Annotated in this window: 54 protein-coding genes and 1 pseudogene (1 of these 55 cut by a window edge); 23 read left to right on the top strand and 32 right to left on the bottom strand. The window is 72.5% G+C overall.

Features of this window, described 5'->3' with window-relative positions:
* Positions 1-59: 59 nt before the first annotated feature.
* The 3 genes from JOE38_RS08905 to JOE38_RS08895 all read left to right on the top strand — a co-directional run bounded on the left by JOE38_RS08905 (position 60) and on the right by JOE38_RS08895 (position 2136).
* The gene (locus JOE38_RS08905) at positions 60-503 is read left to right on the top strand and encodes a helix-turn-helix domain-containing protein (protein WP_239544790.1); all 444 of its coding nucleotides are present in this window, start codon (positions 60-62) and stop codon (positions 501-503) included.
* 148 nt (positions 504-651) lie between these two features.
* The gene (locus tag JOE38_RS08900) at positions 652-1110 is read left to right on the top strand and encodes a hypothetical protein (protein WP_204575816.1); all 459 of its coding nucleotides are present in this window, start codon (positions 652-654) and stop codon (positions 1108-1110) included.
* Positions 1111-1113: 3 nt separating this feature from the next.
* Entirely contained in the window at positions 1114-2136 is a 1023-nt protein-coding gene (locus JOE38_RS08895) for a zeta toxin family protein (RefSeq protein ID WP_204575814.1), read from the top strand.
* On the opposite strand, the gene JOE38_RS08890 is transcribed toward JOE38_RS08895, so the two are convergent.
* Positions 2133-2678: a DUF2087 domain-containing protein gene (locus JOE38_RS08890; RefSeq protein ID WP_204575812.1), complete on the bottom strand. Its 546-nt coding sequence runs from the start codon at positions 2676-2678 to the stop codon at positions 2133-2135. The genes JOE38_RS08895 and JOE38_RS08890 overlap by 4 nt on opposite strands.
* A gap of 57 nt (positions 2679-2735) precedes the next feature.
* Here JOE38_RS08890 and JOE38_RS08885 point away from each other — a divergent pair, with 57 nt between their 5' ends.
* On the top strand, positions 2736-2876 hold the full coding sequence (locus JOE38_RS08885) for a hypothetical protein (RefSeq protein WP_204575810.1): 141 nt from the start codon (positions 2736-2738) through the stop codon (positions 2874-2876).
* 141 nt (positions 2877-3017) lie between these two features.
* Positions 3018-3263: a hypothetical protein gene (locus JOE38_RS08880; RefSeq protein WP_204575808.1), complete on the top strand. Its 246-nt coding sequence runs from the start codon at positions 3018-3020 to the stop codon at positions 3261-3263.
* 72 nt (positions 3264-3335) lie between these two features.
* Here the strand turns inward: JOE38_RS08880 and JOE38_RS08875 are convergent, their stop codons facing one another.
* The 7 genes from JOE38_RS08875 to JOE38_RS08845 all read right to left on the bottom strand — a co-directional run bounded on the left by JOE38_RS08875 (position 3336) and on the right by JOE38_RS08845 (position 12018).
* Entirely contained in the window at positions 3336-3527 is a 192-nt protein-coding gene (locus tag JOE38_RS08875) for a DUF2795 domain-containing protein (protein ID WP_204575806.1), read from the bottom strand.
* An 89-nt stretch (positions 3528-3616) separates the two neighbouring features.
* On the bottom strand, positions 3617-5164 hold the full coding sequence (gene rfaE2, locus JOE38_RS08870) for a D-glycero-beta-D-manno-heptose 1-phosphate adenylyltransferase (RefSeq protein ID WP_204575804.1): 1548 nt from the start codon (positions 5162-5164) through the stop codon (positions 3617-3619).
* A complete protein-coding gene (locus tag JOE38_RS08865) occupies positions 5161-6717 on the bottom strand; it encodes an aldehyde dehydrogenase family protein (RefSeq protein WP_204575803.1) in 1557 nt (518 codons plus the stop codon). Before JOE38_RS08865 ends, rfaE2 begins: the two co-directional genes overlap by 4 nt.
* Positions 6718-6824: 107 nt before the next feature.
* Entirely contained in the window at positions 6825-8618 is a 1794-nt protein-coding gene (locus JOE38_RS08860; protein ID WP_204575802.1) for a glycoside hydrolase family 35 protein, read from the bottom strand.
* Between the two features lie 92 nt (positions 8619-8710).
* Positions 8711-10063 carry an ABC transporter substrate-binding protein gene (locus JOE38_RS08855; protein WP_204575801.1) on the bottom strand — a complete coding sequence of 451 codons (1353 nt, stop codon included), beginning with the start codon at positions 10061-10063 and terminating at the stop codon, positions 8711-8713.
* Positions 10064-10123: 60 nt separating this feature from the next.
* Complete coding sequence (locus tag JOE38_RS08850; RefSeq protein ID WP_194634763.1) at positions 10124-11074, bottom strand: carbohydrate ABC transporter permease; 951 nt, start codon at positions 11072-11074, stop codon at positions 10124-10126.
* A gap of 2 nt (positions 11075-11076) precedes the next feature.
* Complete coding sequence (locus JOE38_RS08845) at positions 11077-12018, bottom strand: carbohydrate ABC transporter permease (RefSeq protein WP_204575800.1); 942 nt, start codon at positions 12016-12018, stop codon at positions 11077-11079.
* 110 nt (positions 12019-12128) lie between these two features.
* Between JOE38_RS08845 and JOE38_RS08840 the strand changes: the two genes are divergently transcribed.
* The gene (locus tag JOE38_RS08840; protein WP_239544789.1) at positions 12129-13187 is read left to right on the top strand and encodes a LacI family DNA-binding transcriptional regulator; all 1059 of its coding nucleotides are present in this window, start codon (positions 12129-12131) and stop codon (positions 13185-13187) included.
* A 91-nt stretch (positions 13188-13278) separates the two neighbouring features.
* The gene (locus tag JOE38_RS08835; protein ID WP_204575798.1) at positions 13279-14415 is read left to right on the top strand and encodes a glycosyltransferase family 9 protein; all 1137 of its coding nucleotides are present in this window, start codon (positions 13279-13281) and stop codon (positions 14413-14415) included.
* Positions 14416-14435: 20 nt separating this feature from the next.
* Here JOE38_RS08835 and JOE38_RS08830 read toward each other — a convergent pair whose 3' ends face one another.
* The 3 genes from JOE38_RS08830 to JOE38_RS08820 form a co-directional block, all read right to left on the bottom strand.
* Entirely contained in the window at positions 14436-15746 is a 1311-nt protein-coding gene (locus JOE38_RS08830) for an alpha/beta hydrolase (RefSeq protein WP_204575797.1), read from the bottom strand.
* A gap of 127 nt (positions 15747-15873) precedes the next feature.
* Positions 15874-17283 (bottom strand): glycoside hydrolase family 26 protein, encoded by a 1410-nt coding sequence (locus JOE38_RS08825; RefSeq protein ID WP_204575795.1) that lies wholly within the window; start codon positions 17281-17283, stop codon positions 15874-15876.
* Between the two features lie 112 nt (positions 17284-17395).
* Positions 17396-18400, bottom strand: coding sequence for a glycoside hydrolase family 26 protein (locus tag JOE38_RS08820; protein ID WP_204575793.1), 1005 nt, complete (start codon positions 18398-18400; stop codon positions 17396-17398).
* Between the two features lie 105 nt (positions 18401-18505).
* On the opposite strand from JOE38_RS08820, the gene JOE38_RS08815 reads away from it, so the two are divergent.
* Complete coding sequence (locus JOE38_RS08815) at positions 18506-18982, top strand: hypothetical protein (RefSeq protein ID WP_307838851.1); 477 nt, start codon at positions 18506-18508, stop codon at positions 18980-18982.
* A 77-nt stretch (positions 18983-19059) separates the two neighbouring features.
* Here JOE38_RS08815 and JOE38_RS08810 read toward each other — a convergent pair whose 3' ends face one another.
* The 9 genes and pseudogenes from JOE38_RS08810 to JOE38_RS08775 form a co-directional block, all read right to left on the bottom strand.
* On the bottom strand, positions 19060-20235 hold the full coding sequence (locus JOE38_RS08810) for a DUF2971 domain-containing protein (RefSeq protein ID WP_204575791.1): 1176 nt from the start codon (positions 20233-20235) through the stop codon (positions 19060-19062).
* Positions 20236-20483: 248 nt separating this feature from the next.
* A complete protein-coding gene (locus JOE38_RS08805) occupies positions 20484-21188 on the bottom strand; it encodes an SDR family oxidoreductase (protein WP_043584090.1) in 705 nt (234 codons plus the stop codon).
* Between the two features lie 50 nt (positions 21189-21238).
* Positions 21239-22621 carry a PfkB family carbohydrate kinase gene (locus tag JOE38_RS08800; RefSeq protein WP_204575789.1) on the bottom strand — a complete coding sequence of 461 codons (1383 nt, stop codon included), beginning with the start codon at positions 22619-22621 and terminating at the stop codon, positions 21239-21241.
* On the bottom strand, positions 22618-24543 hold the full coding sequence (locus JOE38_RS16005) for a glycosyltransferase (RefSeq protein ID WP_204575787.1): 1926 nt from the start codon (positions 24541-24543) through the stop codon (positions 22618-22620). Before JOE38_RS16005 ends, JOE38_RS08800 begins: the two co-directional genes overlap by 4 nt.
* Complete coding sequence (locus JOE38_RS08790; RefSeq protein ID WP_204575785.1) at positions 24540-25592, bottom strand: glycosyltransferase; 1053 nt, start codon at positions 25590-25592, stop codon at positions 24540-24542. Before JOE38_RS08790 ends, JOE38_RS16005 begins: the two co-directional genes overlap by 4 nt.
* Entirely contained in the window at positions 25589-26653 is a 1065-nt protein-coding gene (locus JOE38_RS08785) for a glycosyltransferase family 9 protein (protein ID WP_307838905.1), read from the bottom strand. The genes JOE38_RS08790 and JOE38_RS08785 overlap by 4 nt, the downstream gene beginning before the upstream one ends.
* Before the next feature lie 27 nt (positions 26654-26680).
* Positions 26681-27172: pseudogene (locus JOE38_RS15750) on the bottom strand (D-glycero-alpha-D-manno-heptose-1,7-bisphosphate 7-phosphatase); the annotation flags it as partial.
* Positions 27173-27262: 90 nt separating this feature from the next.
* A complete protein-coding gene (locus tag JOE38_RS08780; protein ID WP_204575781.1) occupies positions 27263-27922 on the bottom strand; it encodes a hypothetical protein in 660 nt (219 codons plus the stop codon).
* Positions 27916-28761 (bottom strand): endonuclease/exonuclease/phosphatase family protein, encoded by an 846-nt coding sequence (locus JOE38_RS08775; protein ID WP_204575780.1) that lies wholly within the window; start codon positions 28759-28761, stop codon positions 27916-27918. Before JOE38_RS08775 ends, JOE38_RS08780 begins: the two co-directional genes overlap by 7 nt.
* Positions 28762-28961: 200 nt before the next feature.
* Between JOE38_RS08775 and JOE38_RS08770 the strand changes: the two genes are divergently transcribed.
* On the top strand, positions 28962-29123 hold the full coding sequence (locus JOE38_RS08770) for a hypothetical protein (protein ID WP_156032179.1): 162 nt from the start codon (positions 28962-28964) through the stop codon (positions 29121-29123).
* Between the two features lie 15 nt (positions 29124-29138).
* Here JOE38_RS08770 and JOE38_RS08765 read toward each other — a convergent pair whose 3' ends face one another.
* Positions 29139-29609, bottom strand: coding sequence for a MarR family winged helix-turn-helix transcriptional regulator (locus JOE38_RS08765; RefSeq protein ID WP_204575778.1), 471 nt, complete (start codon positions 29607-29609; stop codon positions 29139-29141).
* Positions 29610-29654: 45 nt separating this feature from the next.
* Here JOE38_RS08765 and JOE38_RS08760 point away from each other — a divergent pair, with 45 nt between their 5' ends.
* Positions 29655-29891, top strand: a complete 237-nt coding sequence (locus JOE38_RS08760) for a hypothetical protein (protein ID WP_204575776.1) — start codon at positions 29655-29657, stop codon at positions 29889-29891.
* Positions 29892-29915: 24 nt separating this feature from the next.
* Here JOE38_RS08760 and JOE38_RS08755 read toward each other — a convergent pair whose 3' ends face one another.
* Positions 29916-30554, bottom strand: coding sequence for a GNAT family N-acetyltransferase (locus JOE38_RS08755; RefSeq protein WP_204575774.1), 639 nt, complete (start codon positions 30552-30554; stop codon positions 29916-29918).
* A gap of 65 nt (positions 30555-30619) precedes the next feature.
* On the opposite strand from JOE38_RS08755, the gene JOE38_RS08750 reads away from it, so the two are divergent.
* Entirely contained in the window at positions 30620-31243 is a 624-nt protein-coding gene (locus JOE38_RS08750) for a TetR/AcrR family transcriptional regulator (RefSeq protein ID WP_204575772.1), read from the top strand.
* A gap of 42 nt (positions 31244-31285) precedes the next feature.
* Here the strand turns inward: JOE38_RS08750 and bla are convergent, their stop codons facing one another.
* The 3 genes from bla to JOE38_RS08735 form a co-directional block, all read right to left on the bottom strand.
* Positions 31286-32269: a class A beta-lactamase gene (gene bla / locus JOE38_RS08745; RefSeq protein WP_204575770.1), complete on the bottom strand. Its 984-nt coding sequence runs from the start codon at positions 32267-32269 to the stop codon at positions 31286-31288.
* A 133-nt stretch (positions 32270-32402) separates the two neighbouring features.
* Positions 32403-33713, bottom strand: a complete 1311-nt coding sequence (locus tag JOE38_RS08740; protein ID WP_204575769.1) for an ABC transporter permease — start codon at positions 33711-33713, stop codon at positions 32403-32405.
* Positions 33710-34462 (bottom strand): ABC transporter ATP-binding protein, encoded by a 753-nt coding sequence (locus JOE38_RS08735; RefSeq protein WP_204575768.1) that lies wholly within the window; start codon positions 34460-34462, stop codon positions 33710-33712. The genes JOE38_RS08740 and JOE38_RS08735 overlap by 4 nt, the downstream gene beginning before the upstream one ends.
* A 167-nt stretch (positions 34463-34629) precedes the next feature.
* On the opposite strand from JOE38_RS08735, the gene JOE38_RS08730 reads away from it, so the two are divergent.
* The 5 genes from JOE38_RS08730 (at position 34630) to JOE38_RS08710 (ending at position 40920) form a co-directional block, all read left to right on the top strand.
* Positions 34630-35811, top strand: coding sequence for a sensor histidine kinase (locus JOE38_RS08730; RefSeq protein WP_204575767.1), 1182 nt, complete (start codon positions 34630-34632; stop codon positions 35809-35811).
* Positions 35808-36491, top strand: a complete 684-nt coding sequence (locus JOE38_RS08725) for a response regulator (protein ID WP_204575766.1) — start codon at positions 35808-35810, stop codon at positions 36489-36491. Before JOE38_RS08730 ends, JOE38_RS08725 begins: the two co-directional genes overlap by 4 nt.
* A 126-nt stretch (positions 36492-36617) precedes the next feature.
* Complete coding sequence (locus JOE38_RS08720; RefSeq protein ID WP_204575764.1) at positions 36618-37283, top strand: DedA family protein; 666 nt, start codon at positions 36618-36620, stop codon at positions 37281-37283.
* Positions 37284-37629: 346 nt separating this feature from the next.
* The gene (locus tag JOE38_RS08715; RefSeq protein ID WP_204575762.1) at positions 37630-39804 is read left to right on the top strand and encodes a KAP family P-loop NTPase fold protein; all 2175 of its coding nucleotides are present in this window, start codon (positions 37630-37632) and stop codon (positions 39802-39804) included.
* Between the two features lie 78 nt (positions 39805-39882).
* Positions 39883-40920, top strand: coding sequence for a glycosyltransferase family 9 protein (locus JOE38_RS08710; protein ID WP_239544787.1), 1038 nt, complete (start codon positions 39883-39885; stop codon positions 40918-40920).
* Positions 40921-40929: 9 nt separating this feature from the next.
* Here JOE38_RS08710 and JOE38_RS08705 read toward each other — a convergent pair whose 3' ends face one another.
* Genes JOE38_RS08705 through JOE38_RS08695 form a run of 3 tightly spaced genes read right to left on the bottom strand, consistent with a single transcriptional unit; the run spans position 40930 to position 43798 of the window.
* Entirely contained in the window at positions 40930-41976 is a 1047-nt protein-coding gene (locus JOE38_RS08705; protein WP_204575760.1) for a DUF1266 domain-containing protein, read from the bottom strand.
* Between the two features lie 53 nt (positions 41977-42029).
* Positions 42030-43094 carry a S66 family peptidase gene (locus JOE38_RS08700; RefSeq protein ID WP_204575759.1) on the bottom strand — a complete coding sequence of 355 codons (1065 nt, stop codon included), beginning with the start codon at positions 43092-43094 and terminating at the stop codon, positions 42030-42032.
* 35 nt (positions 43095-43129) lie between these two features.
* Positions 43130-43798 carry a response regulator transcription factor gene (locus JOE38_RS08695; protein WP_204575757.1) on the bottom strand — a complete coding sequence of 223 codons (669 nt, stop codon included), beginning with the start codon at positions 43796-43798 and terminating at the stop codon, positions 43130-43132.
* Between the two features lie 124 nt (positions 43799-43922).
* On the opposite strand from JOE38_RS08695, the gene JOE38_RS08690 reads away from it, so the two are divergent.
* Entirely contained in the window at positions 43923-44201 is a 279-nt protein-coding gene (locus JOE38_RS08690; protein WP_204575755.1) for a GlsB/YeaQ/YmgE family stress response membrane protein, read from the top strand.
* Positions 44202-44315: 114 nt separating this feature from the next.
* Here JOE38_RS08690 and JOE38_RS08685 read toward each other — a convergent pair whose 3' ends face one another.
* Complete coding sequence (locus JOE38_RS08685; protein ID WP_239544786.1) at positions 44316-45143, bottom strand: ferritin-like domain-containing protein; 828 nt, start codon at positions 45141-45143, stop codon at positions 44316-44318.
* A gap of 399 nt (positions 45144-45542) precedes the next feature.
* Between JOE38_RS08685 and JOE38_RS08680 the strand changes: the two genes are divergently transcribed.
* Positions 45543-47456, top strand: a complete 1914-nt coding sequence (locus tag JOE38_RS08680) for an ABC transporter ATP-binding protein (protein WP_204575753.1) — start codon at positions 45543-45545, stop codon at positions 47454-47456.
* A 26-nt stretch (positions 47457-47482) separates the two neighbouring features.
* On the opposite strand, the gene JOE38_RS08675 is transcribed toward JOE38_RS08680, so the two are convergent.
* A complete protein-coding gene (locus JOE38_RS08675; protein ID WP_204575751.1) occupies positions 47483-48346 on the bottom strand; it encodes a sugar phosphate isomerase/epimerase family protein in 864 nt (287 codons plus the stop codon).
* Positions 48347-48519: 173 nt separating this feature from the next.
* Here JOE38_RS08675 and JOE38_RS08670 point away from each other — a divergent pair, with 173 nt between their 5' ends.
* The 3 genes from JOE38_RS08670 to JOE38_RS08660 all read left to right on the top strand — a co-directional run bounded on the left by JOE38_RS08670 (position 48520) and on the right by JOE38_RS08660 (position 51104).
* A complete protein-coding gene (locus JOE38_RS08670) occupies positions 48520-49248 on the top strand; it encodes a ThuA domain-containing protein (protein ID WP_204575749.1) in 729 nt (242 codons plus the stop codon).
* A gap of 38 nt (positions 49249-49286) precedes the next feature.
* Positions 49287-50378, top strand: coding sequence for a Gfo/Idh/MocA family protein (locus JOE38_RS08665; protein WP_239544785.1), 1092 nt, complete (start codon positions 49287-49289; stop codon positions 50376-50378).
* A 117-nt stretch (positions 50379-50495) separates the two neighbouring features.
* Positions 50496-51104, top strand: a complete 609-nt coding sequence (locus tag JOE38_RS08660; protein WP_204575747.1) for a nitroreductase family protein — start codon at positions 50496-50498, stop codon at positions 51102-51104.
* Between the two features lie 85 nt (positions 51105-51189).
* Here JOE38_RS08660 and JOE38_RS08655 read toward each other — a convergent pair whose 3' ends face one another.
* Complete coding sequence (locus JOE38_RS08655; protein WP_204575746.1) at positions 51190-51597, bottom strand: hypothetical protein; 408 nt, start codon at positions 51595-51597, stop codon at positions 51190-51192.
* A gap of 301 nt (positions 51598-51898) precedes the next feature.
* On the opposite strand from JOE38_RS08655, the gene JOE38_RS08650 reads away from it, so the two are divergent.
* Entirely contained in the window at positions 51899-53326 is a 1428-nt protein-coding gene (locus tag JOE38_RS08650) for a serine hydrolase domain-containing protein (RefSeq protein ID WP_307838850.1), read from the top strand.
* A gap of 304 nt (positions 53327-53630) precedes the next feature.
* Entirely contained in the window at positions 53631-54677 is a 1047-nt protein-coding gene (locus JOE38_RS08645) for an acid phosphatase (protein ID WP_307838849.1), read from the top strand.
* Between the two features lie 83 nt (positions 54678-54760).
* Here JOE38_RS08645 and JOE38_RS08640 read toward each other — a convergent pair whose 3' ends face one another.
* Positions 54761-55302 carry the end of an amidase family protein gene (locus tag JOE38_RS08640; protein WP_204575744.1) on the bottom strand. It continues 1351 nt past the right edge of the window, so the window shows 542 of its 1893 coding nt (coding positions 1352-1893); its start codon lies off the right edge, out of view; it ends in the stop codon at positions 54761-54763.

Here is a 55302-nt window from a genome sequence, read left to right as displayed (position 1 = left end):
TGCTCAGGCGGGTAAATTCGAGCATCCCGCGCCCGATACGACCGGAGCAGCATCCGCCCATGGCAGACGACGACACCTGGGACGCGCTGCCGGCGACCCTGCGGTCGGCGGACCTGCAGCGGATCCTGCAGATCGGGCAGACGACCGTGAGCCTCTGGTTCGCGAAGGGCACCATCCCCGGCTACCGCATCTCGCACTCGTGGATCGCGTTCCGCTCCGAGGTGCGCGAGTGGCTGGAGTCGACGTCGACCGTGCCGGTGCCGCCGCACGAGCCGTACCCGCATCCGCTCGACGCCTACCCCGACCACCTCACGCACCGCGACCTCATGGAGCTGTTCCAGAAGAGCCGGCCGGCGATCCTCGGCTGGCTGCGCGACGGCGTGATCCCGGCCATGCGCCCGGGCGGCCGCTGGCTGATCGAGAAGGCGGCGGTCCGGCGGCTGCTCGACGAGACGAGCAACCAGCGGGCCGACTTCGTGCCGAAGGGCGCCCGCGCGAGCTGACGCGCGCGGTGCGACGGGGCGGCCGAGGGGTCGTCGCCTGCCCTAGCCTGGCTGCTTCCCGCATCCGGATCCGCTCGACGGCCGCTCGGCCGTGCCCGCGTCCCCGGCCCGACCACGCACCCGACCACCCGCACGAGGAGGCTGCCGCATGACCGCAAACGATGTCCCGGAGGAGGTGGCACCGGCGGCGTCGGCGCTGCTGCGTCTCCGTCTGGCCGAGCTGGACTACCTGCGGGAGGTGCGGCGCCTGCTGGACGCGGGGCGTCCCGAGGAGGAGCTGGCCCGGCAGCTGCGGGTGTTCCGCCCGGAGGATCTGGCCCGGCTCCGCGCGGCGCGCGAGGTGAGCCTGCCGCTGGAGGGGTTCTCCGGTGCGTTGCCGATGGAGATCTGCGAGCGGTACGCGGTGGGGATGATCGACCGCGACAGGCTGGTGGACGAGCTGGCGCGGTTCCCGTATGTGCCGCGAGCCCTGCCTGACGGATACGACGACCTGGTGGTGAATCCGCCGGGGACGTGGGCGGAGGTCTCGCGAGCTGCGGCGGCGGGCCTCATCGACGACGAGGTCTACCGGGACGCCTTCGAGCGTCACGACGGATCCAGCCGCTGACACGTGGGCACTGACGACGAGCTCCAACATCTTCGGACTCTCCGCAGCCTTTCCGAGGAGGGCGGCCCGCTGGCGTGGAACGCGCCGACAGCGACGACGAGCAATCCCGCCTGGTGGGATCAAGGGGGCGCCAAGCCCTCACGTGTGCGACTGCACGAACGCTTGTTCAGCGAAGCGTTCGACGCGGTGCCCGCGACGGGCGCTGGCCGACGAGCGATCCTCCTTGCAGGACCGCCGGGCGCGGGGAAGACCTCGGTTCGGCTGACCGCCCTCGGCGACCGCGGCAAGGAGTTCCTCGTCATCGACGCCGACGAGTTCAAGGGTCGGCTGCTGCATGAGGCGGTCGCGGATGGCAGCTACGACTCCTGGATCAAACCCACGGCAGTCCGGGAACGTGAGGCCTCGGGAGAGACGTTTCATCCCATGGAGCTCTCGTCCCTCGTGCATGCGGAATCTGCCGACTTAGCCGATGAGCTTCGAGTGCGGGCGATAGCAGAAGGACGTGATGTCGTCATCGACACGGTCTTGAGCTCGGACACGAAGGCGCGGCAGATCATGGGCGAGCTGGAGCGGGCCGGCTACGACGTCCAGGTGATGGACGTCGAGGTGCCGCGGGAGGTGTCGGAGGAGCGGATCCGGAAGCGGTGGCGCGAGGGCAACGAGCGGGCCGACAAGGGTGAGGGACTCGGGGGTCGGTGGGTGCCGAGCGAGTTCGGGTCCTGGGTCTACGGGGCTCCCGCCGGCGGTTCGCGGCCGGAGACGAACGCGCGGATGGTCGCTGAGGAGTCGCCGGCGGTGTCGCGGTACCGGGTGTATCGGAAGACGGCGGAGCAGGAGCGGGAGGATCCGCGTGCGCCGGCGGTCCTGGAGACGGACATGACGCGGGCGACGCGGGGCGGCCCGCTGGTGCCGACGCGGTCGGGGGAGAGGATCGTGCCGCAGGCGAGACCGCTGCCGGGGATCACACGAGCGGGACGGACCGCTCCAGGTCGGGCAGGACCGGCGCGCGTCGACCGCGGGCGCTAGGCCGGCTGGTCTGTCGTGCTGGCGGCGTCCGTGGGATCGGCGTCCGCCGCCCGCGCGTACTCGGATCCCGAGCGCGTCCGCAGCAGCAGCCCCGCGTCCACGAGGTGGCGGCGGAGCAGAGCGTGGTCGTCCGTGATGCGGAGGAGGCGCGCGGTGAGGGTCTTCTCGTCGAGGACCTCGTGCGCGTCCAGCGCCTCCGCGACCACGTGCCGCAGCAGGTCGTCGAGGTCGCCGGGTCCCGCGGGCCACTGGGTGATGCGGCCGTCGCGCAGGAAGCGCTCGACGCCCTGGGCGGGCGGCGTGGCGGGCTGCTGGGCGAGGATCGCGCGGAAGACGGCGTCGGGCGCGGACGCGGTGCCGTCGGCGTCCACCGCGATGAGGCCCGAGCCGACGAGGGAGGTGCGCGCCTTGGTCCGGCGGGCCGGCGAGAGGTGCGCGAGGGCGTCGTCGAGGTCGGATCCGAGCACGACGCGGGCGTACGCGGCCCGCAGCTCGGCGTCGGCGAGCACGCCGGCGAGTCGGCGCGGGTCGATGCGGTCCATGCCCCCATCCTGCCCGGCGCCTTCCGCCTCGCCGACCGGCGCCGGTACGGTCGGGAGATGACGGTCCTCCGCTTCCTCGGCCGCGTCCTCACGCGGATCCTCTACGTGCTCGGGAAGGTCCGTCTCGGCAGCAGCGGGCAGAACCCCGCCAACGGCGATCCGATGGGGTTCGAGAAGCCGCAGCAGTACCGGCCCTGATCCCGCGGCGGGCCGCGCCCCTCCTCCCGAGGTGCGCTGCCGTCGGACTCTGCACGGTCCCCGCCTCGGCGCGCGGCCCTGTCGGGGGTCGCCCCTAGCGTCGTGCAGGCGGGGGAGGTCTCCCCGCGGGGATGGGGATCCATGGCAGGCATCGACGCACGGCTCGAGGTGGTCGCGCTCAGCCCGACCGAGTGGCGGGTGTGCGACGCGCGCATCGCCGCGTCCGACGCCACCCGGATCATCGCGTACGCGCAACGGCGCGGCGGCCGGGTCGAGCTCATGCGGATGCGGCCGGTGCCGGGCCTGTGCGACTGGTTCGGCAGCCTCGACGACGCGCTCGCGGCCGTCGCCGCCGAGCTGCCACGGGAGCGCGTGCTCATCGCGTGAGCGCTTCGGGACGACGAACCGCCCGGCCCTCGCGAGGAGGACCGGGCGGTGCGGGTGATGCAGGGAGCCGGATCAGCTCGCGTCGGAGACCGCCGCGTTGATCGCGGTGGGGGCGTCGTACTCCGTGTCGGCGATGCCGCGGAGCGCGTCGAGGGTGTCGGAGTCGGCGCCGGACTCCTCCGCCTTCCTCACGATCGCGTCCTTGGATGCCGGGTAGTCGAGGCCGCTGAGGTGCTTCTGGAGCTCGATGGGGTTGATGGCCATGGGGTGTCCTCTCGTCGGGGTGCGGGCGGCGTCGCCCTCCCGTCGAGTCGACTCCCGCGGGCGAGCAGTGGGCAGGGGCGGGTCGGGATCTACGGGGAGCCGTCAGGATCCGCGGGCGCCGCGGGCTGCGCGGGCGCCGACGTCGCCGTCCCCGCCGGCCGCGTGAAGCCGGGGTCGGGGGCCGAGGCGCGGATCCGGTCCACCATCGAGCTCGTCGACTGCGAGGGCACGTACCCGAGGATCGACACCTCGCCGCCGTACGCGCGCACCACGTCGGTCTCGTCGAGCATCTCGGGCGTGTAGTCGCCGCCCTTCGCGTAGACGTCGGGCTGCACCGCCTCGAGCAGCGGGATGGGGGTGTCGGTGTCGAAGACGGTGATCACGTCGACGCACGAGAGCTCGGCGAGCACGCCCGCGCGGTCCTCGGCGGTGTTCACCGGCCGGTCGGATCCCTTGAGCCGCCGCACCGAGTCGTCGCTGTTGAGCGCCACCACGAGCACGTCGCCGAGCCGCTTGGCCTGGCGGAGGTAGGTGGTGTGGCCGCGGTGCAGCACGTCGAAGCAGCCGTTCGTGAAGACGATCCGACGGCCGGCGGCGCGCTCGCCCGTGACGAGGTCGACGAGCTCGGCCTGCGAGACGGTGCGCGAGCGGGTCTCGCCGAGGTGGTCGGCGAGGGTCGCGGCGGAGCACACGGACGTGCCGGGCAGGCGCACGACCACGTCGGCGGCGGCCTGCGCGAAGTCGGCGGCGACGGCGAGCGGGAGGCCCACGGCGCGCGCGAGCGTGAGGGCGGCGACGAAGGTGTCGCCCGCGCCGGACGCCTGCTTCTCGGGCACGGGATGCGCGCGCGTGCGGTACGGCTCGCCCGCGCCGAGCACCACGGTGCCGTCGCGGTCGAGCGTCACGACCGCGGTCGCGGACCCGGCGGCGGCCAGGATCCGGTCGGCGAGCGACGCGACCACGGCGGCCCGGTCCTCGTCGCGCGCGAACGGACGATCGACGAGGCGCCCGGCCTCGCCCGCGTTCGGCGTGATGAGGTCCGGCCGGAGCGGTGCCCAGATGGCGGGATCGTGCGCGTCCACGACCGTGAGGCCGGGGCGGCTCGCGCGCGCGGCCAGCGACTCGAGCACCACGCCGTGCAGCGTGCCGGTGCCGTAGTCGGAGACGATCTCGGCGTCCACGCCCGCGGTCGCCTCGAGCGCGGCGCGGGCGAGGGCGCGCGCGTCGTCGCGGTGCACGGATCCGCGGTGCACGTCGTCGACCCGGACGATCACCTGGTCGTCGCCCACGATGCGGGTCTTGGTGGTGGTGCGCAGGCGCGGCGAGTGCACCAGGCCGGAGACATCGACGCCGGCGGCCAGCAGCAGGTCGCGCACGCGGTCGCCCGCGGCGTCCTGGCCGACGAGGCCGACCATCCGCACGGTGCCGCCGAGGCTCGCCAGGTTCACGGCCGTGTTCGCGGCGCCGCCGAGCGACTGGATCCGCTCGGTCACGTCCACCACGGGCGCCGGCGCCTCGCGGGTCATCCGGTCGCTGTGGCCGCGCCACCACTCGTCGAGGATGACGTCGCCGATGACCGTGACCGTGGGCCGGCGCTCGGCGAGGAGGCCGATGATCCCGCGCAGCTCGCTGGTCATCGCGCGTCGCCGTCGGTGGACTCGGCCGCGGGCTGGACCGGGACGTCGACCAGCGGCGTGTCGCCCGCACCGGCCCGAGCGGCGCCCGAGGCGGCCTCCGTCGGGCTGGTCGCGTCGCCCGCGCCACCGGCATCGAGCACCGGCAGCCCGAGGTGCACGACCGTCGTGGTGCTCATCTCGTCGAGGAGCTCGGGGCCGTAGCCGAAGCCGGATCCGCTGCGGCCGCGGGGCTGCGCGGCGCCGCCGGGTGCGCCGCCGAAGACGCCGTTGACCTTGATGGTGCCGACGGGCAGCTCGGCGGCCGCCCGCTGCGCGTGCTCCATCGACGCCGTCAGAACGCTCGCGGCGAGCCCGTACCGGTCGTCGGACGCGCGGGCGAGCGCCTCGTCGAAGTCCGCGACGACCTGCACGGCCGCGACGGGGCCGAAGGTCTCGGCCGTCATCACGGTCATGTCGGCGGTGCAGTCGACGAGCACGGTGGCGGGGTAGCGGGATCCGGGGCCGTCGGGCACGTGCCCGCCGACGAGCGCGCGGGCGCCCTCGGTGAGCGCCTCCGCGACCTGCTCGTGCACGGCGTCGCGCATGCGCTCGTCGACCAGCGGGCCGAGGTCGCCGGAGGAGTTCCAGCGCTCGGCCTCCGCGACCAGCGCGGCGGTGAAGCGGTCGGCGATGTCGCGGTGGACGTAGATCCGCTCGACCGAGGTGCAGATCTGGCCGGCGTTGGCGAAGGATCCGAGGGCGGCCTGCGCGGCGGCCCACGCGGGGTCCACGCCGGCGTCGACGAGGAGCGGGTCGTTGCCGCCGTTCTCGCGGATCACGTGGGTGGGCGTTCCGGCGGCGCGGCGCGCGATGGCCTCGCCCGCGGCGGTGGATCCGACGTGCGCGACCACGCGCGTGTCCTCGTGCGCGACCAGCTGGTCGCCGACGTCGCCGCCGCCGACCACGGAGACGAGCACGCCGTCGGGCAGCGCCTCGGCGAGGATCCGGCCGAGCAGCTCGCCCGTGTGCGGGCAGCGCTCGCTCGGCTTGTGGATCACGGTGTTGCCCATCACGAGCGCCGCGCCGATGATCCCCGCGGCGACCGCCACCGGGTCGTTCCACGGGGTGAGCGCGACCGTCACGCCGCGCGGCCGCGGCACCGAGAAGTCGACGGCGGGGAGCGTGCCGAGCAGCGACTTCCCGCGGTGGACCGGCCCGAGCTCGGAGTACTGCAGCAGCGTGTCGACGCCCGCGCCGACGCCGCCGAGCGCGTCGCCGCGGGGCTTGCCGGTCTCGCGCTCGTTCAGCTCGGCGAGCTCCTCCGCGCGCTCGGCGAGCGCGTGGGCGGCGCGGCGCACGGCCTGGCCGCGCTGGGCGGGCGGCATCGCGGCCCACGCAGCGGAGGCGTCCACGGACCGACGCACCGCGGCGTCGACCTCGTCGGGCGTCGACGCGTCGATGCCGCCCACGAGCGAGCCGTCGCGCGGATCCATGATCCGCAGCGTCCCGGGTCCGGCCTCGGTGCCATCGGGGTCGATCAGGCCATCGATGTCGAGTGCGGTGTCGGTGGTCACGGGTCTCCTCGCGGGGTCGGCGGCCCACGGGGATGCGCGGGCGGGTGGCGCTCGCGCGCCCACCCGGCCCGTACCCACTTCTCCCGTCCCTCACACGGAGGCGCGGATCACGACTCCAGGTGCCCCAGCTCCGGCTGCGCCAGGAACGCCACGACCGGATCCGCCGCCGCGCCCGTCTCGAACACGACCAGGTCGTTGCGACCCGCGCGGAGCTGCGCGCCCGGCACGTAGAGCGTGTGCTGCGGGCCGCGGGTCCAGTAGCGGCCGAGCGCGAAGCCGTTGACGAACGCGACGCCCTTGCCCCACGAGCGCGTGTCGAGGAAGAGGTCGGCGGGCGCGTCCATCTCGAAGGCCGCGTGCGCGAGCACCGGCCCGTCGAGGAAGGCGACCGGCTCGGTCTCCGCGACGGCGAACGACGCGGCCGAGGCCACCGACGCCTCCATCGCGCCGAGGTCGAGCGGCAGGCTCTCCCACCCGGTGAGCTCGGCGCCGTCGAGCGTCGCCGGCCCGATCAGCCCCTTCGCCTCGCCGATCCGCACGCCGTAGTTGACGCGCCCCTGGTCCTCCACGAGCACCTCGAGGATCCGACCGGGCGGCACGGCGATCGCGGTCTCGTGCTGGTCGCGCTGGATCACGCCGACCCGCACGCCGTCCACCGACACCACGGCCCGGTCGCGCACCTCGCCGAACGCGAGCACGCGCGTGCGTGTCGACGCCGGGAGCTCCACCCGGTGCAGCGCGAACCCGCGGAACACGCCGAGCGCGTCCATCGACGGCACGGCGTCGGTCGCGCGCCAGTCGGCGGGATCCGCCACGAGGTCGGCCAGCGGCACGGCCGCGTCGAACCCCACCTCGAACGCGGGCGCGTCGCCGCGCTGCGCGGGCACCTCGTCGGGCACCGACCGGTAGCGGGAGATCACGTCGCGGAAGGCGAAGAACTTCTCCGTCGGGGATCCGGTCTCGTTCAGCGGGGCGTCGTAGTCGTACGAAGTGACGTGCGACTGGTACGTGCCCTTGTGGTTGGCGCCGTTCGTGAAGCCGAAGTTCGTGCCGCCGTGGAACATGTAGATGTTCACGGACGCGCCCGCGGCGAGCAGCGCATCGAGCTCGGCGGCGGCGTCGGCTGCGGAGGTCGTGTGGTGGTGCTCGCCCCAGTGGTCGAACCAGCCGTCCCAGAACTCGCTGCACATGAGCGGGCCGGTCGGCTGGTGGCGGCGCAGGGTCGCGAGGCGCTCGGTGGCGCGCGAGCCGAAGGATCCCGTGCGGTGCAGCTCGTCGAGGCTGCCGCGGGAGAGCATCTCGTCGGTCGGCTGGTCGACGGTCGTCAGCGGCACGATGATGCCCGACTCGCGCGTGAGGTCGACGAGGTGGCGGAGGTAGTCGGCGTCGTCGCCGTACGCGCCGTACTCGTTCTCGATCTGCACGAGGATCACGGGCCCGCCGTGGTCGATCTGCCGCGGCGCGACGATCTCGTAGACGCGGCGGAGGAACTCGTCGACCGCGGCCAGGTACAGCGGCTCGCTGCGGCGCACGCCGACGGCGGGATCCTCGAACAGCCAGCCGGGCAGCCCGCCGCCGTCCCACTCGGCGCAGATGTAGGGGCCGGGGCGCACGATCGCGTGCATGCCCTCCGCGTGGACGAGGTCGAGGAAGCGGCCGAGGTCGAGGCCGGCGCTCGTGTCGAAGGCGCCGCGCTCGGGCGAGTGGGCGTTCCAGGCGACGTACGTCTCGATGGTGTCGAGCCCCATGAGGCGCGCCTTGCGGATCCGGTCGGCCCACTGGTCGGGGTGCACGCGGAAGTAGTGGAGCGCGCCCGCGATGACGCGGTGGGGGCGGCCGTCGAGCTCGAAGTCGTCGGCGCCGATGCGGAAGCGGGTGCTGGTGGCGGGGAGGCCGGGCATGGTCGTGTCCTCAGGGGTACGGGGTGGCAGGGGAGAGGGGAGGTGCGACTCGCGTCGCACCTCCCCTCGGGTCGTGCAGGTCGTGCCGCTCGCTACTTCACGTCGACGGTGAAGCCCTGCTGCTGGCCGTACTCGGCGGCCGCCTTGCCCCACGCCTCGAGGACGGGGTCGAGCGACGTGCCGTTGGAGTACGCGGACGAGGCCGAGTCGCTGAAGATGCTGTTCGTGTAGACCTGGAAGGGCAGGTACTGCCAGTCCGGGACGACCTCCTTCGAGGCCGCGCTGAGCACCTGGTTGATCTTCTGGCCGCCGAAGTACTCCGGCGTCTCGTTGAGGAACTCGTCGCTGTTCAGGTCCGCCGTGGTGGAGGGGAATCCGCCGGCGTCGAAGGAGATCTTCCGACCCTCCTCGTTCGCGGTGGTGAACTTCGCGAACTCCGCCGCGACGAGCTTGTTCTGGGACTGCTGCATGACGGCGATGGACGATCCGCCGCTCTCCGCGGTCGCGGTGTCGCCCGCGGTGTACTGCGGCATGGGGGCGACGCGCCACTGGCCGGAGCCCTCGGTGGCCTGCGCCTCGAGGTTGCCGGGCATCCACGCGCCGGTGATCAGCGTGGCGATGGATCCGTCGCCGAGGCCGCGGAACCACTCGTCGGTCCAGCCGGGGGTCTGGGCGAGCGAGCCGTTCTCGACGAGCTGGTTCCACATGGCCGTGTACTTCTTGGCGCCCGCGTCCTGCATGTCGATGGTGACCTTGTCGCCGTCGACCTTGTAGGGGTGGCCGCCGGCCTGCCAGATCATGCTCGTGGTGAAGCCGGCGTCGCCGGAGTCGCTGGTGATGTACTGGTTCGGGTCGGCGGAGTGCATCTTCTCCGCGGCGGCCACGTACTCGTCCCACGTGGTGGGGACGGCGATGCCGTACTTGTCGAAGACGTCCTGGCGGTAGAACATCGCCATGGGGCCCGAGTCCTGCGGCAGCGCGTAGAGGGCGTCGCCCTCGGTGACCGCGTTCCAGGTGGACGCCGTGAACTGGTCCTTCAGGTCCGTGTAGCCGTAGCCCGAGAGGTCGGCGAGGGACTTGCCGAGCGCGAACTGCGGGATAGCGAAGTACTCGATCTGGGCCACGTCGGGAGCGCCCTTGCCCGCCTTGATGGCGTTCTGGAGCTTCGTGTACTGATCGGCGCCGGTGCCGACGTTCTGCACGTCGACCGTGATCTTCGGGTGCTCCTTCTCGAACGCCTCGGCGATCGGCTTGATCGCGGGGGCCCAGCCCCAGACGGTGATGGAGGACTGCGTGTCGAGGGCCTTCGCGAGGTCGTCGGCGGAGGCGGAGTCGGCGCTGGCGCCGCCCGATCCGGACGAGCACGCCGCGAGGGAGCCCGCGAGGACGATGCCGAGGCCGAGCGCGATGGCGCGCTTCGCCCTGCGGGGGAACGAGATGGACATGGTGGTGCCTTTCACTTCTTCGTGGTGGTGAGGGGTGGTGCGGAGGTGGGGCAGGAGGGACTACGCCTTGACGCCGCCGGCCGAGAGGCCGGACTGCCAGTAGCGCTGGAGGAAGAGGAACGCGATCACGATCGGGATGATCGCGAGGAACGAGCCCGTGATGACGAGGTTGTAGATCGGCTGGCCGCCCACGGTGGTGGACTGCGCGTTCCACTGGTTGAGCCCCACCGTGAGGGGGTACCAGCGGGAGTCGCTCAGCATGATCAGGGGGAGGAAGTAGTTGTTCCAGGTGGCGACGATCGAGAACAGCAGCACCGTGATGAGGCCGGGCGAGAGGAGCCGGAGGCTGATCGTGAAGAAGGTGCGGATCTCGCTCGAGCCGTCGATCCGGGCGGCCTCGAGGATCTCCTCGGGCACCGAGTCGACCGCGTAGGTCCAGATGAGGTACAGCCCGAAGGGGCTGATGAGCGACGGCAGGATGATCGCCCACGGGGTGTTCGTGAGGCCCATCTGGCTGAACAGCAGGAAGGTCGGCACCGCGAGGGCCGTGCCGGGGATCGCGACGGCGCCGAGCACCACCGCGAACACGATCTTCTTGCCGGGGAAGTCGAACTTCGCCAGGCCGTAGCCCGCGAGGGTGGCGAGCAGCGTGGCGCCGCCCGCTCCGACGACCACGTAGATCAGCGTGTTGCCGAGCCAGCGCACGAACTCGCCGTTGCCGTAGGTCAGCACGCCCTGGATGTTGTCCCACAGCGCGAAGTCGCCCGAGAACCAGAGGCCGAACGAGCTGAACAGCGCGTCCTGCGTCTTGGTCGAGTTGACCAGGAGCCAGAAGAGCGGGAGCACGGAGTAGATGAGCAGCAGCGCCATGACGAGCGTGAGCACGATGCTGCGGCGTTCGCGCGGGGCGCCGGCGCTCTTGCGGCGCTTGGGCGTCTTGTCCGCCGGGGCGTCGCGGACGGGCGTGCCGGCGTCGGGCGCGGCGAGGGGGGTTCCGGTGAGGGTCGACACGGTCAGCTGTCCTTCCGGGTGCCGACGAGCTGCACCACGTAGGCGACCACCATCGTCAGGACGCCCATGATGATCGCGATGGCGGCGGAGTAGTTGAACTGCTGTCCCGCGAAGGACAGGTTGTACGCGTACATGTTCGGGGTGAAGTACGAGCTGATCGCGTTCGGCGCCAGCGTCTGCAGGATGTTCGGCTCGTTGAAGAGCTGGAAGCTGCCGATGATGGAGAAGATCACGCCGATGACGAGCGCGCCGCGGATGGCGGGCAGCTTGATGCCGGTGATGATGCGGAACGGGCCGGCGCCGTCGAGCTCGGCGGCCTCGTAGAGGTCGGGCGAGATGACGCGGAGGGCCGCGTAGAACAGCAGCATGTTGTAGCCGACGAACTCCCACGTGACGATGTTGCCGATCGACGCGAGGATCCAGCTCTGCGAGAGCAGGTCGGGCAGGTCCCACCCGGTGGCCTGCTCGATGTTGCCGACGAGGCCGAACCGGTTGCCGTAGATGAAGCCCCACATGAGCGCCGCGACGACCGCGGGGACGGCGTAGGGCAGGAAGATCGAGATGCGGAAGAACGCCGTGAGGTGCAGGCGGGCCGAGTCGAGCGCGAGGGCCGCGAACAGGGCGATGAACAGCATGATCGGGACCTGCACGACGAGGAACAGGGCGACGCGGCCGAGCGCGTCCCAGAAGTTCGGGTCGTTGAGCGCCTGCGTGTAGTTGGCGATGCCGACGAACGAGTTGCCGCCGATCATCCGCTCCTGGAACAGGCTGAGGTAGATCGAGTAGCCGACGGGCGCGATGAGGACGACGAGGAAGACCACGAGGAACGGGGCGACGAAGCCCAGCCCGGTCCAGCGTCGCCGGTCGCGTCGCATCGGGGGACCGCTGGGGCGGGCCGCGTCGGGCGCCGTCGGCCGGGCGGCCGAGGTCGACATCGTCGTCATGTGCTTCCACTTCGTCGGGGGATCGCGGCGCATTCAGGCCCCCGGGGGAGGGCCCTCACCCCTTTCGGGAGGATTGGGTGTTTGCGCAAACATCTGTGATGCTCGCAACCATGACATCTCCACCGTCGGCCGTCAAGTCGGGTGGCCGGCGCACGCCCGGCGGCCGCACCGTGTCGATGGCGGACGTCGCCGCGCACGCCGGCGTGTCCGCGCAGACGGTGTCCCGGGTGTCCAACGGGGCGCAGAACGTGGAGGCCTCGACCCGGCAGCGGGTGATGGACGCGATGGCCGAGCTGGGCTACCGGCCGAACAGCGCCGCGCGGGCCCTCAAGACCGGGCGCTTCCGCAGCATCGGCATCATCATGTTCACGCTCTCCACGCTCGGGAACATGCGCACGCTCGACGCGATCGTCACGGCCGCGTCCGGCGCCGGCTACACGATCACGCTGATGCCGGTGCCGCATCCGACCGAGGGCGAGGTGGCCGGGGCGTTCAGCCGCCTGCAGGAGGAGGCGGTCGACGGGGTCGTCATCATCATCGAGGCGCACATGCTCGACCGGGCCGACGTGATCATCCCCGTGGGGCTGCCTGTCGTGATCATCGACTCCGACGCGGGCGACCCCTTCGTGGTCGTCGACACCGACCAGGAGCAGGGCACGCGGCTCGTCACGCAGCACCTGCTGGATCTCGGGCACACCGCGATCGTGCACGTCGCCGGCCCGTCCACCTCCTACTCGGCGGCCCGGCGCGCGGCCGAGTGGCGCGCGACCATGCTCGACGCGGGGCTCGCGCCCGAGGATCCGGCGCAGGGCGACTGGACCACGGCGTCCGGCTACCGCATCGGCAAGGAGCTCGGCCAGCGCGCCGACATCACGGGCATCGTCGCCGCGAACGACCAGATGGCCCTCGGGATCATGCACGCGCTGCACGAGCTCGGGCGCGACGTGCCGGGCGACATCAGCGTGGTCGGCTTCGACGACACCGAGGAGTCGAGCTCGTTCTGGCCGCCGCTCACGACCGTGCACCAGGACTTCACCGAGATCGGCCGGCGTTCGATGCAGGTGCTGCTCGAGATGCTCGACGGCCGCGAGCCCTCGGGCGACCGCATCGTGCCGACGCGGCTCGTGGTGCGCGAGAGCGCGGCGGCGCCGCGGGCCGACGGGCGCTGATCCACCGCGGGCGTTTCGACGCGGCCGTTTCGACGCGCCCTCCGCGGGGAACGGGACGGGGGACCCGACCGCCCGAACTGGAGGCCGCCCCGTGCCCGTCGTCGCCCCGCTCCACGAGAGATTCCCCGACGTCCGCTCCATCGCCGTGCTGCGCGGCGGCGGGCTCGGCGACCTGATCTTCGCGCTGCCCGCGATGGCGGCGCTGCGGGCCGCGTACCCGGACGCGCGGATCACGCTGCTCGGTACGCCGCTGCACCGCGCGCTCCTCGGCGGGCGCCCCGGCGGGCCCGACGAGATCGAGGTGCTGCCGGTCGCGCACGGCGTGCGGGACGTGCCCGGCACGGATCCCGACCCCGACGAGATCGAGGCCTTCGCCGCCCGCATGCGCGCGCGCCGCTTCGACCTCGCCGTGCAGGTGCACGGCGGCGGCCGCAACTCCAACCCGTTCCTGCTGCGGCTCGGCGCGCGCCACACGGTGGGCACCGCGACCGACGACGCCGAGCGGCTCGAGCGCGTGATCCCGTACGTCTACTACCAGCACGAGGTGCTGCGCGGGCTCGAGGTCGCGGGGCTCGCGGGCGCGCCCGTCGCCGACCTGGAGCCGGTCATCGAGGTCACCGATGCGGAGCGGGCCGCGGCGGCCGAGCGCGTGACGGGCGCGCCCGGCGGGCTCGTCGTGATCCACCCGGGCGCCACCGACCCGCGCCGCCGCTGGCCGGTGGAGTCGTTCGCGGAGGTCGCGCGCCGGGCCGCCGCGGACGACGCGCAGGTGGTCGTCGTGGGCGACGCGACCGACGCCGCGGACGCCGACCGCATCGTCGCGCTCGGCCGCGAGGGGCTGCCCGCGGAGCAGGCCGAGCGGATCACCTCGCTCGCCGACTCCCTCACCCTCGGCGAGCTCGCCGGCCTCTTCACGCACGCCGACGTCGTGCTGGGCAACGACAGCGGCCCGCGCCACCTCGCGCAGGCCGTCGGCGCGCGCACGGTCGGGGTGTTCTGGTTCGGGAACGTCGTGAACGCGGCGGCCTTCGGGCGCACGCGGCACCGGATCCACATCGGCTGGACCACGCGCTGCCCCGTCTGCGGCATCGACGTGACCCAGGTCGGTTGGACCGCCGAGCGCTGCGTGCACGACCCGTCGCATGTCGCCGAGGTGCGCGTGGACGACGTGCACGCGGACGTGGATCAGCTGCGGCGGGCGTCGCTGGCGGAGCGCGTCCCGGCCTAGGGCCAGGAGCCGGCGTCGCGTCAGCCCGCCGCGTCCAGCCGCGCCGTCGCGTGCGGCGTCGTCGCGATCGCCGCGTTCCGCAGCGACTCCGTGCCCGCGTCGAGGTAGCCGTACGTCTTCTCGTGCGCGGCGAACTCGGCCGCGCGTTGGGCCGGATCGCGGATGGTCGTCCAGGCGCGCGAGTCCGGGTCGTCGTTCCACCTCGAGTGCAGGACCGGCGCGTGCGTGGTGACGGGCAGGAGGCCGCGCGCGGGATCGCCGTCGACGGAGATGACGGTGGCGCCGAAGCCGGGCGCGCGCGGATCCTGCCGGGAGAGACGGCCCCACACGGCCTCGTCGTCGTCCGCCGCCTCGCCCGCGTAGACGTGGCGGGCGTGCAGGTCGCGCGCGTCGTCGATGCCGTCCTCGACGCCCGCCGAGCCGAGCATGACGAAGGAGTCGACGCCGAGGTCGCGCGCGGCGAGGGCGTCGGCCACCATGGTGGATCCGTACGAGTGCGCGATGACGTCCACGCTCGCGAGGTCGCCGCCGTGCCGGGCCGCCTGCAGGCCGGCGATCTCGCTCGCGAGCAGCGGGGCGCCGCGCTCCGCGTAGTCGCCGAGCGTCGCGTCGACGCCGGGCGGCGGGGTGCGGTAGCCGATCCACGCGACCACGGCGTGCGCGGTCGGAGCGCCGACCGACGCCTGCGCGTCGAACACGTTCTGCGCGGTCTCGGTCCAGAGCTGCATGTCGTCGGTGTAGGTGCCCATGCCCGGCACCGTGAAGGTGACCTGGCGGGCGGTGTCGAGGTCGCCGACCGCGATGGCGGCGAGCGGCGGATCCCGGTGGGTCAGCGACACGAGCCAGCGCCGCGGCCCGGTGCGCCCGCCCGCGCGGGCCTCGGGCTTCAGCGCGTCGCGGATCGCGGTGAGCGCGGTGAGGCTGTCCCGCGCGGCGGCGTCGTCCGGATGCGCGGCGACCGCCTCCCGCTCCGTGCGCAGCTCGGCGCGCAGCTGGCGCCGGTTGGCCGCGTCGCGCGACGCGTAGTCGACGCCGTCGAGGTTGCCGACGAGCTGCGGCGAGTTCCGGATGAGCGCGCGCTGGTGCTTCCGGTCCTTCGCGGCCCACCACGAGACGACGCGCTCGGGCGACGCATCCATGACCTGCAGCTCGAGGGCGGGGTGCGCCTGGATCATCCGCTGCGCCTGCACCTGGGTGAGGGCGGCGTAGCGGTCGAGCTGCGCGAAGCCCCCCTCGACCCCGGATCCGGGCGGGGCCGGCAGGATCACGAGGCCGACGAGCACGACGGCGAGGGCGAGCGCGGTCTCGCGCCGCCGGTGCGCTCGGGTCACCACCGCCTCCTCATCGTGCGTGCCGCCGTCGGGTCGGAGGAGCGCAGGTCAGAGCGTAGGCCGCGCTCTCCTCGTGGGGCCCCTGCGCGAGCTGGGCGGTGACTGTGCGCGAACCGGATGCGCGCGATCAGCCGCGCCGGAGGGCGAGCGCGTCGCGGAGGGCGGTGGCGGAGGCGGCCGAGCTGTCGATCCGCCAGTCCTCCTCCTTCTTGAAGTCGAACCACACGAAGCCGAGCACGTCGGGCTGCGCCTGGAGGTACGCGACGAGGTCCTTGTCCCACGCGGCCTTGGATCCGCCGGTCTCGCTCGAGGCCACCTCGCCGATGATGAGCGGCTTCCCGGGCGCGACGGCGCGGAGCTGCGCGATGCCGGGGCCGAAGAGGTCGGCGGGCGCGGTCCAGCGCTGGCCGGGGATCGCACCCCAGTTGTAGCCGTCGAGCGCGACGACGTCGACCTGGTCGGCGCCGGGGTAGAGGGACGCGAGGTCGGTGGATCCCGGGTACGGCACGTTCGGGCTCCACACCCACTTCACGTTGGTGGCCCCCTGCGCGGCCACGAGGTCGTGCACGTGCTTCCACGCCTGCACGTAGGAGCCGGGTGCGTTGCCGTTGACCCCGTCGGACCACGGGTACCAGTTGCCGTTCATCTCGTGGCCGAACCGGAGGTAGACGGTCTTGCCATACTTCGCGAGGTCGGAGCCCCACGAGCGGATGTAGGAGTCGTAGTCGCCCGCGACGATGCGCGCGTTCGCGTAGGCGGGCTGGTCGACGCCCGCGCCGCCCTGCCAGGGCTCCCACGTGACGAGGCTGTCGGCCCCGCGCGCGGCGACGCTCTGGAGCCCGGCGATGGGCGCCGGGTGGGTGAAGTCGACGTGGCTCATGACGATGGAGGGGCTCTCGCCGAGGGTCGTCGACGCGGCGTCGAGCTCCCCGTTCGCCGTCGGTCCCCCGGGCGTCGAAAGGCCGAGGCGCAGGCGGGCGGAGCTGATGGCGGGCGCGGCGGATGCGGCGGGCGCGGGCGAGGAGGTCGCCGGGGCGGGAGCGGCGGTGGACGTGGGCGCGCTCGTGGGAGCGGGGGCCGGCGTCGGGGCCGGCGTCGGGGCCGGTGCGGTCGTGGGGGCCGGAGCGGACGAGCCCAGGCGCGCGGATCCGCTCGACTTCCCCGTGGTGACGGTGAAGGCGGCCGCGGCCGAGCGGGTGCCGGCCGTCGCGGTGATCCGGATGGTGGAGAGCGAGGTGCGGGGGATTGTGATCGCGGACGTGAAGCGGCCCGTGGCGGTGGTCGTGATGCGCTTCGTGGTCGAGCCGACGGCGACGACCGCGGCCTTCTTCGCGGGGAAGCCCGTGCCGGTGACGGTCACGGGCGTGCCGACCGGGCCGGAGGCGACGGAGAGGACGATCGCGGCGGGCGCCGTGGGCGTGGCCTGCGCCGAGGCGGCGCGAGCACCGGCCGCGGGAGCGACGAGCACCGTGGCCGTCACGACCGCCGGTGCGACGGCGGTGACGACGGCGCATTTGAGGCGGCGGCGAGTGGGCATGGCGTTAGGGTCCTTCCCCCGATGGATGTATGCGAGCGTATGTTCTTCGTCACCCTCCGTCCACCGGATGTCCGCCGAGCGACGGGATCCGATGGAGGGGGCTGAACGGCTACTAGACGCGACGGGCGGCGAGCGCGTCGCGGATGGCGGTGGCGGACGACGCGGAGCTGCCGATGCGCCAGTCCGCCTCCTTGTCCATGTCGAACCAGACGAACGCCTGGACGTCGGTCTGGGCCTGCAGGAAGGAGACGAGCTCGCCGTCCCACTGGGCCTTGGACCCGCCGACCTCGGAGGACGCGGTCTCCGCGATGATGATCGGCTTCCCCGGCGCGATGGCGCGCAGCTGCGTGAGCCCGGCACCGAACAGGTCGCTCGGCGCGGTCCAGCTCTGGCCGGCGACGGAGCCCCAGTTGTAGCCGTCGAGACCGACGACGTCGACGTAGCCGGCGCCCGGGTAGAGCCCGGCGAGGGCGGTGGATCCGGTGTAGGGCACGTTCGGCGTCCACACCCAGCGCACGTTGGTCGCGCCGGCGCCCACGACGACGTCGTGCACGTGCTTCCAGGCGGCGGCGTAGGAGCCCGGCGCGTTGCCGTTGACGCCGTCGGCCCACGGGTACCAGTCGCCGTTCATCTCGTGCGCGTAGCGGAGGGAGACGGGTCCGCCCCACTTCGCGAGGGCGGCGCCCCACTCGCGGATGTAGGCGTCGTGGTCGCCCGCGGCGATGCTCGCGTTCGTGAACGCGGGCTGGTCCACGCCGGCACCGGCCTTCCACGGCTCCCAGGTGAGGAGCGTCTCGGCGCCGCGCGCGGCGACCGAGTCGAGGGCCGCGATGGGCGGCGCCTGCGTGAAGTCGGCGTACGCGAGCACGATGCTCGGGTCCTCGCCGACCTGCTGGGCGACGGCGTCGAGCTCGCCGGTGTCGGTCGGGCCGCCGGGGGTGGCGACGCCGAAGCGGAGCCGGGCGTCGGAGACGGTCGGAGCGGCGCTCGCGACGGTCGGGGCCGGGCCGGTGGTGGCGGCGCTGGCGGGGGATGCTGCGGTGAGGATCCCGGCGGTGAGGGCGAGACCCAGGATGAGGGTGGTCACGGAGCGGATGGGGCGGGGGTGGTGCGTCATTTTGTCCAGTTTTCTGCGGATGTCCGCTCCCTGGAAGCTATCCGACGCTTCCCTGGGCCCGTCGGCCGATGTCCGCTCACGGCCGGACGGTCAGGGGACGGTCGGGTGCGGCCGTCCGCTCGCTGCGGGCTCGCGGGGTTGCGCTCGGTGCTGCGGGCGTGGATCCCGTCGGCCGGCGCCCTGCCGATGCACGAGCTGATCAGCCGGGCCGTCGCGCGCGGAGCCCTCACCCGCGACGGCGACGAGGTCGGCGGCCTGTACTACCGGCCGTTCGCGGAGTGGGTGCGCGACGACTTCGGGATCGAGGCGGTCGTGCACCCGCGGATCGACGTGCCCGAGCTGCTCGCCGAGGTGGGCGACGGGCGGGTGGTGCTCGCGTCGGTGTCGTCGGAGATCCGCTACCCGGAGCGGCCGGCGACCCGGCGCGGCGGGCACCTCGTGCTGGTGCACGCGTTCGACGGGGAGACGGCCACGTTCCACAACCCGTCGGGCATCGGATCCACTGCGGCGGATGCGCGGCTCGGGGTCGCGGAGTTCGCGCGGTTCTCGGCGGAGCGCGGCGTGACGCTGGTGCGGCCGTGACAATACGCCGTCCCTATGAAAGAGACGGTCCCCCGATCTGCATTACGCGAATACGTGGCGCCTTGTCGACTTTCGGGTTACCTCAGTGTGGACTGAGAAACTTCTACATTAATGTCTGAGTATCCAGCAGTTCGTAGGAGGCTGACGACTCCTAGCTTGGAAGCCTCTCGATTAACAAAAGGACCGACAACTATGGCATTTACGGGCAGAGTGCGGGGGTCGCTGACCGATCGACGCGAGGGGCTGCCCGGGCCGGTAAGATTTAAATATGGAGTTACGCCCGTAGCGCCGTCCCTAAAGTGGATATCCTCGACGCTTGGTGCACCAACTATGATTCGCACTTCTTGTTCTTCGCTAAAGCTTGGTTCCTTACAATGGGCTACGGCGTTTACAACCACCATGGCCTCGGCTCTATGGTGTTCAACGCTTCTCGTCACGTGCTCTTCGGGAACGGGTGTCAGGTAAGCCAAGTACCCAAGTACGCGGAGCAAGAAGTCGCGCTGTTCGTCTTCCCTGTAGAGAACGCGACTCCAGCGTTGCTGGAGGCTATCGACAGTAAAAGCCACGTCTTGTTTACCCAGCACCGCAAGTTCGCTTCCCGATTCGAGAAGCAGGGCGTGTCCTTTGCCGTTGCCGTAAGCCCGCCATTGGGCAAGTGAATTTGCAGCTTCTGAAGCACACAGGACGAAAAGTCCAGGATCTTTTGCTAGTTCGCTCGCAAGTTCCAATATTCCCTTGACATATCGCTTTTGAATCGGGTTGACCCATTTCGATTTCTGCACCGCATCACTTATGTCCTCTAGGAGCTCCCACCCATGTGTGAACTCAGCGGAATCATTTAGTGCAGTCAGTGCGGTGGCGCGCAGGGTGTTGCTGGTTAATATGCCGACTAAGCCAGCCGCGTCTGTGTAGTGCCAAATGTCACCCGAATTTGACTTGAGGTTAGGAGGAGAGGGGATCTCCACCCATACCTTGTCAGAATCTTGCTCCGTCTCAACTTCATCATCTACTCCCGCCGGCTCGCTAACGGATGATGTGTTCTCAGTAAATAATTCATCGGGTGACGGCGTGGCGTGTCCTGCTGAGGCGGCTTCGGTTCGAGTCGCACCCGGTGTCACGCCTTTCGGGATGGAAGTGCTTTCTTCGACCGGTACGGCAAAAACCTTGCCGCCACCGCGGCTCGCTAGCTCACGAGAAGATTTACGTGCTGGAGCCGGAAGCTTGAGTTCGTTCGTGCCAGTGGGGTCGGTCATGGGAGTCGCCATAATTATTCATATGTAACCGTATGGCGATGGCGTTGTCCAGTGGCGTCGGGCAACTTGCCTGTGCGTCCTGGCGAGGAAAGTAAGGCCGAAAAGGGCACGTTAGCTGGAGCGACAGTGCCGTGAAAGTAGTCACCAAAACCTCCAGGGATCTCGGGCCCCAGACGATACGAGCCCGGCCCCGCGCGATGCGGGCCGGGCTCGTCTCATGCGCGCGGGTGCCGCGTGTCAGCCGCGACTCACGGCCAGCTGTCCTCGAGCTCGTGCGTGATGACGAGCTCGCGGATCTCGCAGCCGCGGGGCTGTCCGAGGATGAACATCACCGAGTCGGCGACGGCGGCCGGGTCGTTGAGGTTCGCGTCGGAGCCGGGCTTGTACTTCGGGTCGCGGTCGTCGAAGAAGTGCGTCTTCATGCCCGAGGGGATCAGGGTGGTCACGCCGACCTCGCCCTTCGTCTCGGCGGCCAGCGCGCGCGTGAAGCCGAGCACGCCGAACTTCGATGCGCAGTAGGCGGTCGCATCCGAGACGGCCTTGATGGCGAGCGACGACGCGACGGTGACGACGCGGCCGTGCGACTCGGTGAGGAACGGCAGCGCCGCGCGGACGACGGCGACGGTGCCCATGAGGTTCACGCCGATGACCTTCTCCCACTCGGTGGGGGCGACGTCGACGAGGCGGCCGCAGCGGTCGATGCCCGCGGCGGTGACGACGGCATCCAGCCCGCCGTGCGCCTGCGCGATCTCGGTGACGAGCGCCTCGGTGGCGCGGGTGTCGGAGACGTCGATGCGGTGCGCCTCCATGCCGGTGACGCTCGAGGTGTCGAGGTCGAGCACGATGGGCTCGCCGCCGGCCGCGAGGACCGCCTGCGCGACCGCGGCGCCGAGCCCGGACGCGCCTCCGGTGATGAGGACGCGGCCGGTGCTGGGGCGGGGGGAGTCGGTCATGGGTGTTCCTTCCGTGGAGCGGTGGTTCGGGGAGTGGAGCGGATGAGGGGTCAGCCGACGCGGGCGAGGGCGCCCGCGAGCTTCGTGGTGGAGCGGCCCGGGTGGTACGGCACGGTCACGGCCTGGCCGCCCCACTCGGCGATGACCGCCGACTCGGGGAGGTCCTCGGCGCGGTAGTCGCCGCCCTTGACCCAGAGGTCGGGCTTGATGGAGCGCAGCGCCTCTTCGGGGGTGTCCTCGGAGAAGAGCACCACCGCATCCACCACGCCGAGCGACATCAGCAGGTCGACGCGGTCCTCCTCGGTCATGATCGGGCGCTCGGGTCCCTTGAGGCGGCGCACCGAGTCATCCGAGTTGAGGAGCACGACGAGGCAGTCGCCGAGCGCGCGGGCCGCGGCGAGGGTGCGGGCGTGGCCGGCGTGCACGAGGTCGAAGCAGCCGCCCGTCGCGACGACGGTGCCGCCGGCGGCGCGGGTCGCGCGCACTACCTGGAGGGCGCTCGCCGCGTGGCCGCCGATGGGGCGCGCGGCGGGCGGGCCGACGAGGGTGGCGACGCCGCCCGCGTCCACGTACTCGGCGGCCGCGGCGACGGCGTCGCGCACGGCGTCCTCCACGGAGGATCCCGCGGCCAGCGCCGCGAGGGCCGTGGCGGCCAGGCGGTCGCCCGCGCCGCACGGGTCGCCGGTCGCCACGAGCGGGGCGGGGACGACGACGGGCATGGATCCGCCGGCCGAGCCCGACGCGGGCGCCGACACGAGCAGGGCGCCGCGCTCGCTCATCGTGACGGCGACCGTGGCGACCCCCCACTGCTCGCGGAGCAGGCGGGCGGCGTCGGCGGCCGCGGACACGTCGCGCCCGGCGACGCCGGAGAACGCGCGCGCCTCCGCGAGGTTCGGGGTGGCGAGCGCGGTGTTCGGGACGGGCGGCTCGCCCGCGGGGTGCGGATCCCACACGAGCGGCACCACGGCGGCGCGCGCGTCGAGGGCGGCCCGGAGGCGGGGATCGCGCGTGACGCCGCGGCCGTAGTCGGCGACGACGATCGCGTCGGCGGTGGCGATCGCGTCCAGCATCGCGTCGGTCGCGGCGGGCGTGGGCGGCGGCGCGCAGCCCTCGTCGATGCGGGCGATGGCGTGGCCGTCGGCGCGCACGCGGGTCTTGACGGGCGTGGGCGCGCCGGACGGGCCGGCGACCACCTCGATCCGGTCGAGGCACTCCCGGAGGGTCGCGGAGTGATGGTCGTCGGAGAGCACGGTGACGAGGCGCACGTCGTGGCCGTCGCGCGCGAGCATCGTGGCGACGAGGCCTGCGCCGCCCGCGCGGGGCAGCGACTCCTCGACCTCGATCACGGGCACGGGCGCGTCGGGGCTGAGGCGGTGGGCGGCGCCGGTCATGTCGACGTCGAGCAGCACGTCGCCGACCACGACGATCCTCACGCCGGCACCTCCGCGGGCGCAGCCGTGGTGGACGCGGGCGCGACCGTCACGGGGACGGACGCGACCGGCGCGGACGCGCGCGCCGCCGCCCGGTCGTTCGCCTGCAGCCGGCTCTCGAACGAGCGGCAGATCGCGTGCACGGCGACGAGCTGCGCCTCCTGCACGTTGGCCGACGGCCCGTCGAGCGCGATGTGCTCGTCGCACGCCTCCACGAGCGGATTCGGGCCGGGGCCCGTCATCGCCCAGGTCGTCGCTCCCGCGGCGCGCGCGGCGGCGGCGGCCCGGAGCAGGTTCTCGCTGCGGCCGCTCGTGGAGAGCAGCACGACGATGTCGCCGGATCGCGCGTGCGCGTGCACCTGCCGGGCGAAGACCTCGTCGAAGCCGTAGTCGTTGCCGATCGCCGTGACCGCGGACGACTCGGAGTGCAGCGCGATCGCGGAGAACGGGCGGCGGTCGCCGTCGAAGCGGCCCACCAGCTCGCTCGTGAGGTGCTGGGCCTCGGCCGCGGATCCGCCGTTGCCGGCCGCGATGAGGCGCGCGCCGTGGCTGAGTCGGTCGGCCATCTCGCGGCCCCACGCGGTGAGGCGCGGCGCGTGCGTGCGGAGGTCGGCGAGCACGGGGGCGAGCGCGTCGAGGTGGGCGTCGACCACGGTCGGGTCGGCGGGGAGGTCGTCGGGGGCGGCGGCCTGGATCGCGGCGACGTACGCCTCGGCGGTGCGCGCGGCGACGGTCGACCACGCGTAGCCGTGCTCCATGCGGTCGCGGCCGGCGCGGCCGAGGCGGCGACGGCGGGCGGGATCCGCGAGGAGCTCCCCGAGGGCGTCGGCGATGGCCGCGGGGTCGCGCGGCGGCACGAGGATCCCCGTGACGCCGTCGACCACGCTGTCGGTGAGGCCGCCCACGGCCGACGCGACGACGGGCACGCCGGACGCCATCGCCTCGAGCGGCACGATGCCGAACGGCTCGTACCAGGGTGCGCACACGACGACGTCGGCGGTGCGCATCACGGCGGGCATGTCGGCCTGGGAGACGCGGCCGTGCAGGCGCACGCGGTCCGCGACCCCGGCGGCGCGGGCGGCGTCCATCAGGCGGCGGGCCTCGGGGTCGTCGGCTCCGCTCGCGGCGTCGCCGGATCCGCCCACGATGACCAGCTCGACGTCGCGGTGGCCGCGGCGCGCGAGGATCCCGAGCGCCTCGATCGCGAGGTCGACGCCCTTGCGCGGCACCAGGCGGCCGACGACCATCACTCGCATCGGGCGTGCCGGGTCGGCGTCGCTGGCGTCGTCGTCCTCGCGCGGCGTGAAGTGCCCGATGTCGACGCCGCACGGGATCACGGTGATGCGGGCCGCGTCGACGCCCGCGCGCACGAGCTCGGCGGCCTCGTCGGAGCAGGTCGCGATGACGGCGTCGGCGCGGCGGCCGACGCCCGGCTCGAGCTCGGCGCGCGCGGCGGGGCTCGTGTCCTCGGCGCCGAGGTGGCGGCGCTTCACGGATCCGAGCGCGTGGAAGGTGTGCAGCACGGGCGGCGCGGCGGCGGCACCCACCGGGGAGGATGCGAGGCGCGCGGCGGCGTCGAGCGCGGCGACCCCGGACATCCAGAAGTGGCTGTGCACCACGTCGGGCCGGGCGGTGCGCCAGTCGGCGAGGAGGCCGTCGGCGAGCTCGCCCATGTGCGGCAGCAGCTCGTCCTTGGGGACCGCGCGGGCGGGTCCGGCGTCGAGGTGCACGACCTCCACGCCGGGCGCGAAGGCGACGCGGGCGGGCAGCGCCGCGTCGTCGCGGCGCGTGTAGACGGTGACGGTGTGGCCCTCCTCCGCGAGCGCGGCCGACAGCGCGGCCACGTGCACGTTCTGGCCGCCGGCGTCCACGCCGCCGAGCGTCGCCAGCGGGCTGGCGTGCTCCGAGATCATCGCGATCCTCATCGTGTCGTCCTCTCGTCGAGCGGGTGGTGCGGGGAAGTCGTGGAGCCGGGTCCGGCGGGCGCGCGTCGGGACCGGCGCGCGGCGGCGGCGTCCACGGCGTCGTGCAGCACGGCGTCCATTTCGGCGAGGAAGCGGCCGAGCGAGTAGCGGGCGAGCGCGGCCTCGCGGGCGACGCGGCCGCGGCGGGCGGCCTCGTCGGGATCCGCGAGCAGCAGCCGGGCCGTGCGCACGAGGTCGACGGGGTCGGACGAGATCGCGCCCGCCTCCTGTGGCACCGCGCGCGACGCCTCGGTCGCGTCGAGCACGAGCACGGGCATCCCCATGTGCATCGCCTCGAGCAGCGACAGGCCGAGCGAGGTCCAGCGGTGCGGGTGGATGTAGGCGCGCAGCCGCGCGAGCTCGGGATGCATGCGGGCGGTGGGGAGGTCGCCGCGCGGCACGATGCGCTCGCCGAGGTCGGGGAAGGCACCCGGGAGCAGATCCGTGCCCATGCCGAAGACCTCGACGGGCGCGACCTCCGCGAACGCGGGCAGCAGGTCGGTGCCGGTGATGCGGCCGCGGCGCACGGGCTCGTTGATCACCGCGCCGAACGACGCGACGTCGCCCGTGTAGAGCTGCCCCGGGTCGGGCACGCCGTGCTCGACGACCGTCGTCGGCGCGACGCCGGTGTCCCACATGAGCGCGTTGAAGCGCGTGACGTGGATCACGGGGATGTCATCGCGGCCGGCCAGCGCGTGCACGGTCTCGGTCGGTGCGCCGCGCGGCGTGTTGTGCTCGAGGAAGACGGCGGGCACGTCGGATCCGAGGCGGCGGCCGAGCAGGCGCTCCGCCTCCGCGATCTCGGCGACGCGCTGGAGGAGCACGAGGTCGACATCCGCGTCGTGCAGGGACGACGGATCCACCTCGCGCGCGCTCGCGGGCCAGGCGCGGCCGCCGCGGCCGAGGCCCCACGCGTCGCGCGCGGGCGTGGTGGGGAAGAGGATCTCGTGGGATCCCAGGACGAACGAGTCGGTCCAGCCGCCGTGGACGTGCCACATCAGGATCCTCACGCGGGCACCTCCGCGCGGCTCGTCGCCATCAGCCGCTCGACCGCGTCGGCGACCTCGGCCGGCGCGACGCCGGCGAGGCACGGGTGGCCCGGGATCGGGCAGTCACGCGCGCGGCTGAGCTTGCAGGCCGCGTCCTGGTCGCCGAGGAGGATCACGGGCACGCGGTACGGCGCCCAGCGGATCGGCGGCACGACGGGCGAGAACAGGCTGACGACGGGCAGGCCCACCGCGGCGGCGAGGTGCGCGGGACCGGTGTTGCCGCTCACGAGCACGGCCGCGCGGCGCATGAGCGCGCCGAGGCCGGCGAGGTCGGTGCGGCCGCCGAGGTCGAGGGCGGTGGATCCGGCGACGTGCGCCGTGAGGTCCCGCTCGTCGGGGCCGCCCGTGACGACCACGGGGATCCCGCGCTCGACGAGGAGCGCGACGGCGTCGCGGTGCTGGTCGGCGGGATACGAGCGCGCGCCGACTGCCGCGCCCGGGTGCACGAGCGCGAACGGGCCGTCGGGGAGGAGCGCTTCGACGTCGGGCGGCAGCTCGGCCGGCAGGACGGCGAGGCGGCCGTCGTCGTCGGCGGGCAGCGCGTGGCCGGCCGCGGCGGCGATCGCAAGGGTGCGCTCGGGCTCGGGCTGGTCCTCGTCGAGGTCCTCGCCGGGCTTGAGGCGCACGTCGAGGAGGGATCCGGCGTAGTCGACGCTCGCGCCTGTGATCCGCCCGACGCCCGCGAGCCGCAGCAGCAGCGCGAGCGGGAGCGGCGACTGATGGAAGGACGTGAGGATGACGGCCTCGTCGGCGTCGACCTCGGCGAGGATCGCGTGCAGGGCGTCGACCGAGGCGGCGTCGGCGGCGGGCGCGGGGGAGGAGATCCACGGCGCATCCCAGACGTGCACGGCGTGGACGCCGGGCAGCAGCCGGCCGGCGGACGCGCCGCGCGGACCGCAGAGCAGGTGCACCTCGACGCGCGGGTCGGCGGCGACGGCGCGCACAGCGGGACCCGAGATGAGCACGTCGCCCACCGAGTCGAGCCGCACGACCAGCACCCTGCGGGGCGCGGGGTCGTGGATGAGGAGGTGCACCGCGTCGAGGATCGTCGGGGCCACCAGCTCCGCCTCGGCCACCTCCTCCTCGCGCGTGACGGGCGTCGGCACGAGCACGCCGCGCGCGCCGGCTGCCCGGGCGGCGCCCATGTCGGCGGCGATGTCGCCCGCGACCGCGACGCGCGACGGATCCACGCCCCACGTCCGGCAGGCCTCGAGCACCATGCCGGGCCGGGGCTTGCGGCAGTCGCAGCCGTCGTCGGATCCGTGCGGGCACAGCAGCACGAGGTCGAACGCGCCGAGCAGCTCCTGCACGCGCGCGTTGACGGCGGCGGCCTGCTCGCGCGTGATGAGGCCGCGCGCGATGCCGGACTGGTTGGTCACCATCCCGATGCGGAGTCCTGCGGCGCGCACGGCGTCGACCGCCTCGCGGGCGCCGGGCATGAGCTCGACGAGCGCGGGATCCCCGTTGTACGGCACGTCGACGACGAGCGTCCCGTCCCGGTCGAACAGGACGGCCTCGAGGTCGTTCCCGGGCGAGCGCATGATCGGCCCGTACCCGACTGCTCCTCGAGCCAAACCCCGGCGCGAGCACTTCTCCTCGGGGCGTCACACTCCTCCGCGGAGGGCAGCGGATCAGCGCGCCGGCGCCTCCGTGATCCACCGCGACCGCGCCAGCAGCATCGGCATGAGCGGCGCGATCAGCAGCGAGCCCAGCCCGCCGACCGCCATGTCGCCGATCGTGTCGGAGTACCCGGTGAGGATCTGCGGATCCAGCCACGCCTGCCCCGCCCACTCGCCGAGCTCCCACAGCGCCGAGAGCGCGAGGCCCACCGTGAGGCTGAGGATCCCGAGGGGCAGCGGCCGCCGGTCGACCATGACGCCCGCGCGGTCGGCCAGCAGGATCACGAGCGCGGCGAGGGCCGCCGTCGTGACGAGGTGCGCGGGGATGTCCCACCACGGCAGCCGCTCGTAGAGGTCGAGCCGGTTGCTCGCGGCCGAGACGAGCGTCGTGATCCCGATGCCGAGATCCAGTCCCGGCCGCGCCCCGAGACCCCGCGGCGCCACGAGCCCGAGCAGCGCGAGCGCGAACATCGCCGAGGTCGTGCCCGTCCACGCGAACACGGAGAAGAGGAACGTGAGCAGCCCGATCACGCGGACGGCGTCGGCGAGGACCGCCGTGATCCCGCGGGGCGGCTGTAGGAAGGTGAGCCCGGCCAGCCCGGCGAAGGCCGCGACGTCCTCGGGCTGTGCCGGTGCGTCCGCCGGTGTCGGCGCGGTCGGATCCGTCAGCACCGCACCACCGCCTGCAGCGCCTCGTGGTCGCTCGGCGCGCGCCCGCCGATGCGCGTGGTGTTGATGCCGACGCGCTCCACCTCGATGTCGGGCGTCACGAGCATCCAGTCGATCCGGCGGGTCGTGCGCTTCGGCGCCTTGTAGTTCGACCACGTGCCCCACTCGGGCGTGAGGCGCTCGCGCGCGGCGGGCCACGCGTCCACGAGCGCGCCGTGCTCGAGGAGCAGCCGGTGCGGCTCCGTGTCGATGCCCGCGTTGGTGTCGCCCGCGACGATCGTGGGCACCTGCACCTCGGCGACGATCCCGAGGATCATGCGCGCCGACTCCTCCCGCGACCGCCGCGAGAGGTGGTCGAAGTGCGTGTTCACGTGCCGCAGCGGCAGGCCGGTGGCGCGGTCCACGAAGTCGGCGACCACGGCGATGCGCGGCACCATGTTGCCCCAGCTGCGGGATCCGGCGACCGCGGGCGTGTCCGACAGCGCGACCTGCCGCCAGCTCGTGAGCTCGAGGCGGCGCGTGTCGTAGAAGGTGGGGCAGCCCTCGCCATGGCCGTCGGCGTTGCGGCCGTGCCCGATCCGCCGGTAGTGCCGCCCGAGCGCGTGCGACAGCGCGCGCCCCTGCGTGGGCATCGCCTCCTGCGTGCCGAGGAGCGCCGGCTGCTCACGCTGCAGCAGCTCGGCGAGGAGCGGCTCGCGGTCGGCCCAGCGGTCGGGGCTGCCCGGGCGGTACCGCCGGAACAGGCGCCGGATGTTGTACGTCATCACGTGCAGCTCGGGGGCGTCGACCGGGCCGACGAGCGCCCGTCCGTCCTGCAGGGTGCCGTCGGCGCGGAGGGTCATGGATCCATCGTCCCCCAGAGCGGCCGCGGCGACGGTCGCCGGCGGGGAATCGTCACGGGCGGGCGTGTGCTCCTCGTGGCTGAAGAAGACGATCGCCCCAGGAGTCCGGCGTGGCCGAATGGTCCTGGGGCTTACCCGGAGAACGTACCAGCGAGCCGGGTGCCCGGATCTCCGCACGCCGGTCGCCTACCGTCATCGTCATGGCGCGCAGTGAGAGCGAGGAGAAGGCGGTAGGCGTCAGCCGGCCTGGCACCGAGGTCGACTCTCCTCGCGCCGCCCGTGTCGCCTCGGTCGAAGAGACCATGGGGGTCGCCCGCATCCTCGCGAACCGACACGCGGAGCTGCTCCGGCGCCTGGCCTGACGTTCGTCGCTGGCGCTAGGCGCCAGCGGGATCCGGGGCCGCGTCGATGCGCGCGAGGAACGCGTGCAGGTCGTCGCGGATCCGGCCGAGCTCCGCGGGGGTCATGCCCGTGCGCTCGGCCACCTGAGCAGGCACCCGCTCGGCCTGGCTGCGGAGCGCGCGGCCCGCATCGGTGAGCGTGACGCGCACGACGCGCTCGTCCTCCACGCTGCGCGCGCGCTCCAGCAGGCCGGCCGACTGGAGGCGCTTGAGCAGGGGCGTGATGGTCGCGGGCTCGAGGGCGAGCGCGCCGCCGAGGTCGGAGATCGACCGGCCGTCCCGCTCCCAGAGCGCGAGCATCACGAGGTACTGCGGATGCGTGAGGCCGAGCGGCTCGAGGATCGGCCGGTACAGCGCGACGACGGACCTGGCCGCCAGCACGGCCGCGAAGCAGAGCTGGCTCTCGAGCGCCAGGGGATCCGTGCGCGTCGCGTCCTCGTGTGCCATGCCCGCTCCTCGCCGCCTGCTGAAATACCGCGTACACTGAATACTATGACACGCGGTAAAGATCGGCAGGACGGCCCGCGGCGCGAGCGCGGCTTCGGGGCGGCCGTCGAGCGGTTCAACGAGCGCCTGCGCCCGTACCTCGGCGCACCCCCGCTCGGCCCGTACACCGACGACCCGGTGCCGGAACCGCAGACGCGCCTCTGCCCCATGTGCGGCAAGCCCATGCCCGATCACGACATCGACCGGTCCGGCGCGCGCACGCAGGTGCACTGCCCCGTCTGATCCGTTCGTGCCGATCCCGCGCCGTCAAGTCGCCGGCGCCTCCACGCGCGCCGCCCGCCACATCGCCACGGGTCGCGATCCGGCCAGCCCCGTAAGCGCGCCCAGCTCGGCGAAGCCGTTGCGGAGGTAGAGCGCGCGGTTCCGCTCGGTCGACGACTCGAGGTAGGCCGCGGATCCGTCGGCGTCGACGCGGGCGAGGCCGTGAGCGAGGAGCGCGGATCCGACGCCGAGGCCCCGCGCCTCCGCGCTCACTCCGACCTCGGCGAGCCGCCAGTGCGGAAGGCCCGGTCGCGCACGGTCGAGGGTGTTGAGGCGGACGGCCGCGCGGATCGCCCCGGCGATGCCGAGGGCGCGGAGGAACGTCGGCGCCTGCCGGAGGGTCCGGTGCGCGGGGATGCCGCCGGGTGCCTCCCAGACGGCCGCGCCGAGGATCCCGCCGCGGGCGTCGACCGCGACGTCGACCGTCCCGTCGGGGAGCGGGCCGCTGCGCAGGAGCGCGGCGAAGAGCAGGGCCAGTCGAGCGGGCTTCCGCGTGCCGGCGGGGACGAAGCCGCCCAGCACGGGGTCCTCGGCGAAGGCCTCCGCGAGCACGCGGGTCACGCCCTCGAGGTCGGCGGGGCGGGCTGTGCGGATGGCGGGTGCGGTGGGGCGGTCGGTGCTCATGCTCCGACGCTAGACGACAGATTCGGCCGTCTGGCCAAATCTGTCGCGGTTGGTAGCTTTCTCCCATGAACGCCCCCTCCGAGAGCACCCGCGCGTACGGATCACGGGACGCCCGGCGGGCCGAGCTCCTCGACGCCGCGGTGCGGGTGATGGCCGTCGCGGGCGTCGCCGGGGCGAGCACGCGGGCGATCACCGCGGAGGCCGGACTCGCGCACGGCGCCTTCCACTACTGCTTCGGCGTGCGGGAGGAGCTGCTCGGCGCGCTGCTGCGGCAGGAGGTCGATGCGGTCGTCGCGCAGCTGGAGGCCGCCGAGGATCCCGCGGGCGCGCCGCTCGGGGAGGTCGTCGCCCTGACCCTCCGCGCCGAGCTCGACCGGGTGCGCCGCGAGCCCGACCGCCAGCGCGTGCTGCTCGACCTCGCCGCGACCGTGCAGCGGATCCCGGCGCTCGCCGACCTGCCCGCCTGGGAGCACGCCCGCTACGTGGAGGAGACGCGCCGCCGGCTCGCCGCGGCCGGTCTCGACGAGGACCGCGCCGGGCGGTGCGCGGCGCTCGCCGTGGCGGGCATGCAGGGGATCATCGGGGCCTGGCTCGCACGCCGCGACGCGCGCGCGGATGCGGCGGCCGAGCGCGCGGTCGACGACCTGTCCCGGGCGCTCGCGCTGCTCGCGGAGGACGGCGGGCGCTGACCTGGGCGCCTGCGCCTGCGCCCGAGCCCGAGCCCGCGTCCGTCAGCCGAGCGCGCCCAGCGCCTGCGCCGCGGCCTTCGCGGCGCCGGAGATGAGGGCGTCGTCGGCGTCCGCGTCCTGCTGGTCCTTCGCGGAGTGCACGGCGATCACGATGGGCGCGGCGTCCGGCCGCCAGATGACCGCGACGTCGCCGCGGCTCGCGTACTCGCCGAGACCGGACTTGTCGCCGACCGTCCAGTTCGTGGGCAGCTCGGCGCGCACGAGGGTGGCGCCGGTCTGGGTCGCGCGCAGCCAGCCGGTGAACAGGGCGCGCTCGTCGGCGTCGAGGGGATCCGCGATGGCGCCCGGATCGCCCAGCGCGTAGGCGCGGAGCAGCGCGGCGGCGGCGCGCGGGGTGGTGGTGTCGCGGTCGTCGCCGGGTGTCGCCTCGTTGAGGTCGGGCTCGGTGCGGGAGACGACCGTCGTGTCGTCGCCGAGGGCCGTGAGCGCCGCGTCCAGCTCGGCCGGGCCGCCGAGCGCCTCGAGCAGGAGGTTCGCGGCCGTGTTGTCGCTCCGGGTCATGGCGGCCTCGGCCAGCTCGCGGAGGGTCATCGTGCCGCCGACGCGCGTCTCGGTGACGGGCGCGTAGGAGAGGATGTCGGCCGCCTCGATCGGCACCGCGCGATCCATCCCGGCGACGCCGACGCGGTCGAGCAGGGCGGCCGTGAGCGGGGCCTTGATGGTGGATGCGTAGGCGAACCGCTCGTCCGCGCGCCAGGAGACCTCGGCGCCCGTCCCGGTGTCGACCGCGTGCACGCCGAGGCGTGCGCCGAAGCGCTCCTCGAGGGCGGTGAACGCGGCGTCGGCGGCGGCCTGGTCGACCGCGGGGGCGGCGGATGCGGAGGGCGCGGCGGATTCGGACGCGGGCGGGGCCGTCGGCGCCTCGGCGGCGGGGGTCGCGCATCCGGCGAGGAGGGCGGTGGTGAGCGACGCGGCCAGGGCGAGGCGGGCGGGACGGGCGGCGGCGGCACGGGCGGGGTGGATCACGGCGGAGCTCCTCGGGAGGCGTCGGGCGGGAGGCGATGAGGGGATGCGGGCCGGGGTTCGGCCCGCATCCACCCTCTGCCGTCCGCGGCGCGGCGTCGTCCCCCTCGCGGTCGACGCCGGTGCTCCTCGCGGACTACTCGTACCGGAGCGACGTCACCGGATCGGCGCGCGCCGCCCGTGCCGCGGGCAGCGTGCCGGCGAGGAACGCGATCGCCATCACCACGAGCACGATGGTCGCGATCGACGCCGGGTCGAACGCGATGAGCGTCAGCCCGGGCAGGTTCGACAGCACCGTGCCGGAGAGCGCCGCGCTGATGCCCGTGCCCGCGGCCACCGCGATCACGACCCCCACGGCGCTGCCGAGGAACCCGATGAACGCGGCCTCGATGCTGAACAGCGCGAACACCTTGCCGCTGCTCTGGCCCATGGCCTTCATCAGCCCGATCTCCCGGGTGCGCTCCTGCACCGACATGAACAGCGTGTTCACGATGCCGAACGACGCGGCCAGCAGCGCGATGACCGCGAACCCGTTGAGCACGAGCACGATGCCGTCGATCACGGTCTGGAACGTGCCGAGCTGGTCCTGGACGGTCGTGCCCGTGTAGCCGGCGTCGGCGAGGCGCGACTTCAGCGCGTCCACGTCGGCGTCCGTGGCGGAGGCGTCGAACGAGACGGTGGCCTGCGCGTACCGGTCGGCCTGGTCCGCGGGGAGGCCCGCGTCCTGGGCCGTGGACAGCGCCGTCGTGAGGGCCTGGTTGGCGGTGACGCGGGATCCCCCGGCCGCCGCGATGCTCTCCTCCGCGACGCCGACCACGGTCGCGTCCACGGTGTGCGGGGCGCGGGCGGCGTCCGTCACGGCGAGCGTCACGGTCTGCCCGACGGCGGAGGCGTCGTCCGCGAAGCCCAGCGGCTGCACGTAGGAGGTCGGCAGCACCACCTGCAGCGCGGACGACGCGTCGTCGGGCGCGCTGCCCGCCGTGAGGGTCAGCGTCTGCCCGGGGGCGAGGCCCGACGCGCCGACCACGTACCTCGTGCCGTCGCCCGCGGCGATCCAGTCGGTCGCGAGCGACACGGTGGGCTGCACGGCGCGCACGCCGTCGATGCCCTGGATGGTCGTGATGTCGTCGGGCGTGAGCGCGACGACGGTCGAGCCGGGGCGGCTGGTCACGGACCCGCTCGCGACCGTGTCGGGGTCGTACTCGCGCGGGCCGCTCGCGGCGGGACCGGCGCCCGCGTCGTCGCTCGTGCGCGTGACGGTCATGGTGTCGGAGGACCCGACGGCACCGACCGTCGAGGCGATGTACCGGTCGATGCCGGTGCCGATCCCGTTGGTGAGGGTCAGCGTGAACGCGCCCACGAAGATCGACAGGATCGTGAGGACGAGCCGCGTCTTGGAGCGGAACGTGTTGCCGACGGCGGACCGGATGAGGTCGAGCGGCTTCATGCGGCCACCGCCCCGGATGCGGAGCCGACGGCGGCGTGCGCGCCGTGCGGGCGCGGGCCGTCGTCCACGGAGTCCTCCACGATCAGCCCGTCGCGGATGAGGATGCGGCGGTCGCAGCGGGCCGCGAGGTCCTCGTCGTGCGTGACGATGATGAGCGTGATCCCGCGCTCGTGGTTGAGCGCGAACAGGATGTCCTCCACCACGGCGCCCGTCGCGGAGTCGAGGTTGCCCGTGGGCTCGTCGGCGAAGATGATCCGCGGGTCGTTGACCAGGGCCCGGGCGATCACGGTGCGCTGCTTCTGCCCGCCCGAGAGGTCGCCCGCCCGGTTCCGCGCCTTGCCGTCGAGCTCGAGCTGCGCCAGCGCCGCCATGCCGCGGCGCCGACGCTCGGTGCGCGGGACGCCCGCGATGGTCATCGGCAGCATCACGTTCTCGAGCACAGACTGGCTCGCGGTGAGGAAGAACTGCTGGAAGACGAACCCGAAGGTGCGGTTCCGCGTGCGGTCTAGTCGCTTCCCGCGGAGGGTGGACGTGTCGACGCCCTCCAGCTCGATGGTGCCGGAGGTCGGCGCGTCCAGGAGCGCGAGCGTGTGCATCAGGGTCGACTTGCCGGATCCGCTCTTGCCGACGATCGCGAGGCTCTCGCCCTGCCGGACGTCGAGGCTCACGCCCTTCAGCGCGTCGAAGCGGCTCTGGCCGCGGCCGTACGACTTGCGCACGTCCCGTACCCGGATGATGGGGGTGTCCATGGTCCTCCTCGGTGGTCGGGCGCCGGTGGTCCGGGCCCGCATCGAGCCTCGCCGTCCGGGTCGCGGGGCGCGTCGTCCCGCTGCGTCGGGCGCGTACCGCGGGCGCGGTATCCGGTCCGGTCCCGCGGGGTGACGCGCCGGGCCCATGGGTCCGGGATCATGAGGGCATGCACGGATCCGCCGCCGCCCCGCGCCCGCCCGCGTGGGTCGGCGACGTCGTCGCCGGGATCCTCGTCGCGATCGCCGCCTTCGCGCGCTTCCCCGGCGGCGAGTACCGCACGGACTCCGCGCTCACGCTGGCCCTGGCGCTCGCGCCCATCGCGGTGCTGCCGTTCCGGCGCCGCTTCCCCGTCCCCGCGTTGACCGTCTGCCTCGCCCTCTTCGGCGGGGCCGCGTTCGCGGGGCTGCTCGCACCCGGGATCCTGCTGTCTGTCGCCGTCACGATGTTCGGCGTCGCGAACCGGCGCGCCAGGCGGACGTCCGGGATCGCCGCGGCCATCGCGGTCGTCGCCGTGCTGGTGCTCAGCCTGCTGGCGTCGGTGGGGTCCGTGTTCGATCCGCGCATCATCCAGTTCGCCGTCATCACCGCCTTCGCGGCCGCCGCGGGCGACGCCACGCGCTCCCGGCGCGCGTTCATCGCGGCCATGGTCGAGCGCGCCGAGCGCGCTGAGCGGAGCCGCGAGTCCGAGGCCCGCCGCCGCGTCACCGAGGAGCGCCTGCGCATCGCCCGCGACCTGCACGATGCGGTCGCGCATCAGATCGCGGTCATCAGCCTCAACGCGGGGGTCGCGTCCTCCGCCGTCGACACCCGGCCGGAGAAGGCGAAGGAGGCGCTCGTCACCATCCGCAGCGCCTCGCGTGCGGTGCTGGCCGAGATCGGCGACCTGATGCGGATGCTGCGGCACGGCGAGGACGCCGGGGAGGGCGCGGGATCCGCCGCGCAGCCGGGCCTCGATCGGCTCGATGCCCTCGTGGAGCAGTTCGCGACCGCGGGCCTCACCGTGACCGTGCGCGTCGAAGGAGAGCGGGCGGCGCTCACGGGCGCCGCCGACCTCGTCGCGTACCGCGTGGTGCAGGAGGCGCTCACCAACGCCCACAAGCACGGCACCGCCGGGCACGCGCACGTGCTCGTGGAGGTGGACGGCCGCGAGGCGCGCATCGTCGTGACGAACCCGGTGCCCATGCCGGATGCGCGGGACGACGACGCCGACGCCCCGCTCGACGGCCATGGCCTGCTCGGCCTGCGCGAGCGCGTGGATGCTGTGCGCGGCCGCATCGAGGCCGGCACCGCACCCGGCGGCTGGCGGCTCGCCGCCACGCTGCCGCTCACCCGTGAGGAGACCCCGTGATCACCGTGCTCGTCGTCGACGACCAGCCCCTCATCCGCCAGGCCGTCGGCGACATCCTCGAGGCGGATCCGCGCACGACGGTGGTCGGCACCGCAGTCGACGGGCGTGAGGCCATCACGGCGGCGGGCACGCTCCGCCCGGACGTCGTGCTCATGGACATCCGCATGCCGGAGCTCGACGGCATCGGCGCCACCGACGGGATCTGCGCTGATCCGGAGCTCGCAGCGACGCGCGTGCTGATCCTCACGACGTTCGAGGAGGACGAGTACCTCGTGGCCGCCCTCCGCGCGGGCGCGAGCGGCTTCATCGGCAAGGGCGCCGAACCCGACGACATCGTGCGTGCGGTCGTGTCCGTTCACGCCGGCGACGCGCTGCTCTCGCCCGCCGCGACCCGCGGCCTCATCACGCGGTACGTGCTGCCGGGCGGCGCCGGGGCGCCAACGCCCGACCTCTCGCGGCGCCAGGCCGAGCTGGATCACCTCACCGACCGCGAGCGCGAGGTGCTGCTGCTCGTCGCGCAGGGGCTCGCGAACCAGGAGATCGGCGAGCGCCTCTTCATCAGCCCGCACACCGCCAAGACGCACGTGAACCGGGTGATGGCCAAGGTGGGCGCGCACGACCGCGCGCAGCTGGTGATCCTCGCGTACGAGACCGGGATGCTGCGCCCGGGCGAGGGGTAGTCGCGGCAGCGATTCAGCGGACGTGGAAATGCGTTCCCTAGGCTCGCGGGGATCCACGGCGGCGACCTGATCCACCACCGACCGCCGCATCACGACGCCCGACCCCCCGACAGGACGAGAGGCCGCATGAGCGCCATCACCGCAGTGACCCCCGGCGAGATCCATCCGAGCGAGGGGTACGACGGCTTCGTCGGCTGGGTCCTCTCGCTCATCGAGACGCTGGGGGAGGTGGGCGTCGGCCTCGCGGTGCTGATCGAGACGTTCGTGCCGCCGATCCCGTCCGAGGCGATCCTCCCCGTCGCCGGCTTCCTCGCCTACGAGGGCCGGATGAGCGCGTGGGGCGCGTGGGCCGCTGCCACCGTCGGCGCGCTCCTCGGCGCGCTCATCTGGTACGCCATCGGCGCCGCGCTCGGCCGCGACCGCACGCGCCGGCTCGTCGGCCGGATCCCGCTGCTCGACCACGCCGACTTCGACAAGGCCGAGGCGTTCTTCACGCGCTGGGGCGGCACCGCCGTGCTCCTCGGGCGGTGCGTGCCGCTCGTGCGCTCGTTCATCTCCATCCCGGCGGGCATCGAGCGCATGCCGATCTGGCGGTTCTCCTTCTACACGGTCATCGGATCCGGCGCCTGGAACGCCATCTGGGTGGGCCTCGGCTTCGCGTTCGGCCCGGCGATCCGCCCGGTGCTGGAGGAGTGGAGCGGCCTGATCTCGTACGCGGCCATCGGCGTCATCGCGCTGCTCGTGGTGTGGTTCGTGGTGTCGCGGCTGATCCGGCGGGTGCGGGCGGCCTGACGACCGCTCGTCGGGCGCGTGCTCGCGCGTCTGACGCCCCGCATGAGCGGCGGGCGAGGGTGCCGAGGCGTAGAGGGTCGATTGATGACCACCGCCCATCTCTGCGGGCTCAGCCCACTAGGACCTCGGCCTCAGGCGTCGACCATTTTGTTCTGGTGCGGCCGAGGTCATTGCTGATGGGGTAGACGAGCGCGTCGGGTGGTTCGGATGTATGAACATCGGTGCTCACCGGTCTTGGCCAGCCATTGACCATCCCGAGGCCGAGGAGTTCAGTATCTCGGTCGCGAGTCCCAAAAAAAGGGTTCCCATCTACTTCGCCTTGTGAAGTCGTGGCATAGTGGCGCCCATGAGCACCAATGACTCAGCTGCTGGCTGGCTTCAGGACGATCCCATCCGAGATGAAGAAGGATCTGAGGACAGGCTCGATCGCGGAGGTTTCGCAGATGTCGCTGCGGGAATCCTAGCCAACCTGGCTAGCGGTGACGGGTCGTCAGTTGTGGCCGTTATAGGCCCTTGGGGTTCAGGAAAATCGAGTCTCCTGAATATGATTAGAAGGAGACTGGCTTCAGCACAAACCCATGAATCTGCTGCTTGGATCGAGGTTGAGTTCAACCCATGGTATTACGCGGACCAAAGCAGCTTACAAGCAGGGTTTTTCCGCGAGCTCAGGGCGGCCCTTCCCAAATCGCACTCTTGGCGGCGTGCAAGAAGAAACTTAGCAATAATTGGTCGCGTAACGGCTCCCCTGGCGACACTTTTTTCTGGTATTGGTGTTAATTTGCAGGGAGTCATAAAGGCCGCTACTGATTGGCTCCGCAGTGACGAACCGCTATCTCAGGCGTACCGAAATCTGAATCGTGACTTATTGCAGGCAAAGCGACCCTTGTTGGTCATACTGGATGACCTGGACCGTCTTTCTCCGGACGAGCTACTGCTGGTATTTAAGCTGCTACGGCTCACGGGGCGTCTGTCAAACGTTCATTACCTAATTACATATGATGAAAAGACTCTAGTTGACGTCCTGACGAGAACAGGGCTGGTCAACGCAGGCGAGCGGCGACGAGCAATCGAATATCTTGACAAGATTGTTCAAGTGCGCCTCGACGTGCCACCTATGAGAAGTGCACAAATTCAAGCGCTCCTCAACGTGGAGATTGGTGCCATGGCAGAGTCGGCCGGATATGTGGTGAAGGAGGGGGCGCTGCAGCGCTTTACGCGTGCGTACTACGCGGTACTTCGTAAGAATCTGTCTAGCCCGAGGGCTCTACTGCGTTTTCTTTCTCAAGCCCGCGCTTTTCTACCAAAATCTTCGATTGATTTTGACCTCGAGGATTACTTACTACTGTCGTGGATAAGGAGTAGCGAACCGCTGCTGTATTCAAGTATTCAGGCTAATCGATCTAATTTAGTTGCCGACTCTAACGCGCATTGGCCGACCGCGCGGTCTCAAAAGGGTGGGCAGCCGGTACGGGCATTTTGGGTACAAATTTTTGAAGACGCGAATATCGAGACGCACCATCAAGAGGCCATTGCGAGTCTGCTTGGGGATATGTTCCCGTTGTTTTCGCGCGATTGGAGTGCAAACGGTGACTTGTCTAATTTGCCGCCTGTACCGGCGCCCCGAATTGGGAATGACATGTACTTTGACAGGTACTTTCATTTCTCGGTGCCGGATGATGATATTAGCGACCGGGCAGTACGCGACGCGTACTCGCAAATGGGCCAGGAAGGCATCAATGAGGAATTACGGATCATCGAGTCTCTATTACTAACGCAACCTGACCTAGTTCTCAACAAACTTGCCGACGCCCACGCGGCAAGCGTCACGGGGGGCGTAGCCTTTCTTAATTGGCTGGGGCGACACTATGGCATGCTACCGCAAGAGCGGGGTATCTTGACTCCCCGTGATCGAATGAGATCTCTCGGTTATGGAATATTCGCGGACCTATCGTCAGATGAGCAGAAAAGTGTTCTAGCGATCCTCGCAGAATTTCCAGGCGGGCTTGCTGTTGCTTCATCGTGGGTCTACGCCGTTTTGGATCCTTCGTCTCGATACTGGGAACCTGACGGCGAGGAGAATGATTTCCACGAACTGCAGAGGTTCTTTGTGGGTCTTCTCAAGCAAGAGTTTGCTAAACGTCAATCTATTCCGCCGCTAGATTGGGATAATGACTCATGGGGGCTTGTATGGGATTGGCGACGGTATGACGAGCTAGGGCTCCGGGTTTGGATCGAGGGGCGCTTCGCTCAGTCGCAGTGGTCGCCTTTGGATGCGGTGGCTCGTTTGGTAAAAAGCAGCGTGCTACTCGGCGTCCCTGGTGCTAAGTTCATGCTTGCTGGTTTAGATATCAACCTCGTTGAGGAGCTATACGGCGTATCGTGGGTGATGAATCAACTTCATGTTGAGATTGACAACGCGGAGGAGTCGTTTATACCTGAACGGTCATTACTCGACACGCCTGAAAATCGACGTGCGTACGCATTGCAGCAACTCAAGTTTCGGCGTGACGGCGAGATGTGATTACTATTTTCATTACTGTCGCCGGATCTGCGTGACGACGAGTGACGACGTTCGTCTCTGACTGCCAGTATGGAAGTCATGCAATCCGAAACTCACGACGCTGACACGGTTCGTAGTGCGCCGCACGATCTGAACGCCCCCGCCGAGATCCTCGTCCTCCGCGCCATTAAGCTCGGCGACATCCTCGTGGCCGTCCCCGCGCTCCGCGCCATCCGCCGGGCGCACCCCGACGCCCGCATCTCGCTCGCGACCACCGGCTGGCTGGCGCCCGTCGTGAAGCTCCTCGGCATGGTCGACGAGCACCTCCCGCAGCAGGGCTTCGACCACCCGATCGCGCGCGAGCCCGGCACGGTCGATCTCGCGATCAACCTGCACGGCGCAGGCCACGAGAGCCGCACCCTCCTCCACGAGCTGCGCGCGCACCGCACCCTCGGCCACGCCGCGCCCGAGCTCGACGGGATGGCCGCCGCCGACGGCCCCGCCTGGGAGGACCACGTCCTCGAGCGCTACCGCTGGGCCCGGCTCGTCTCCTGGCACGGCATGCCCGCGGATCCCGAGGACGTCGGCATCCTCGTCCCCGCCGAGCCGCCCGTCGCCGAGCACGCCGTCGTGATCCATGTGGGCGCCGCCTACGGATCCCGCCAGTGGCCCGTCGACCGCTTCGCCGCGGTCGCCCGCGCGCTCGCCGACGAGGGCCGCACGGTCGTCTTCACCGGATCCGACAAGGAACGCGAGCGCGCCCTGGAGGTCGCCGCCCTCGCCGGCATGCCCACATCGACCGTGCTCGCGGGCGAGCTGGCCCTCGACGCGTTCGCCGGCATCATCGCGGCCGCTGACCTCGTCATCTCCGCCGACACCGGCGCCGCCCACCTCGCGACCGCCTACGGCATCCCCTCGGTCGTGATCTTCGGCCCGGCCCCGCCCGAGGAGTGGGGCCCGCCCGCATCCGGCCCGCACATCGTGCTGACCGACGCGTCGCAGCGCCTCGGCGACACGTTCTCGGCCATCCCGGATCCGGCGCTCCTCGCGATCACGCCCGCCCACGTCCTCGAGGCGGCCCGCTCCCTCGACGGCCACCGCGTGATCCGCCCCCTCACGGGCGAGCCGCGCGACTGATCCGGCGGGTCAGCTCCGCGGCGTCGCGGCTCCCGGCCACGGCACCGTCGCCGCCGGCCACGCGGACGCGACGAGCGCATCCCGCACCCGCCGCTGCGACTGCACCGCGTCGAGGCTGTCGGTGCGGAACGCGAGCGCGAGCGACACGTCCGCCCAGTACGCGTCCCAGCCGTCGTAGGTCGCGAAGATCCGCGCGCCGATCTGCCGGATGAGCGCCCACGCGTCGTCCGCGGGAAGGTACCCGGCGACGTAGGCGTAGCGGATCGCGCCGATCGTGCGCTCGCTGTCGCCCGCGAGCAGGAGCACGGGCGGCCGGCCGCCGTGCGGCCGGGTCAGGTCGATGATCTCGAACTCGCTCCGACCGGTGAGCGCGGCCATGCGCGACACCATGCGCTCCGCCTCCTCGGACACGGCCAGCTCCGCGAATCGCGCCGACTGCGGCCCCTGCGCCAGCGCATCCGCCACGAACAGCTCGATGTCGTCGCGCGACGCGATGCGGAACTGCGTGTCGAGGGCGGCGCGGTGCTGCGCGAGCGTCGTCATCGGCAGGCCTGCCCACTCGTGCCCGGTCGCGCCGTCGGCGTGCTTCGTGCGCAGCTCCGCGGGCATCTCGGCCCACGTCGGCTGGAACGCGAGCGACGAGTTCCAGCCGCCGAAGGAGAAGTCGCTCACGGCGTCGAGCGCGAGCAGCTGCTGCTCCTCGAGCAGCAGCGGTCGGATCCGCGCCTGGGCCACGTAGTCGAGCTGGTCCCGCCGAGGCGCCCGGGCGTCGATCTGCTGGAAGACGAGCGACGCGACGAGCAGGCCCACGCCCATCCCGAGCGCGAACAGCACGATGGGCATGGCCGGGCCGCCCTCCGGCTCGCCGGACGTCGCCACCATGATCCCCAACGCCGCGCCGGCCGCTCCGAACGGCAGCGCCAGGGCTGTCACGAGCAGCGCGCGCGTGCCCTTCCCGCCGCCGGGCCGCAACCGCTGCGCGTCGAGCATGCGGGCGTAGCGCACCCGGGCGCGCACGGGGAACTCGACCTCGCCGGGGTGGTTCTGCAGCGTCACGCGCGAAGCCTATCCAGCGGGCGGGTCGGCACCGCCGTCCGGGCGTCGACCCGTCAGGAGTAGTCCGCGTGCACCGTCTTCGCCGCCCCGTCGAGCCGTACCGTCCCGCCGTGGGGCAGGATCCACTGCGGCCGCGTGTGGCCGAACGGCACGCCCACGCACACGACGGCGCGCGGGTTGTAGCGGGCGATCTGCTCGATGACGGTGTCGCGCTGCTCGGCCCGCAGCCGCGCGCGCTCCTCGGCCGACGGCACGGGCGCGCCCATGACGACGGTCACCGGTCGGGCGACGAGGACGCCCGCGACGACGTCGAGGATCCCGCGCTCGCCGAGCCCGCGCACCCACCGCCTCACGCTGTCGGCCGACGGCACCTCCTCGCTCGTCTCGAGCAGCAGGATCCCGCCCTCGAGCTTCGCGACCTCCGGCATGCGGCCGGCCATCGCGATCTGGTCGATCACCTCGATGCAGCCGCCCCACGTCGGCCCCTCCACCGTCGCCGCGGGGCCCGCCCACTTCCACGGCTCCGTCGCGGTCCGCTCGCCGTGCTCGGTGAGCGCGCGAGGATCCGTCCAGTCGATCCCGTGGTCCTCCGACTCCCCGGGTTCGGTGATCTCCAGCTCGCCGCCCTCGATGAGCGCCGCCCGCAGCGACCGCAGGTGCACGTCGTCGATGGCGGGGCCCGCGCCGAGGTGCACCTGGGTGGATCCGCCGTAGAAGGAGGGGATGCCGAGCCCCGCCAGCAGGTTGTGCAGGTTCGTGTTGTCGCTGTAGCCGAGGAACGGCTTCGGGTTCCGGGCCAGCTCCTCGATGTCGACGTGCGGGATCACCGTGACCTGGTCGTCCCCGCCGATGGTCGAGACGATCGCGCGGATGGAGTCGTCGGCGAACGCGGCCGTGATGTCCGCGGCGCGATCCTCCGCGCTCGCGCCGAGCCGGCGCGTGGTGGGGTAATCGACGGGGATCAGCCCGGTCGCCTCCTGCAGCCGCCGCATCGCCTGCTCGTGCACCTCGGGCGCCATGCCCGGCGCGGCGAACGCGGGGCTCAGCACCGCCACCCGATCCCCCGCCTTCGCCTTGGGCACGGACTTGCGGAACCGGGACGAGGTGGAGGGGATCATGCGCCCATGCAAGCAGGCACGGCTGGCGTCCCGCCCTACGGCCCGCCCAGCCAATGGTCGATCCGGTGGTGGTCCGGGCTGAACCCGTGCCCCACGCCCCAGATGACCGCCTGGGTGCGGCTCTGCACCTGGATCTTCCGGTAGATCGAGCGGATGTAGCTCTTCACCGTGTTGGGGGAGAGGTACGTGAGCGCCGCGACCTCCTGGTTGCTCTTGCCCTGCGTGATGAGCGCGAGGATCTCCGACTCGCGGTCCGTGATCCCCTCGCGCTTGCCCGGCCAGTCGAGCGACGGCGCGCTCGCGGCCCGCAGCGGCGCCTCGTTGAACAGCTCCTCGCCGGCGTGGATCCGCTCGAGCGCCTCCACGAGCTCCCGCGCGGGCAGCGCCTTGGAGAGGTAGCCCTGCACGCCCTGCCTGCGGGCGTCGGCGACGAGCTCGGGCTGGAAGTTCCAGGTGTAGACGACCACGCGGCGGGCGCGCGGGTTCCGCACCAGCTCCGCGATCTCGTGGTGATCCGACTCGGGCTGCGCGAACGAGTCGTAGAGCACGATGTCGATCTCGTCGGAGAGGGCCGCGTTCGCGTCGATCTCGGCGACCAGAACGCGGTCGCGGTAGTCGTCGAACATATGGGCGAGGCCCTTCAGCACCACGTCGTAGTCGTCGACGAGCGCGATCGTGACGGGGCGGGTGCGGGTGTCGGGCATGGATCCACCATCCCACCCCCAGGGGTGTGCTGCCACACCCCGCAGGGTGGTTGGTTGGAGTCATCGCCCCGAACGGGCACCACCGCGCGTCTTCCTGACGTGCTCGCACAGAAGAGAGATCACCATGCTCGGACTCATCATCAGCCTCATCGTCATCGGCCTCATCGCCGGCTTCATCGCCCGCGCGGTCGTGCCCGGCCGCCAGAGCATGTCGATCCTCATGACCATCGTGCTCGGCATCGTCGGCTCGTTCGTCGGCGGCTTCCTCGCGTTCCTGCTCTTCCAGCGCGACGCGATGGACGGCTTCTTCCAGCCCGCCGGCATCATCGGCTCGATCATCGGCGCCATCATCGTGCTCTTCATCTACGTGAAGGTCCGCGGCCGCAAGTCCGTGCGTCGCTGAACACGGCCGGGCGACCCGTCGATGCGCTGGCGCGCGTCTGACGACAGCCGGTAGCGAGAGACGAGGAGGGGCGGGTGGCCATGTGGTCGCCCGCCCCTCCCGTCGTCCCCGGGGTCAGGCGCAGGCGGGCTGGGCGTCCGCCGGCCCCAGCAGCGGCGCCCGCGGATCCACCAGCACCGAGCGCGCGGCGGCGCCGAACTCGCGCATCGCCCGCCGCCAGTACGCGCGCGGCGCGACGCCACAGGCATGCAGCGCAGCCCGGTGGTCGACCACGATCACCGTCGCCGCGCCCGCCGCGACGACCGTCCACGCGGCGCCGATGAGCGCGCGCAGGGGAGCGGGGGTGTCGTGGAAGCCCGTGCGGAGGCGGTCGATCTGGAAGCGGACGTGGTCCCGCTCGTCGTCCGCGATCCGCTGCCCGAGGGCCCGGAGCGCGGGATCCGGGGCGTGGTCGGCGAGGGCGTGGAAGTAGCCCGTCGCGACCGTCTCGGCGATGAGGAACAGGCTGATCTCCGTCCGCAGCCCGATGAGGTGCCGCAGCCGGGTGAACGCCGCGTCCGTCCAGTGCGCGGGCAGCGCGGGCGCGTCGAGATGGTCGAGCGCGCGGAGGAACAGGGCCGCGTGCTTCTGCTCCTCCTGCACGAGGAGGGCGAGCGCGTGCGTGTAGGCGGGATCGCCCGCGTCGGTCGCCATCCGCAGCAGGTGGACGCCGTCACCGCTCTCGCCGAGCGCGAACCGCTGGAACGAGCGGACGAACGCGCGGCGGGTGCGGGCGTCCATGGGCGAGGGCGCGTCGGATGGAATCAGCTCCTCGGGTGTCAGGTGCCGGTCGGCGTTGGCGTGGAAGTGGGCGATCCAGTCGGCGGCGGTCGCCATTCGGGTCGCGCCGACCGCTCGCGGACGGGGGTCGGGGTGCGCTGTGCTCTGCGTGATCGAGGTCATGCCCTCACGCTAGGAACGGCCTGCGCCCCGCCTCGCCGGGCGCGGGAGTGACGTCGGGGGTCACCGCGCCGTATCCCGCGGCGCGCGCGTGGTCCGCGAGGCGGACGCCCGCTACCTCCTCCGCGCGACGGCTCCCGGCGCCGGCGCCCCGCGCACCGCGTGTCCCATCCGGTGACGCTTCGCCCGCGCGGCGTGATCGCCGCCGTCCGTGGCTCATGATGGGGATGCGCGCATCGGCAGGATGAGCGATGCGCGCCCCGCCCGAGGATCCGGCCACGACGACGACGTCGCCGACCGGACCGTCTCCGGGCCGCCGCCCAGCCCGCCGCCGCCGCGGATCATCCCGAACCCGGGCGCACCGCCGCTCGCACCGGGCGGGTGCCGATGAGAGGAACCACCATGAGCATGGAAGGCGTCGCCTGGAGCTCGCTCTACAAGATCTCGAGCGCCCGGGATGGCGCGAACGGCATCTCCCGCGAGTCCGTCCGCCGGATCCTGACGTTCGCGGTGCCGTATCGGGCGAAGCTGGTGCTCTTCATCGCGCTGTCCGTCGTCGGCGCGTTCCTCGCGGTCGCGACCCCGGTGCTCGCCGGCCAGGTGGTCGACGTCATCGTCGCCCGGGGCGAGGTCGCCACGATCATCCTGCTCGCCGTCGTCATCGCCCTCGTGGCCGTGGCCGACGCCGGCGTCTCGCTCGTGACGCGCTGGTACTCGGCGCGCATCGGCGAGGACGTGATCCTCGACCTCCGCACCGCCGTGTTCGATCACGTCCAGAAGATGCCCATCGCGTTCTTCACCCGCACGCGCACGGGCGCCCTGGTGAGCCGCCTCAACAACGACGTGATCGGCGCGCAGCAGGCCTTCAGCGGCACGCTGTCCGGCGTGGTCACGAACCTCGTGGCGCTGATCCTCACCCTCATCGTCATGCTCAGCACCTCCTGGCTGGTGACCGTGCTCGCGGTGATCATGCTGCCCGTGTTCCTGGTGCCCGCGCGCCGCATGGGCGGTCGCCTCGCCGCGCTCCGCCGCGAGGCCGCCGACCACAACTCCGCCATGAGCACGCAGATGACGGAGCGCTTCTCGGCGCCCGGCGCGACCCTCGTGAAGCTGTTCGGCCGGCCCGACGAGGAGTCCGCGGAGTTCCGCGTCCGTGCCGCCCGCGTCCGCGACATCGGGGTCCGCACCGCGATGCTCCAGTTCGTCTTCGTCACCGCGCTGACGCTCGTCTCCGCCCTCGCCCTGGCGCTCGTGTACGGGCTCGGCGGCGTCCTCGCGCTCGGCGGCCAGCTCGACACCGGCGAGGTCGTCACCCTCGCGCTCCTCCTCACGCGCCTCTACGCGCCGCTGACCAGCCTCGCGAACGCGCGGGTCGAGATCATGAGCGCGGTGGTGAGCTTCGAGCGGGTCTTCGAGGTGCTGGACCTCGAGCCGCTCATCCAGCAGAAGCCCGACGCCGTCCTCGTCCCGGAGGGCCCGGTGGCAGTGGAGTTCGACGACGTCCGCTTCGCCTACCCGTCCGCGGACAAGGTGTCGCTCGCCTCCCTCGAGGAGGTGGCGACGCTCGACACCCGCGGCGGCGACGAGGTGCTGCACGGCGTGTCCTTCCGCATCGAGCCGGGGCAGACCGTCGCCATCGTCGGCACGTCCGGCGCCGGCAAGTCCACGATCGCGCAGCTGCTCTCGCGCCTGTACGACGTCGACAGCGGCGCCGTGCGCCTCGCGGGGACGGACGTGCGCGACGTCACCTTCGCCTCCATGCGGCACACCCTCGGCATGGTGACCCAGGACGGCCACCTGTTCCACGAGACGATCCTGTCCAACCTGCGCCTGGCCCGGCCGGACGCGACCGACGACGAGGTGTGGGACGCCGTCCGGCGCGCGCGGCTCGAGCCGCTCATCCGCTCCCTGCCGGACCAGCTCGACACCATGGTGGGGGAGCGCGGCTACCGGCTGTCCGGGGGCGAGCGCCAGCGCATGACCATCGCGCGGCTCCTGCTCGCCCGCCCGCGCGTCGTGATCCTCGACGAGGCGACGGCCGCGCTCGACTCCACGTCGGAGGCCGCCGTGCAGGCCGCGCTGAGCGAGGCGCTCGAGGGGCGGACCGCGCTGGTCATCGCCCACCGCCTCTCCACCATCCGCAGCGCCGACATGATCCTCGTGGTCGAGGACGGCGCGATCGTCGAGCGCGGCACGCACGAGGAGCTGCTGGCCGCGGGTGGTCGCTACGAGGAGCTGCACCGGACGCAGTTCGAGGTGCCGAAGGACGTCGCGGCGGACGAGGAGGCGGAGGCGCTGAGCGGGCCCGGGCGCTGACGCCAGACCCCGATCCGCCGCTCACCTCACCCGAAGACCCGCCGCACCACCTCGTGCTCCTGCTCGAGGCCGTCCCACTCGTCGGATCCGTCGGGCCGGGTCGACTCGTTGACCATCGCGAGCGCGCCCTGGTAGCCCGCGTCCTGCAGAACGCGGAGGGAGCGGGCGTAGTCGACGTCGTCGAGGCGACCGCCGTCGTCGCGGTGGGCCTTGGCGTGGCACGTCACCGCGTGCCCGGCGATGCGGGCGAGCTGCTCGTGCTTGTCGGGCATCGTCCAGTTGCCGAGGTCGATGAGGAGGCGCACGCCCTCCGCGTCGGCCAGGAGCGCGAGCACCGCGTCCGCGTCGGGCAGCAGCTCGCGCCAGTTCTCCGTGACCACCGCGACGCCCGGGTGCGCGGCGGCGAGACGGGACAGCCGCCGCGCGCTCGCCGCGAGCGTCTCGGGCGTGGGTGCGCTCCGACCGGCGACGACGCGGGCGTGGTGCGCGCCCAGCGTCTCGGCGTCGTCGAGCTGCGCGGAGATCCACCGCTCGTGCAGGTCGGCGTCGGTCGGGTGCGTGAGGTCGCCGTCGTCGACGAGGAACGCGTCGAGCGTGATCGCCGACGCCGCGAGCGACGCCCGCAGCTCGGCGAGGTAGCCGGCGTCCCGCGTGGGCAGCTGGAAGTGGGTGATCTGCACGGCCCGGTAGCCGCGCCGCGCCAGCTCGGCGGGCAGATCCAGGAGGTCGAGCGCTCCGGCGGCGCGTCCGCCCGCGGTGGTGGGGCCGGATCCGTCCGGGCCGGGGACCCGCGGATGCCCGAGCGTCCCGTCGAGGGACCAGGCGTGCACGGCCTTGTCGGTGGGGCGGGTGGATCCGGTCGGGCCAGCCGTGCCGGTCGGCTCGCTCATCGCATCGCTCCGCGGTCGTCGTCGCTGGCGGTCATGCGGCCTCCGTACCGCCCGCATCGGCGCGGGCCATGCGTACGATCGTAGGCGCGGGCACCCGCCGCGTCACGGCCCACCCGGGCCCTGCCGGTCGCACGTCGCCCGCCCACCCCGATCACCGCCGAACGAGGAGCGCCATGGACATCGTCGTCTGGAACGAGAACGTGCACGAGAGCCGGGGTGACGCGACCGTGCTGTCGCACTACCCGGACGGGATCCACGCCGTGGTCGCCGACGGCCTCCGCGAGCTGCTCGGCGACGACGCGCGCGTGAGCACGGCGACCCTCCAGGAGGATCAGCACGGCCTCACCGAGGAGCGCCTCGCCGCCACCGACGTCCTCTACTGGTGGGGCCACGTCGCCCACGGCGAGGTGTCCGACGAGGTCGTCGCGCGCGTGATCCGCCACGTGCACGCGGGCATGGGCCTCGTCGTCCTGCACTCCGGCCACTACTCGAAGGTCTTCACGCGCCTCATGGGCACGACGTGCTCGCTCAAGTGGCGGAACGACGGCGAGCGCGAGCTGGTCTGGACCATCGCGCCGCAGCACCCGATCGCGGCGGGGATCCCGCACCCGATCGTCATCGACCGGCAGGAGATGTACGGCGAGCAGTTCGACATCCCGCGCCCCGACGAGGAGGTGTTCCTCTCCACCTTCGCGGGCGGCGAGGTCTTCCGCTCCGGAGTCGCGTACCACCGGGGCCGCGGCCGGGTCTTCTACTTCTCACCCGGCGACCAGGAGTACCCCGTGTACCACCACCCCGACATCCGCCGCGTGCTCGCGAACGCGGCCCGCTGGGTCGCGCCGACGGACGGCCGCGCCGACCTCACGGCCGACGAGCACCCGCGCGACTGGTTCCTCGCGTGAGCCGGCACGGTTCCGAGTCCGGAGAGCCGGCGAAGCGCATGCCGAAGCCGACCGCCGAGCCATCCGCATCCGCATCCCCGCCCGCTGACGACAGCCCCCGCGTCCGCGTGATCCACGTCGGCCTCGGCGGCTGGGGCGGCGACTGGGCGCGCAACGCCGTGCCCCGCGTCACGGAGATCGAGGTCGTCGCGATCGTGGATCCGAGCGAGCCCACGCGCGAGAAGGTCCGCGCGCTGCTCGGCCTGCCGGAGGCCGCCGCGTTCGCCTCGCTCGCCGACGCGCTCGCCGCGGTGGAGGCGGACGCCGTCATCGTCACCGCGCCGGCCGTCACCCACGCGCCGCTCGCGCTGGAGGCGCTCGAGGCGGGGAAGCACGTGATCGTCGAGAAGCCCTTCGCGAACTCGACTGCCGAGGCCGCCGCCGTCGTGCGCCGTGCCGAGGAGCTGGGGCTCATCGTGCAGGTCAGCCAGAACTACCGCTGGTACCCGGCGCCGCGCCGCGTGCGCGAGCTCCTCGCGGCCGACGCGCTCGGCGAGGTCGCGACCATCGAGATCGACTTCCGCCAGTGGGACAACGACGAGCCCGACGACTACCCGCACTACCGCTTCCCGGAGCCGATCATCAACGACATGGCGATCCACCACTTCGACCTGATCCGCATGGTCACCGGTCGCGAGGCCGTCCGCGTGTTCGCCCGCACCAGCCGCCCGTCGTTTAGCCACTATCGCGACCCCGCGGTCGCCTCCATGGTCATCGAGCTGGAGGGCGGCCTGATCGTCGACTACCGCGGCAGCTGGCTGCACCGCGGACCGGTCACGCCGTGGGCGGGCGAGTGGCGCATCTCCGGCGAGGACGGCGAGCTGACCTTCACGAGCCGCGGCGAGGGCGTCTCGGCCGACCGGGTCGGGATCCGCGACGCCGACGGCACCGAGCGCGAGCTGGACCTCGAGAACCTGACGCTCATCGGCCGCGCCGCGGGCCTGCGCGCATTCGCCCTCTCGATCCTCGGCGGCCCGCCGCCCGAGACGAGCGGCCGCGACAACCTCGGCAGCCTCGCGCTGATGGAGGCCGCGGGCCGCTCGGCGGAGTCGGGCCGCTTCGAAGACGTGCGCGACCCGCTCGCGGGGTAGGTCGCACGGTGGGGACGCGGCGCGGCGCCGCCCAGGAATAGCCGGGCGGCGTCCCGCATTGTGATCCGCGAGGCCCGACGGAGCGCCGCATCCCCGACATCGACCGAAGGAACCGCCATGACCCTCACCGAGGACGCCACCACCCCCGCATCCACCGAGCGCACCGCCGACACCGCCGTGCCGATCGTGCGCGAGCTCGACACCCGCTGGAGCCCGCGCTCCTTCGACACGGACGCCACCGTCTCCGACCAGCAGCTCGACGCCCTGCTCGAGGCCGCGCGCTGGGCCCCGTCCGCCAGCAACCAGCAGCCGCGCCGCTTCATCGCCGCCCGCCGCGGCACGCACGCCTTCGACACCATCGTCGACGCGCTCGTCGGCTTCAACGCCGCGTGGGCCGTGAACGCCTCCGCGCTCGTCGTCGCCATCGCCGAGACCTCCACTGTCGAGGGCGAGAAGCGCCCCTACGCCGCGTACGACCTCGGCCAGGCTGTCGCCCACCTCTCCGTCCAGGCGCAGGCCGAGGGCCTCCACACGCACCAGATGGCTGGCGTCGAGTTCGACAAGCTGTCCGCCGCGTTCGACCTGCCCGAGAACCTGCAGCCGCTCACGGTCACCGCCGTCGGCACGGTCGCCCCCGCCGACGCGCTCGAGGGCCCGCTCGCCGAGCGCGAGACCGCGCCGCGCACGCGCCTGCCGCTCTCCGAGCTGGTGCTCGTCCGCGAGTAGTCGCCCCATCGCGGCGCATGCCGCACCCCATGCAGCAGCGGCCGCCGACCCTCGGGTCGGCGGCCGCTCGTGCGATGTGCCCGGGTCAGCTCCCCAGCACCCGCCCGATGAGGTCCTGCACGAAGGGGATCGCGTCCTGCACCTGGTCGACGCTCGCGATGGTGGTGGCGACGAGCGGCCACGCGGATCCGACGAGGGTCGCGACCACGGCCGACACCGCGGCGATCCACGCGACGCGGCCGTCCCGGGTGCGGGCGGAGATCACGAGCATCACGACCCCAACCACCAGCGACACCCCGACGCCGAGCGCGATGAGGGTCACGGGGACGTCGAGCTGGCCGGCCGTCGCGGCGTCGGCCGCGCCGATGAACCCGAGCACGGGCAGCAGCGCGACGACGACCACGACCGCGCTCACGATTGCGCCGGTGAGCGTCGCGGCCCACACGGCCCGCGGACGCCGACGACGCACGGCCCCGTGCACGCGCGCGCTCATCGTCCGGCCCCGTCCCGGGATCCTCGGATCGTCTCTCGCATGGCTCGTTCCTCCTGGTCGGTGACGGCGGGTCCGTCCCCCAGTGGACGAGACGGGCCCGCGCGACGTCCTCCCGGTCCAGCGGCTGCACAGCGGAGGGGCCGGATGCTTCGGTCGGCGGACATGCCGGCCGCCGCTGCATCGCCCGCCCGGCGCTCGCCGCGCTGAGGGCGGATCCCCGGCCGGCCGCGGCGACTCGCGTAGTGTCCGACGGACGACCCGCGACCCGGAGGTCGGCCCCCGCCGCCCGAGCCGTGCCGCCGTGCATCCCGCGAACACCGTCCCCGACACGAGCCGGAGCCCCGCCATGACCGAGATCCTCGACTACGTCCGCACCTGGCTCGACCACCGCGTCTGGCAGACCCGCGTCCCCGGCGCCCAGGTCGCCATCGCCCGGCACGGCGAGGTCGTGCTGTCCGAGGCGTTCGGCGTCGCGGATCCCACCACCGACGCGCCGCTGAGCCCCGCGCACCTCTTCCGGGTGGCGTCGCACTCCAAGTCGTTCGCCGCCACCGCGATCCTCCAGCTCGCCGAGCAGGGCGTCCTCCGCCTCGATGACGCCCTCGGCCAGCACGTGCCCGAGCTGGCCGAGGCGGGATCCGAGCTCTCCGGCGTCACGGTCGCCGCGCTCCTCGAGCACGGCGCGGGCGTCCTCCGCGACGGGTTCGACGGCGACCACTGGCAGCACTCCGGCCCGTTCCCCGACCGCGCGCACCTGATCGCCATCGCGACCTCGCCCGGCGTCGCGAAGGTCGCGCCCGACACCGCGTTCAACTACTCGAACATCGGGTACTCGCTGATCGGCCTCGTGATCGAGTCGGCGTCGGGCCTGTCCTTCGCCGACTACCTCGCCGAGCGGATCGCGGCGCCGCTCGGCCTCCGCGACACCACCGCCGAGTACGTGCCGGAGCGCGCGGACGAATACGCGGCGGCCTCCACCTCGCTCCGCACCTCGCGCGAGCGCACCGTCCTCCCGCACGTCGACACGCGCGCCATGGCCGCCGCCACCGGCGTCACGAGCACCGCGTCCGAGCTCGTCACCTTCTTCTCCGCGCTCGTGCTGCCGGGCGACGAGCGGCTCATCTCGGCCGCGTCGAAGCGCGTCCAGCAGCGGCCGCGCTACGCCTCCAGCCAGGATCCGGCCGGCACCCGCCGCTACGGCTACGGCCTCATCATCGAGCGCGTCGGATCCGCCGCGCACGAGGCCACGGTCGTCGGCCACTCGGGCGGGTACCCGGGCCACATCACGCGCACGGCGGTGGATCCCGCGAGCGGCTGGGCGGTCAGCGTCCTCACGAACGCCATCGACGGCCCGGCGGCCGCGCTCAGCACGGGCATCCTCGAGCTGCTCCTCGCCGACTCGGCGGCCACCGACGCCGAGCGCGCCGCGGTCGACGCGCCCTTCACGGGCCGCTTCGCCAACATGTGGGGGATGCAGGACTTCCAGGTCGTCGGCGACCGCTTCCTCCGCATCGACCCGACGGCCGAGCACCCCCTCGACTCCGTGGACGTGCTCGAGCGCACGGGCGACTCCTCGGCGCGCATCGTCGAGGGCGACGGGTTCGGATCCGTCGGCGAGGAGGTCACGGCCGACCGCGCTCCCGACGGCAGCGTCGACCGGATCCGCGCGGGCGGCGGCATGACGCTCGAGCCCTGGACCCGGGCGATGGTCCCGCGGTCGCGCGGCTGAGGCCGAGCCCCTCGCGGGTGGCCGGGCGGACGCACCGCCCGGCCACCTCCGCTCCACCTCCCGGAGGGATCCGCGTCACGCGCGATCCGTACGGTGCCGGAGGCCGCACGGCCGCCCGCTCCCGACGAGAGGCACGATCATCCCCACCCTGCTCCGGCGTCCCCGCGCCCGCACCACGACGCTGCTGTCGACCACCGCGATCCTCGGCCTGCTGCTCACCGGCACCGGCGTCACCGCCGCGACCGCCGCCGACGCGCCCACCTCGAGCACCACCGCCCCGGCCATCGCGCCCTTCGACCAGGCCGTGCTCGACGCGCCCTACCCGTCGAACAGCACCTACGACTTCGTGCCGATGCTCGACCAGTTCACCTCGCTCAAGGCGAACCGGCCCGACATCATGAAGCTCAACGACAAGAAGACCATCACGATCAACCAGGCCGCCACGAAGGCGCAGTCGGCCCGGGCGATCATCGACCAGTACGCCGACATGTCCATCACGATGTCGGACGGCCTCGGCAAGAACCTCGGCGAGATCTACCGCACGGCGCGCGAGGCGGGCCAGCTCCCGAAGACGGATGCGCTGCTCGCCAAGAACGGCGGCCTCGTCGGCAAGTACTCGTCCACCAACCCCGTGAAGACGTACTTCGCCAACCCGCGCCCCTACGTGGCGTTCCCGCTGAAGCTCAAGTACCGCGACAAGCCCAACGGCAACGCGTGGGCCGGCCAGGACGGCTCGTACCCGAGCGGCCACACCTCGCAGGCGTTCTGGCAGGGCACCGCGCTCGCGACGATGCTGCCGGAGCTCGCGCCGCAGATCCTCGCCCGCGCCTCCGACGCCGGGAACAACCGCATCATCATGGGCGCGCACTACCCGCTCGACGTGATGGCCGGCCGCATGATGGGCCAGAAGATCGTCGAGCGCCGCTGGTCCGACCCGGAGTTCCGCACGCTCTTCGAGCAGGCGTCCACCGAGCTCCGCACGGTGCTCGAGGCGAAGTGCGGCGCGCCGCTCGCGGTCTGCATCGCGAAGGACAAGCCGTACCTGTCCACGAAGCAGGCGCTGAAGGTCTACGAGCAGCGCATGAGCTACGACTTCCCGCGCGTCGGCGACAAGGGCCAGCCGATGACGGTGCCGACCGGCGCCGAGTCGCTCCTCATCACCAGCCACCCCGACCTCACGCCCGAGCAGCGCCGCCAGGTGCTCGCGCTCACCGCGATCGACTCGGGCGAGCCGCTCGACGAGGGCACCGAGGGCAGCTGGCAGCGCATCGACCTCCCGGCCGCCATGGCCGCGCAGGTGGTCGTGACGGCCGACGGCACGGTGTCGCTCGTGAAGCACGGGAAGCGCTGACCGGATCCGGATCCGCGCACGGAGGAGGGGCGGGTGGCCGTGTGGCCGCCCGCCCCTCCGTCGTCCCGTGGGCGCTCGCGGGCTCAGGCCGGGATGCGACGCCGACGCCGCACGAGGCCCGCGGCGACCACGATCCCGCCGACCAGCGCGAGGCTCGCGGCGATGGCGAGGTTCTCGGCGAGCGTGTTGACGCCGATGCCGGCCGTGCGGACGGCGCCGAGCGCCTGCGGGGTCGGGTCGGCTGAGGCGGGATCGTCGCTCGCGGCTCCGGCTGCCTCCGCTGCAGCTGCCGCTGGTGCGGGATCCACGTCCGCCGCCAGCTCCGGCGTCGTCCCCGGCGCGACCCGGTGCCGGGTCGCCTGCTCGTACGCGAAGGCCATCGCGAGCAGGTCGCCGTCGTAGCTGCGGGGCGCGGCGAGCTCGAGGCCGACGGGAGCGCCCGTCGAGGTGAAGCCGGCAGGGACGGAGATCGTCGGGATCCCGGTGTTCGCGCCGACGTCGCAGAACGTGGTGCCGGCCCAGGTCGGCGTGGCGGTGGTGGCGCTCGTCGGCATCGCGAGCGCGTCGATGCCCTGCTCGACGAAGAACGCGTCCATGGCGGCCTTGCCCGCGTCCTGCTCCGCGA

It is taken from the genome of Clavibacter michiganensis (assembly GCF_016907085.1).
Classification (GTDB): Bacteria; Actinomycetota; Actinomycetes; order Actinomycetales; family Microbacteriaceae; genus Clavibacter; species Clavibacter michiganensis_O.
This window is presented reverse-complemented; position numbering and strand designations above follow the sequence as displayed.

What these genes read in the sequence shown, in the direction of transcription:
- JOE38_RS08905 (WP_239544790.1), top strand. Translation starts at nt 60, where the DNA reads ATGGCAGACGACGACACCTGGGACGCGCTGCCGGCGACCCTGCGGTCG.
- JOE38_RS08900 (WP_204575816.1), top strand. Translation starts at nt 652, where the DNA reads ATGACCGCAAACGATGTCCCGGAGGAGGTGGCACCGGCGGCGTCGGCG.
- JOE38_RS08890 (WP_204575812.1), bottom strand. Translation starts at nt 2,678, where the DNA reads ATGGACCGCATCGACCCGCGCCGACTCGCCGGCGTGCTCGCCGACGCC.
- JOE38_RS08885 (WP_204575810.1), top strand. Translation starts at nt 2,736, where the DNA reads ATGACGGTCCTCCGCTTCCTCGGCCGCGTCCTCACGCGGATCCTCTAC.
- JOE38_RS08880 (WP_204575808.1), top strand. Translation starts at nt 3,018, where the DNA reads ATGGCAGGCATCGACGCACGGCTCGAGGTGGTCGCGCTCAGCCCGACC.
- JOE38_RS08875 (WP_204575806.1), bottom strand. Translation starts at nt 3,527, where the DNA reads ATGGCCATCAACCCCATCGAGCTCCAGAAGCACCTCAGCGGCCTCGAC.
- rfaE2 (WP_204575804.1), bottom strand. Translation starts at nt 5,164, where the DNA reads ATGACCAGCGAGCTGCGCGGGATCATCGGCCTCCTCGCCGAGCGCCGG.
- JOE38_RS08860 (WP_204575802.1), bottom strand. Translation starts at nt 8,618, where the DNA reads ATGCCCGGCCTCCCCGCCACCAGCACCCGCTTCCGCATCGGCGCCGAC.
- JOE38_RS08855 (WP_204575801.1), bottom strand. Translation starts at nt 10,063, where the DNA reads ATGTCCATCTCGTTCCCCCGCAGGGCGAAGCGCGCCATCGCGCTCGGC.
- JOE38_RS08845 (WP_204575800.1), bottom strand. Translation starts at nt 12,018, where the DNA reads ATGACGACGATGTCGACCTCGGCCGCCCGGCCGACGGCGCCCGACGCG.
- JOE38_RS08840 (WP_239544789.1), top strand. Translation starts at nt 12,129, where the DNA reads ATGACATCTCCACCGTCGGCCGTCAAGTCGGGTGGCCGGCGCACGCCC.
- JOE38_RS08825 (WP_204575795.1), bottom strand. Translation starts at nt 17,283, where the DNA reads ATGCCCACTCGCCGCCGCCTCAAATGCGCCGTCGTCACCGCCGTCGCA.
- JOE38_RS08820 (WP_204575793.1), bottom strand. Translation starts at nt 18,400, where the DNA reads ATGACGCACCACCCCCGCCCCATCCGCTCCGTGACCACCCTCATCCTG.
- JOE38_RS08810 (WP_204575791.1), bottom strand. Translation starts at nt 20,235, where the DNA reads ATGACCGACCCCACTGGCACGAACGAACTCAAGCTTCCGGCTCCAGCA.
- JOE38_RS08805 (WP_043584090.1), bottom strand. Translation starts at nt 21,188, where the DNA reads ATGACCGACTCCCCCCGCCCCAGCACCGGCCGCGTCCTCATCACCGGA.
- JOE38_RS16005 (WP_204575787.1), bottom strand. Translation starts at nt 24,543, where the DNA reads ATGAGGATCGCGATGATCTCGGAGCACGCCAGCCCGCTGGCGACGCTC.
- JOE38_RS08775 (WP_204575780.1), bottom strand. Translation starts at nt 28,761, where the DNA reads ATGACCCTCCGCGCCGACGGCACCCTGCAGGACGGACGGGCGCTCGTC.
- JOE38_RS08770 (WP_156032179.1), top strand. Translation starts at nt 28,962, where the DNA reads ATGGCGCGCAGTGAGAGCGAGGAGAAGGCGGTAGGCGTCAGCCGGCCT.
- JOE38_RS08765 (WP_204575778.1), bottom strand. Translation starts at nt 29,609, where the DNA reads ATGGCACACGAGGACGCGACGCGCACGGATCCCCTGGCGCTCGAGAGC.
- JOE38_RS08760 (WP_204575776.1), top strand. Translation starts at nt 29,655, where the DNA reads ATGACACGCGGTAAAGATCGGCAGGACGGCCCGCGGCGCGAGCGCGGC.
- JOE38_RS08755 (WP_204575774.1), bottom strand. Translation starts at nt 30,554, where the DNA reads ATGAGCACCGACCGCCCCACCGCACCCGCCATCCGCACAGCCCGCCCC.
- JOE38_RS08750 (WP_204575772.1), top strand. Translation starts at nt 30,620, where the DNA reads ATGAACGCCCCCTCCGAGAGCACCCGCGCGTACGGATCACGGGACGCC.
- JOE38_RS08740 (WP_204575769.1), bottom strand. Translation starts at nt 33,713, where the DNA reads ATGAAGCCGCTCGACCTCATCCGGTCCGCCGTCGGCAACACGTTCCGC.
- JOE38_RS08735 (WP_204575768.1), bottom strand. Translation starts at nt 34,462, where the DNA reads ATGGACACCCCCATCATCCGGGTACGGGACGTGCGCAAGTCGTACGGC.
- JOE38_RS08730 (WP_204575767.1), top strand. Translation starts at nt 34,630, where the DNA reads ATGCACGGATCCGCCGCCGCCCCGCGCCCGCCCGCGTGGGTCGGCGAC.
- JOE38_RS08720 (WP_204575764.1), top strand. Translation starts at nt 36,618, where the DNA reads ATGAGCGCCATCACCGCAGTGACCCCCGGCGAGATCCATCCGAGCGAG.
- JOE38_RS08715 (WP_204575762.1), top strand. Translation starts at nt 37,630, where the DNA reads ATGAGCACCAATGACTCAGCTGCTGGCTGGCTTCAGGACGATCCCATC.
- JOE38_RS08710 (WP_239544787.1), top strand. Translation starts at nt 39,883, where the DNA reads ATGCAATCCGAAACTCACGACGCTGACACGGTTCGTAGTGCGCCGCAC.
- JOE38_RS08700 (WP_204575759.1), bottom strand. Translation starts at nt 43,094, where the DNA reads ATGATCCCCTCCACCTCGTCCCGGTTCCGCAAGTCCGTGCCCAAGGCG.
- JOE38_RS08695 (WP_204575757.1), bottom strand. Translation starts at nt 43,798, where the DNA reads ATGCCCGACACCCGCACCCGCCCCGTCACGATCGCGCTCGTCGACGAC.
- JOE38_RS08690 (WP_204575755.1), top strand. Translation starts at nt 43,923, where the DNA reads ATGCTCGGACTCATCATCAGCCTCATCGTCATCGGCCTCATCGCCGGC.
- JOE38_RS08685 (WP_239544786.1), bottom strand. Translation starts at nt 45,143, where the DNA reads ATGACCTCGATCACGCAGAGCACAGCGCACCCCGACCCCCGTCCGCGA.
- JOE38_RS08680 (WP_204575753.1), top strand. Translation starts at nt 45,543, where the DNA reads ATGAGCATGGAAGGCGTCGCCTGGAGCTCGCTCTACAAGATCTCGAGC.
- JOE38_RS08675 (WP_204575751.1), bottom strand. Translation starts at nt 48,346, where the DNA reads ATGAGCGAGCCGACCGGCACGGCTGGCCCGACCGGATCCACCCGCCCC.
- JOE38_RS08670 (WP_204575749.1), top strand. Translation starts at nt 48,520, where the DNA reads ATGGACATCGTCGTCTGGAACGAGAACGTGCACGAGAGCCGGGGTGAC.
- JOE38_RS08665 (WP_239544785.1), top strand. Translation starts at nt 49,287, where the DNA reads ATGCCGAAGCCGACCGCCGAGCCATCCGCATCCGCATCCCCGCCCGCT.
- JOE38_RS08660 (WP_204575747.1), top strand. Translation starts at nt 50,496, where the DNA reads ATGACCCTCACCGAGGACGCCACCACCCCCGCATCCACCGAGCGCACC.
- JOE38_RS08655 (WP_204575746.1), bottom strand. Translation starts at nt 51,597, where the DNA reads ATGAGCGCGCGCGTGCACGGGGCCGTGCGTCGTCGGCGTCCGCGGGCC.